Origin of the sequence: Paraburkholderia sp. SUR17, from assembly GCF_029536165.1 — a bacterium.
Lineage (GTDB): Bacteria > Pseudomonadota > Gammaproteobacteria > Burkholderiales > Burkholderiaceae > Paraburkholderia > Paraburkholderia kururiensis.
Genome location: NZ_CP120509.1, coordinates 686,572 through 744,242, shown reverse-complemented (window position 1 = coordinate 744,242; position 57,671 = coordinate 686,572). Strand labels below are relative to the sequence as shown.

49 protein-coding genes (2 of these 49 only partly in view) are annotated in these 57,671 nt (G+C 62.0%); 21 read left to right on the top strand and 28 right to left on the bottom strand.

Annotated elements, in window-relative coordinates; translation table 11 throughout:
* The 6 genes from P2869_RS20800 to P2869_RS20775 all read right to left on the bottom strand — a co-directional run.
* Positions 1-551, bottom strand: partial view of an IclR family transcriptional regulator gene (locus tag P2869_RS20800; protein WP_277599909.1) — the 5' portion only. It extends 211 nt beyond the left edge of the window; only the first 551 of its 762 coding nucleotides appear in the window; it begins with the start codon at positions 549-551; its stop codon lies off the left edge, out of view.
* A 97-nt stretch (positions 552-648) separates the two neighbouring features.
* Positions 649-1,401 carry an amino acid ABC transporter ATP-binding protein gene (locus tag P2869_RS20795; RefSeq protein ID WP_277599405.1) on the bottom strand — a complete coding sequence of 251 codons (753 nt, stop codon included), beginning with the start codon at positions 1,399-1,401 and terminating at the stop codon, positions 649-651.
* Positions 1,398-2,045 (bottom strand): amino acid ABC transporter permease, encoded by a 648-nt coding sequence (locus P2869_RS20790; RefSeq protein ID WP_126876527.1) that lies wholly within the window; start codon positions 2,043-2,045, stop codon positions 1,398-1,400. The genes P2869_RS20795 and P2869_RS20790 overlap by 4 nt, the downstream gene beginning before the upstream one ends.
* Before the next feature lie 13 nt (positions 2,046-2,058).
* The gene (locus tag P2869_RS20785) at positions 2,059-2,784 is read right to left on the bottom strand and encodes an amino acid ABC transporter permease (protein WP_277599404.1); all 726 of its coding nucleotides are present in this window, start codon (positions 2,782-2,784) and stop codon (positions 2,059-2,061) included.
* Positions 2,785-2,817: 33 nt separating this feature from the next.
* A complete protein-coding gene (locus tag P2869_RS20780) occupies positions 2,818-3,657 on the bottom strand; it encodes a transporter substrate-binding domain-containing protein (protein ID WP_042301261.1) in 840 nt (279 codons plus the stop codon).
* A gap of 446 nt (positions 3,658-4,103) precedes the next feature.
* A complete protein-coding gene (locus P2869_RS20775; protein WP_017777339.1) occupies positions 4,104-5,018 on the bottom strand; it encodes a LysR family transcriptional regulator in 915 nt (304 codons plus the stop codon).
* Positions 5,019-5,199: 181 nt separating this feature from the next.
* On the opposite strand from P2869_RS20775, the gene P2869_RS20770 reads away from it, so the two are divergent.
* From P2869_RS20770 to P2869_RS20745, 6 genes are all read left to right on the top strand, one after another.
* The gene (locus P2869_RS20770; protein WP_277599403.1) at positions 5,200-6,252 is read left to right on the top strand and encodes an aldo/keto reductase; all 1,053 of its coding nucleotides are present in this window, start codon (positions 5,200-5,202) and stop codon (positions 6,250-6,252) included.
* A 490-nt stretch (positions 6,253-6,742) separates the two neighbouring features.
* The gene (locus P2869_RS20765) at positions 6,743-7,834 is read left to right on the top strand and encodes a sugar ABC transporter substrate-binding protein (protein ID WP_126876531.1); all 1,092 of its coding nucleotides are present in this window, start codon (positions 6,743-6,745) and stop codon (positions 7,832-7,834) included.
* Entirely contained in the window at positions 7,834-8,832 is a 999-nt protein-coding gene (locus P2869_RS20760) for an ABC transporter permease (RefSeq protein WP_277599402.1), read from the top strand. The genes P2869_RS20765 and P2869_RS20760 overlap by 1 nt, the downstream gene beginning before the upstream one ends.
* The gene (locus tag P2869_RS20755; RefSeq protein WP_017777335.1) at positions 8,832-9,632 is read left to right on the top strand and encodes an ATP-binding cassette domain-containing protein; all 801 of its coding nucleotides are present in this window, start codon (positions 8,832-8,834) and stop codon (positions 9,630-9,632) included. Before P2869_RS20760 ends, P2869_RS20755 begins: the two co-directional genes overlap by 1 nt.
* 210 nt (positions 9,633-9,842) lie before the next feature.
* Positions 9,843-10,376, top strand: coding sequence for an RNA polymerase sigma factor (locus P2869_RS20750; RefSeq protein ID WP_017777334.1), 534 nt, complete (start codon positions 9,843-9,845; stop codon positions 10,374-10,376).
* A complete protein-coding gene (locus P2869_RS20745; RefSeq protein ID WP_017777333.1) occupies positions 10,373-11,212 on the top strand; it encodes a zf-HC2 domain-containing protein in 840 nt (279 codons plus the stop codon). The genes P2869_RS20750 and P2869_RS20745 overlap by 4 nt, the downstream gene beginning before the upstream one ends.
* Before the next feature lie 87 nt (positions 11,213-11,299).
* Here P2869_RS20745 and P2869_RS20740 read toward each other — a convergent pair whose 3' ends face one another.
* The 3 genes from P2869_RS20740 to P2869_RS20730 form a co-directional block, all read right to left on the bottom strand.
* On the bottom strand, positions 11,300-12,598 hold the full coding sequence (locus P2869_RS20740) for a PepSY-associated TM helix domain-containing protein (RefSeq protein WP_277599401.1): 1,299 nt from the start codon (positions 12,596-12,598) through the stop codon (positions 11,300-11,302).
* An 11-nt stretch (positions 12,599-12,609) separates the two neighbouring features.
* Positions 12,610-14,826 carry a TonB-dependent receptor gene (locus P2869_RS20735; RefSeq protein WP_277599400.1) on the bottom strand — a complete coding sequence of 739 codons (2,217 nt, stop codon included), beginning with the start codon at positions 14,824-14,826 and terminating at the stop codon, positions 12,610-12,612.
* Positions 14,827-15,232: 406 nt separating this feature from the next.
* Positions 15,233-16,273 (bottom strand): hypothetical protein, encoded by a 1,041-nt coding sequence (locus P2869_RS20730; RefSeq protein ID WP_277599399.1) that lies wholly within the window; start codon positions 16,271-16,273, stop codon positions 15,233-15,235.
* A gap of 121 nt (positions 16,274-16,394) precedes the next feature.
* Here P2869_RS20730 and P2869_RS20725 point away from each other — a divergent pair, with 121 nt between their 5' ends.
* From P2869_RS20725 to P2869_RS20710, 4 genes are all read left to right on the top strand, one after another.
* Complete coding sequence (locus tag P2869_RS20725) at positions 16,395-17,240, top strand: M15 family metallopeptidase (RefSeq protein WP_277599398.1); 846 nt, start codon at positions 16,395-16,397, stop codon at positions 17,238-17,240.
* 325 nt (positions 17,241-17,565) lie between these two features.
* The gene (gene tssM, locus P2869_RS20720) at positions 17,566-21,489 is read left to right on the top strand and encodes a type VI secretion system membrane subunit TssM (RefSeq protein ID WP_277599397.1); all 3,924 of its coding nucleotides are present in this window, start codon (positions 17,566-17,568) and stop codon (positions 21,487-21,489) included.
* A complete protein-coding gene (tagF, locus tag P2869_RS20715) occupies positions 21,486-22,478 on the top strand; it encodes a type VI secretion system-associated protein TagF (protein WP_017777327.1) in 993 nt (330 codons plus the stop codon). The genes tssM and tagF overlap by 4 nt, the downstream gene beginning before the upstream one ends.
* A 7-nt stretch (positions 22,479-22,485) precedes the next feature.
* Complete coding sequence (locus P2869_RS20710; RefSeq protein ID WP_277599908.1) at positions 22,486-23,472, top strand: OmpA family protein; 987 nt, start codon at positions 22,486-22,488, stop codon at positions 23,470-23,472.
* A gap of 97 nt (positions 23,473-23,569) precedes the next feature.
* Here P2869_RS20710 and tssA read toward each other — a convergent pair whose 3' ends face one another.
* The 9 genes from tssA to P2869_RS20665 form a co-directional block, all read right to left on the bottom strand.
* A complete protein-coding gene (gene tssA, locus P2869_RS20705) occupies positions 23,570-24,721 on the bottom strand; it encodes a type VI secretion system protein TssA (protein ID WP_277599396.1) in 1,152 nt (383 codons plus the stop codon).
* Between the two features lie 3 nt (positions 24,722-24,724).
* Positions 24,725-27,406 (bottom strand): type VI secretion system ATPase TssH, encoded by a 2,682-nt coding sequence (gene tssH / locus P2869_RS20700; RefSeq protein ID WP_277599395.1) that lies wholly within the window; start codon positions 27,404-27,406, stop codon positions 24,725-24,727.
* A 48-nt stretch (positions 27,407-27,454) separates the two neighbouring features.
* Entirely contained in the window at positions 27,455-28,549 is a 1,095-nt protein-coding gene (tssG, locus tag P2869_RS20695; protein ID WP_277599394.1) for a type VI secretion system baseplate subunit TssG, read from the bottom strand.
* Positions 28,513-30,354: a type VI secretion system baseplate subunit TssF gene (tssF, locus tag P2869_RS20690; protein ID WP_277599393.1), complete on the bottom strand. Its 1,842-nt coding sequence runs from the start codon at positions 30,352-30,354 to the stop codon at positions 28,513-28,515. The genes tssG and tssF overlap by 37 nt, the downstream gene beginning before the upstream one ends.
* A 60-nt stretch (positions 30,355-30,414) precedes the next feature.
* Complete coding sequence (gene tssE, locus P2869_RS20685) at positions 30,415-30,894, bottom strand: type VI secretion system baseplate subunit TssE (protein ID WP_017777321.1); 480 nt, start codon at positions 30,892-30,894, stop codon at positions 30,415-30,417.
* A 70-nt stretch (positions 30,895-30,964) separates the two neighbouring features.
* Positions 30,965-31,468: a type VI secretion system tube protein Hcp gene (locus P2869_RS20680; protein WP_017777320.1), complete on the bottom strand. Its 504-nt coding sequence runs from the start codon at positions 31,466-31,468 to the stop codon at positions 30,965-30,967.
* A gap of 75 nt (positions 31,469-31,543) precedes the next feature.
* The gene (tssC, locus tag P2869_RS20675; RefSeq protein WP_017777319.1) at positions 31,544-33,037 is read right to left on the bottom strand and encodes a type VI secretion system contractile sheath large subunit; all 1,494 of its coding nucleotides are present in this window, start codon (positions 33,035-33,037) and stop codon (positions 31,544-31,546) included.
* 30 nt (positions 33,038-33,067) lie between these two features.
* Positions 33,068-33,607, bottom strand: a complete 540-nt coding sequence (tssB, locus tag P2869_RS20670; RefSeq protein ID WP_017777318.1) for a type VI secretion system contractile sheath small subunit — start codon at positions 33,605-33,607, stop codon at positions 33,068-33,070.
* 42 nt (positions 33,608-33,649) lie between these two features.
* Entirely contained in the window at positions 33,650-34,315 is a 666-nt protein-coding gene (locus P2869_RS20665) for a tetratricopeptide repeat protein (protein ID WP_026121950.1), read from the bottom strand.
* A 364-nt stretch (positions 34,316-34,679) separates the two neighbouring features.
* Here P2869_RS20665 and tssJ point away from each other — a divergent pair, with 364 nt between their 5' ends.
* From tssJ to icmH, 3 genes are all read left to right on the top strand, one after another.
* A complete protein-coding gene (gene tssJ, locus P2869_RS20660; RefSeq protein WP_017777316.1) occupies positions 34,680-35,294 on the top strand; it encodes a type VI secretion system lipoprotein TssJ in 615 nt (204 codons plus the stop codon).
* A 91-nt stretch (positions 35,295-35,385) separates the two neighbouring features.
* The gene (gene tssK / locus P2869_RS20655; RefSeq protein WP_017777315.1) at positions 35,386-36,732 is read left to right on the top strand and encodes a type VI secretion system baseplate subunit TssK; all 1,347 of its coding nucleotides are present in this window, start codon (positions 35,386-35,388) and stop codon (positions 36,730-36,732) included.
* Positions 36,729-37,520 carry a type IVB secretion system protein IcmH/DotU gene (icmH, locus tag P2869_RS20650; RefSeq protein ID WP_017777314.1) on the top strand — a complete coding sequence of 264 codons (792 nt, stop codon included), beginning with the start codon at positions 36,729-36,731 and terminating at the stop codon, positions 37,518-37,520. Before tssK ends, icmH begins: the two co-directional genes overlap by 4 nt.
* Positions 37,521-37,538: 18 nt before the next feature.
* On the opposite strand, the gene P2869_RS20645 is transcribed toward icmH, so the two are convergent.
* Together P2869_RS20645 and P2869_RS20640 are read right to left on the bottom strand one after the other, a co-directional pair.
* Positions 37,539-38,138: a TetR/AcrR family transcriptional regulator gene (locus P2869_RS20645; RefSeq protein ID WP_017777313.1), complete on the bottom strand. Its 600-nt coding sequence runs from the start codon at positions 38,136-38,138 to the stop codon at positions 37,539-37,541.
* Between the two features lie 213 nt (positions 38,139-38,351).
* Positions 38,352-38,684 (bottom strand): hypothetical protein, encoded by a 333-nt coding sequence (locus P2869_RS20640; protein ID WP_199541077.1) that lies wholly within the window; start codon positions 38,682-38,684, stop codon positions 38,352-38,354.
* Positions 38,685-38,989: 305 nt separating this feature from the next.
* On the opposite strand from P2869_RS20640, the gene P2869_RS20635 reads away from it, so the two are divergent.
* Both P2869_RS20635 and P2869_RS20630 read left to right on the top strand, forming a co-directional pair.
* On the top strand, positions 38,990-39,658 hold the full coding sequence (locus P2869_RS20635) for a DUF3313 domain-containing protein (protein WP_277599392.1): 669 nt from the start codon (positions 38,990-38,992) through the stop codon (positions 39,656-39,658).
* Positions 39,659-39,700: 42 nt separating this feature from the next.
* Entirely contained in the window at positions 39,701-41,257 is a 1,557-nt protein-coding gene (locus tag P2869_RS20630; protein ID WP_277599907.1) for an MlaD family protein, read from the top strand.
* 43 nt (positions 41,258-41,300) lie between these two features.
* Here the strand turns inward: P2869_RS20630 and P2869_RS20625 are convergent, their stop codons facing one another.
* Positions 41,301-41,507, bottom strand: a complete 207-nt coding sequence (locus P2869_RS20625) for a hypothetical protein (protein WP_017777308.1) — start codon at positions 41,505-41,507, stop codon at positions 41,301-41,303.
* 1,244 nt (positions 41,508-42,751) lie between these two features.
* Here P2869_RS20625 and P2869_RS20620 point away from each other — a divergent pair.
* Positions 42,752-43,204 carry a hypothetical protein gene (locus tag P2869_RS20620; protein ID WP_277599391.1) on the top strand — a complete coding sequence of 151 codons (453 nt, stop codon included), beginning with the start codon at positions 42,752-42,754 and terminating at the stop codon, positions 43,202-43,204.
* Positions 43,205-43,415: 211 nt separating this feature from the next.
* Here P2869_RS20620 and P2869_RS20615 read toward each other — a convergent pair whose 3' ends face one another.
* Positions 43,416-43,814 (bottom strand): DUF3597 domain-containing protein, encoded by a 399-nt coding sequence (locus P2869_RS20615; protein WP_026121948.1) that lies wholly within the window; start codon positions 43,812-43,814, stop codon positions 43,416-43,418.
* A gap of 731 nt (positions 43,815-44,545) precedes the next feature.
* The gene (locus P2869_RS20610; RefSeq protein ID WP_277599390.1) at positions 44,546-45,634 is read right to left on the bottom strand and encodes a porin; all 1,089 of its coding nucleotides are present in this window, start codon (positions 45,632-45,634) and stop codon (positions 44,546-44,548) included.
* Positions 45,635-46,034: 400 nt separating this feature from the next.
* Here P2869_RS20610 and cysC point away from each other — a divergent pair, with 400 nt between their 5' ends.
* The 5 genes from cysC to P2869_RS20585 all read left to right on the top strand — a co-directional run bounded on the left by cysC (position 46,035) and on the right by P2869_RS20585 (position 52,777).
* Complete coding sequence (gene cysC, locus P2869_RS20605; RefSeq protein WP_017777303.1) at positions 46,035-46,652, top strand: adenylyl-sulfate kinase; 618 nt, start codon at positions 46,035-46,037, stop codon at positions 46,650-46,652.
* A 144-nt stretch (positions 46,653-46,796) separates the two neighbouring features.
* Positions 46,797-48,005: a sulfotransferase family 2 domain-containing protein gene (locus P2869_RS20600; RefSeq protein ID WP_277599389.1), complete on the top strand. Its 1,209-nt coding sequence runs from the start codon at positions 46,797-46,799 to the stop codon at positions 48,003-48,005.
* A 116-nt stretch (positions 48,006-48,121) separates the two neighbouring features.
* Positions 48,122-49,279, top strand: coding sequence for a glycosyltransferase family 1 protein (locus P2869_RS20595; protein ID WP_017777301.1), 1,158 nt, complete (start codon positions 48,122-48,124; stop codon positions 49,277-49,279).
* Positions 49,276-51,318 carry a capsular biosynthesis protein gene (locus P2869_RS20590; RefSeq protein WP_277599388.1) on the top strand — a complete coding sequence of 681 codons (2,043 nt, stop codon included), beginning with the start codon at positions 49,276-49,278 and terminating at the stop codon, positions 51,316-51,318. Before P2869_RS20595 ends, P2869_RS20590 begins: the two co-directional genes overlap by 4 nt.
* 28 nt (positions 51,319-51,346) lie before the next feature.
* Complete coding sequence (locus tag P2869_RS20585) at positions 51,347-52,777, top strand: mannose-1-phosphate guanylyltransferase/mannose-6-phosphate isomerase (RefSeq protein ID WP_017777299.1); 1,431 nt, start codon at positions 51,347-51,349, stop codon at positions 52,775-52,777.
* 65 nt (positions 52,778-52,842) lie between these two features.
* Here the strand turns inward: P2869_RS20585 and P2869_RS20580 are convergent, their stop codons facing one another.
* The 5 genes from P2869_RS20580 to P2869_RS20560 form a co-directional block, all read right to left on the bottom strand.
* Entirely contained in the window at positions 52,843-54,132 is a 1,290-nt protein-coding gene (locus P2869_RS20580; RefSeq protein WP_033351711.1) for a capsular biosynthesis protein, read from the bottom strand.
* Positions 54,133-54,222: 90 nt separating this feature from the next.
* Positions 54,223-55,260 (bottom strand): GDP-mannose 4,6-dehydratase, encoded by a 1,038-nt coding sequence (gene gmd / locus P2869_RS20575; protein WP_017777297.1) that lies wholly within the window; start codon positions 55,258-55,260, stop codon positions 54,223-54,225.
* 40 nt (positions 55,261-55,300) lie between these two features.
* A complete protein-coding gene (locus P2869_RS20570) occupies positions 55,301-56,629 on the bottom strand; it encodes a hypothetical protein (protein WP_277599387.1) in 1,329 nt (442 codons plus the stop codon).
* Between the two features lie 51 nt (positions 56,630-56,680).
* Complete coding sequence (locus tag P2869_RS20565) at positions 56,681-57,337, bottom strand: ATP-binding cassette domain-containing protein (RefSeq protein WP_277599386.1); 657 nt, start codon at positions 57,335-57,337, stop codon at positions 56,681-56,683.
* A protein-coding gene (locus tag P2869_RS20560) for an ABC transporter permease (protein ID WP_277599385.1) crosses the window boundary here: on the bottom strand, positions 57,334-57,671 show its 3' portion. The gene runs 451 nt beyond the window's last position; the window shows 338 of its 789 coding nt (coding positions 452-789); its start codon lies beyond the right edge, outside the window — the gene reads right to left on this strand; the stop codon is at positions 57,334-57,336. The genes P2869_RS20565 and P2869_RS20560 overlap by 4 nt, the downstream gene beginning before the upstream one ends.

The following is a 57,671-nucleotide window of genomic DNA, read 5'->3' as shown; positions in this document are numbered from 1 at the left end:
TGCTGTACGTCGCGCAGGAAGTCGTCGAACGCAATGCGCGTGCTGTTTTCCAGCACGAAGTCTTCGTCGGGAATCAGCGCGCGAATCTCGTTGACGCTCAGGTGGCCAAGCAGCAGGCGGCCCGTCGCGGTCCATGGAATGGGCACTTTCACGCCGATGTCGGAGCTGATGTTGAACGGCCGCGAGCTGCTCTCCGAGAGCATCACCGTGTACTTGTTGCCTTCCAGCGTGCACAGTTGCGCCGTTTCATCGTGCTTGCGCACGAGCGACAAGATGGACTGATGCGCGCGGCTGATCAGGTCGTTGTGCGCGGCGTAGTCCGCCCCGAAGTAATGCATTTCGCGGCCGAAGAACACGCTACCGTCGCCGCTCAGTTCGAGCCAGCCGGCCTCGGAGAAAATGGCCACGAGTTCGTAGATGCTCGAGCGCGGCGCACCGGTTGCTTCGATCAGCTCGCGCATGGTCATGGGTCGTCGGGCAGTGTGCAGTTGCCTGAAGATGTCGATGATGCGTTCTACGCCTCGTGCCCGCGACGATGCGGGCGTGGAGATTCCTTCGTCTTTCTCGGCCATGTGTGTCGTGTGTCGATTCGATGTTGTCGAGGCGCCTGCCCGCAGCGCCCGGCACGCGCATGTGCGCCGCGCCGTTTCAGTGGTCCAGCACGCGATGCAGAAACTGCCGCGTACGTTCGTTCTGCGGGTTCACGAAAATCTGCTCGGGTGCGCCCTGCTCCGCAATCACGCCCTTGTCCATGAACACCACGCGGTCCGCGGTCTTGCGCGCGAAGCCCATTTCGTGGGTGACCACGACCATCGTCATGCCGTCGCGCGCGAGGCCGCGCATGACGTCGGTCACTTCGCCCACCAGTTCCGGGTCCAGCGCGGACGTAGCTTCGTCGAAGAACATGATGCCGGGCTCCACCGCGAGCGCGCGCGCAATCGCCACGCGTTGCTGCTGCCCACCGGAAAGCTGGCTCGGATAGTGCGCCGCGCGATCGGCAAGACCCACACGGTCCAGCGCTTCCATGCCACGCCGGTTCGCCTCTTCACGGTTCATGCCGCGCGCCTTGATGAGCGCGAGCGTCACGTTGCCGAGCGCCGTCTTGTGCGGAAACAGGTTGAACTGCTGAAACACCATACCCACGTGCCCGCGAATTTCCTTCGCGCGGCGTGCGTCGTGCAGCGGCACCTCGTTGACCCAGACCTCGCCGGCGTCCGCGGTTTCGAGACCGCTCATGATGCGCAACACGGTGCTCTTGCCGGACCCCGAAGCGCCGATGAGCACCAGCACCTCGCCGGGACGAACGTCCAGATTCACGTCCTTGAGCACCTGCGTGGCGCCGAACGACTTGCTGACGCCCGTGAGATTAATGACAGGTTTCGATGCAGTCGCGATGGTCATGACGGCAGCCTCCTTCGATCGTGGCGACGCACCCACTGCGAGAGCGGGAAGCAGACAACGAAATAAAGCACGGCGACGAGGCCGTAGATCTGCACGGGCTGACCGATGCGATCCACGATGGCCTGCCCACCATGCATGAGTTCCGACATGCCGATCATGCTCACGATCGACGTGTCCTTGATGAGCGAGAGATATTGGCCCACGAGCGGCGGCAGCACGATCTTGCCGGTCTGGGGCAGTACCACGGAGAAGAACGCCTGCGTCTTCGTGAGCCCCAGAATCTGCGAGACTTCCCACTGCCCTCTGGGCACGGCTTCGATGCCCGAGCGGAACACCTCGGCAATGTACGCACCCTGATAGATGCTCAGGCCCACCACGCCCGCGGCAAACACATCGATTGCATAGCCGAAGTAGGACACGCCGAAGTAGATGAACATCAGCGTGATGAGTATCGGCGTGCCGCGAAAAAGCTCGACGTAGAGCTTTGCGACGCGGGCCGTGCCCCATGGGCCGAATGCGCGCAGCACGGCCGCTACGAGCCCGATCGCCGTTCCGCCCGCGATGGACGCGGCCGAAAGCGCGAGCGTCATGAGCAGGCCCTGCAGCAGGATAGAGAGGCTGGACATCAACAGATCCGCTGACATGTCGTGTCTCCGTTTAGCCCGCTCGCGTGCGATTCGGCTCGCGCAACAGCGGCAACACGCGACGCGCACGACGTGGCGCGACGAGCGGCGGATGGAACAGATGGGCACCGATACGCCCGGCAATCCACGAGAGCGCATTGCTGAGCACGAGATACGCCACCAGCGTCACCGCGAAGGTCTGGATGTAGAGCAGCGTGCGCGAGTTGATGACCGTTGCCGTCCCGGTGAGTTCGGGCAATGCGATGGCCGATAACAACGAAGTGCCCAGCAACAGCTGGATCAGGTTATTGACGATGGCGGGATACACGGCGCGCGCGGCTTGCGGCAACACGACTTCCATGAAGATCTGCGGCCGCTCCAGCCCGAGAATGCCGGCGGCCTCGATCTGCCCGCGCGGCACGGACTGAATGCCCGCGCGAAACACCTCGGCCATGTAAGCGCCGACGTTCACACCGAGCGCAATCACGCCCGCCGTGTACGCATCGAGATTCACGCCGAGCGACGGCAGGCCGAAAAATACGATGAAGATCTGCAACAGCACCGGCGTGTTGCGGATCGCCTCGATGTAGCCGCTCGCGGCGAAACGCAGCACACGTGCGCGTGACCCGGCCGCAAGCGCAGTCACGAGACCCAACGCCAACGCAAGACAGAAGGCGAGCAGCGTCACCTGCAGCGTGAGCCATGCGGCCCGCACGAACTCGGGCACGTAGCCCCATAGTGTCAGCCATTGGTAACTCATCTCGCCTCCCTCTGCGCGTGCCGCACGCTATGCTCAGAACTGCGGGTTGAGCGGATAGCGCGGATCGACGCCGAACCACTTCTTGTACAGCTGCGCATTGAGCTTCGACGCGTTGACGTTGAAGAGGAACAGGTTCAGGTAATTGAGCCACTGCTGGTCGCCGGCCTTCACGCCGAACGCGTTGTATTCGAGCGGCACGAGTGCTTCGTCCGTCACAGCGAGGTCCGGGTCGAGCTTCGCCTGGTACGCGAGGAAGTTGTTGTCCTCGATCATCGCGTCGGCCTGGCCCTGCTTCACGGCGAGAATGGCTGCCTGCGAGCTGTCGTACTCCTGAATCTTGACGGGGATGTTGAGCGCCCGCACTTCGTCGCCGTTGGTCGACCCCTTCACGGTGGCGATAGTGCGGCCCGACATGTCCTTCACCGACTTGATGCCGCTGCTCTTCTTCACGAGCAACGCCTCGCTTGCCACCACATAAGGCGTGGTGAACGCGATCTCCTTCGCCCGCTCCAGGTTGCGCGTGAAGTTACAGAACACCACGTCCACCTTGTCAGTCTGCAGATTCGGAATGCGGTTCGCGCTGGTCGTGTTCACGATCTCGAGCTTTACGCCCATTTCCTTCGCCAGTTCCTTTGCGAGGTCGACGTCGTAGCCGTCGGGTTGTCCGTCTTTGTTGTAGAAGCCGAACGGCGCGAACGTAAGGCAATCGCCCACGCGCAGCGTGCCGCGCTGCAACACGCCTTGCAACGCGGAGCCGCCGGCCGCGGCTGCGCCTTCGCCGGGACTTGCCACTTTCGTGCAGCCTGCCAGCGCGAGCAGACCCGCTACGACGAACAAACCGGCGAACTTCGCGCTCACTCTGACGTGTTTCATTTTTCGATCCCGATACGGAGTAAAGAATCCCATGCGAATACGCGCAAAAAGACGGGCACAAGCAGGCCGCCGCATGAGGGCACGATGCGTTCGGCGACGAGATCAAGGTTGGTCGCCGCGCTGTCCGATATACCGGATCGTCGTCCGGTACAGCAGATGGAGCGCAGTGTTTCATGGAAAAAAAACGGCTGCAATGGGGAATACGCGGACCGGTGAGGATGCAGCGAGGGGGCTTCACAGCGACATGGAGCACGACAGCGAAGCTCGCTTTACCGTGGGCAGAACGCGTGTTTGCCTTGCCCTATATGCATCGATGGCGACGTGTGGGGCGGTTCGAAATGGCGTCTGAGATGCGGCGATTGATGTCGCGAAATGCGCGCGCGAACAGTGTGGCGGGTGGGGAGGCGGGTGAAACGAAAGAAGCCGAAAGACGACGAAAGACGTCGTTACGCAGCCACCTCGGGCAGACCGAGCATGTCGAGAAAAGCGCGTGCCACAGGCGTTGCGGGTTCGCCCTCTTTGCCCTTGAACACGGCTGCCAGTTCCCAGCACGGCTCGTCGGCCTCGTTGAGCGCTGCCGTGGCAATGGGCGCACCGCGCGTCTCGCGCATTCGCGCAGCGGCCACGGATTCGGGCGCCATCGCAATGGCGAGCCCTTCGGCCGCGAGATCCAGCAGCATGGGAATGTCGTTGACCTCGAAACCGATGTGCCGATGCAGTCCCGCTGCAGCGAAGGCGCGGTCCACGAGCCGGCGCATGCCCCATTCGGGACGCAGGTCTGCGAAGGTCTCTCCGGCCAGATCGGACAGGCTCAATCCATGCGCGCCGGCAAGGCGATGGCGCGCCCCGCACACCACCACCATGCCCTCGCACGCGAACATGCGCAGCCCGAGGTCATCGGGAATCGGCACGGCGGGTTGCGTGAACGCGATGTCCATGCGGCCTTCGCGAACGTCGTCGATCAGCGTGCGTGAGCCGTCGAGCGTGAGCTCGATGTCGATGCCGCTGAACGCCGCGCGAAAACGGCCCAGCGATGCGGGCAAATCGATGAAAGGGGCAAGACCGTGAATGGCGCCAATGCTGAGCCGCCCACGCGCAAGCCCATGCACCTGCGTCACGGCGTGGCGCGCCTCGCGCGCGGCCGCGAGCACGCGGCGTGCTTCTTCGAGCAGGACTTCGCCCGCAGCCGTGAGTGCGACACGACGCGTGCTGCGCACGAAGAGCGGACCGCCCAGGTCTTCTTCGAGTGCGCGAATGGAAGCTGAAAGGCCGGACTGCACCACGTTCACGCGCTGTGAGGCACGCGTGAAATGCCGCTCTTCGGCAACGGCAACGAAATGCTCCAACTGCTTCAGGTCCACGCTGCGCCTCGCAAAGTGAAAGCGGAATGAATGCAGGATTAATCGAAAATCGCGCTTAATTTAAGCACATTTTTCCATTGGAACGATAGGTCGATGTTCTATATCGTCATGGAACTCCTTACGCAATCGGTCGCGCGTCGGCCGCAATCACGGTAACCCCTCAAGCGGAGAAAGTTTCATCATGGAATATCGCCAGTTGGGCCGTTCCGGCCTCAAGGTATCGAGCCTCACACTCGGCACGATGACGATGGGCGGCAAAGGCAAATTCGCGAACGTCGGCACAGTGGGACTCGACGAAGCGCGCCGCCAGATCGACATGTGCCTCGACGCAGGCGTCAATCTGATCGATACGGCAGACGTGTACTCGAACGGCGCGTCTGAAGAGATCGTGGGCGAAGCGCTGGGCGGCAAACGCAAGAGCGGCGTGCTCATCGCCACCAAAGCACGCTTTCCGATGGGCGATGGCCCGAACGATCGCGGCCTCTCGCGCCATCATCTGATCGAGGCCTGCGAGGCAAGCCTGCGGCGCCTCAAGACCGACGTCATCGACCTGTATCAGGTGCACGAATGGGATGGCGTGACGCCGCTCGAAGAAACGCTCGAAGCGCTGGATCTGCTCGTTCGTCAAGGCAAGGTCCGTTATGTGGGTTGCTCGAACTACTCGGGCTGGCATCTGATGAAAGCGCTCGGCGTCAGCGCGCGCGATCGTCTGCCGGCCTTCGTGAGCCAGCAGATTCACTACACGCTCGAAGCGCGCGAAGCGGAATACGAACTCGTGCCCATCTCGCTTGACCAGGGGCTCGGCATTCTCGTGTGGAGTCCGCTGGCGGGCGGCCTGCTGTCGGGCAAGCATCGTCGCGACGTCACGCCTGAGGGCACGCGTCAGCTGGCGGGCTGGAAAGAGCCGCCCATTCGCGATCAGGAACGGTTGTGGTCCATTGTCGACGTGCTCGTCGACATTGCGGGCGCACGCGGCGTTTCGGCGGCGCAGGTCGCGCTCGCGTGGCTGCTGGGGCGTCCCGCGGTGGCGTCTGTCATCATCGGTGGACGCAACGAAGCGCAACTGCGCGACAACCTGAGCGCGGCCAATCTCAAGCTCACCGCGGAAGAGCGCGAGCGACTCGACAAGGTCAGCCAGCCCCCGCTGCTCTACCCGTACTGGCACCAGATGCAAACGGCAAGCGATCGCCTGGGCGCCGCAGACCTTTCGCTGATTGCGCCGTACATGAAGTAAACACGCAGGTTAGGTCCGCTGCATGGGCCGGTGCTGTGCTATACCCATAGCGCAGCACCGGCCCTTCCTTTTGTGGCCTGCGCAAACGCGGATATTCGCCGTAGCGCGATATGTCTACGGGTTGCCAGCCTTTATTTCATTTCGAAAGCTTCATTAAGCGTGCGGGCGCGCAATCCAGTCTTTTCCTGCGTTTTCCCAATATCTAGAAAAATATCTATAGTATTACCATTCCAGGTAATTGAAATACTGAAACCCCACTATATAGATAGTTCCGTAAAAATAGTCCGACTAGTTAAGGGTATACCGCGATTATTGGACAAAACCGCCTGATATAGCATTTTTTCCACGCCGCAGCCCGCCCCACCACCCACGCATGAGCGACAGGCCGGCGGCCGCCGCAGGAAGTTGTGATGCCCGGTGCCTGCTCTCTTCCGAGCTTGCGCCGCCGTTGACGATACGACACTCAACACGACGGAAACAGGAGACCATCATGGCGCAAAAGCGTGACGACGCGGATCAGGTGAACGACTCCCGGCGCGGACTATTGCAGGGAGCCGCACTGGGAACAGGGCTCGCCACGGCAATGGCATTGCTTGGCGGTGCAATTTCGCCGGCACAGGCGGCGGAAGCTGCGCCATTTCCAGGTCATAAGCGGTGGAAAATCGTATTCGTCAATCACGTGACGACGAATCCTTTCTTTGTGCCAACGCAATATGGCATTCAGGACGCGACTGCGATATTCGGCATGGACTATCAATGGACCGGGTCCGCCAATGCCGACGTCAGCGAAATGGTGAATGCGCTGAATGCGGCCGTTGCAGCAAAAGCCGATGCGATCGCGGTGCCCATTGTCGATCCGAAAGCCTTCGACAAACCCATTCAGAACGCGCTCGACGCCGGTATCCCGGTGTTCGCGTACAACGCCGACGCACCGTCGGGCACCACGAATCCGCGTCTTGCGTACATCGGTCAGGACCTGTATCTGTCCGGGTATCAGATGGGTGAGCGCATTGCGAGCCTGATCGACAGCGGACTCGTCGCGCTCTTCATCGCTACGCCGGGGCAGCTCAACATCCAGCCGCGTCTCGACGGCGCGATGGCGGCCATCAAGAAGTCGGGCAAGAACATCGATGCGCAAACCATCGCGACGGGCGCGACGGTCAACGAGGAACTCTCGAAGATCAAGTCGTTCTACCTCGGCCACCAGAACCTGAAAGGCATGTTCGCCGTGGACGCGGGCAGCACACAGGGCGTGGCCGAAGTCATGAAGGAATCGAATCTTCAGTCGAAGGGCGTACACGGCGGCGGCTTCGACCTGCTGCCGCGCACCGTGCAACTGATTCACGAAGGTGTGCTCGACTTCACGATCGACCAGCAACCCTACGTGCAGGGCTTCTATACTGTTCTGGAGGCGTTCGTGTTCCTCGCGTCCGGTGGGCTGGTGGGTCCGGCCAACATCAATACCGGTCTCAAGTTCGTGACGAAGGGCACGGTCGAGCCTTATCTCAATACGTCGACGCGCTATGAAGGCAAGAGCACCAAGGCGCAAATCGTGCCGCGCAGCGGCGGGATCAAGTCGTAATGTCTTCCGTGGCTGACAGACAGAGCAGCAGTGCCCGGCCGCAACGGCGGCTGGGCGCGATTGCACGTTCGAGCGAAACGCGCATCTTCGTGGTGGCGCTGATTCTCAGTGCCTACTTCGAATTCATGAACCGCGACTTTCTTCTGACAGGCGCGAGCCTGCAGAACCTTTCGCAGTTCATCGCGCCCGCGGCCATCATCGCGTGCGGCGAAATCATGCTGATGATCGGCGGCGAAATCGATCTCTCGGCCGGCATGGTGTTTGCGTTTGCGCCTTTCGTCATGCATTTCGCGAGCGAGGCCGGCGCGCCCGCGTGGGCCGCGGTGCTTGCCGGCGTGCTTGCGGCCGCGGCGGTGGGTTTCGTGAATGGCGCCATGACGGTGTATCTGCGCATTCCGTCGTTCGTCACTACGCTTGGCACGCTCTTCTTCGTCAACGGTTTCACATTGACCATTTCACGCGGCACGCCCGTGACGCCGCCCGAGGGCGAAGCGTTCGCTTCGTTCATGGGTGCGTGGGGCTACAGCGAAATCATCTGGGCCGTGGCGATTGCGCTCGTGATGCACGTCACGCTGCGCTACACGCGCTGGGGCCTGCACACCATTGCGGCGGGCGCCAATCCGCTGGGCGCGAGCGAGGCCGGTATCCAGATCCGTCGGCTCAAGCTCGGCAACTTCATCATTGCCGCGCTGCTGGCGGGCTTTACGGGCATTCTGGAAGGCTTTCGCATCAGTTCGATCGACCCGCAGGCAGGCGGCAACCAGATCATGTTCCTCGCCGTGGCAGCCGCGGTGATTGGCGGCACACCGCTCGCGGGCGGCTCGGGCACGATCATCGGCGGCTTCATCGGCGCGGCGGTGCTTGGCATTCTCAACGACGGCTTCACGCTCATCGGCATCAACGCGTTCACGTTCAACATGATTCTGGGCGCGGCCATTCTGGCCGCGATGATCATCAACATCCACGTCATGCGGCTTGCGCGCAAAGGAGAGCTGTGATGACGGACACCGCTACGACTCCGGTTACGGCGGCGGCAACCGTGGATGCGCTGCGCGGCGAGAACATCGTGAAGCGCTTCGGCGCGGTCACGGCGCTGGACGGCGTGAACATCCGCCTCGGCCAGGGCGAGATTCTCGGCATTCTCGGCGACAACGGCGCGGGCAAGTCGACGCTCATGAAGATCCTCACGGGCTTTCATCCGCAGACGAGCGGCAAGCTCTTCGTGCACGGCGAGCAAACGGAGCTGCGCTCCGTGGACCACGCGCGCGCGCTCGGCATTGAATGCGTCTACCAGGATCTCGCGCTTGCGAACTCGCTGAGCATTTATCACAACATGTTCCTGAACCGCGAGATCGTGCATCGCGGCCCGCTGCGCCTGCTCAATAACCGCGCCATGCGCCTGCGCGCGGCCGAGTGCCTGGAAGATATCGGCGTACACGTGCCTTCGGTGGACTTGCCTGTGGAGCAGCTTTCGGGTGGCCAGCGCCAGGCCATTGCGGTGGCGCGCGCGGTCAATTCGAACGCGCGCATCCTGCTGCTCGACGAACCGCTCGCGGCCATGGGCGCCCGCGAGGCGGGACTCATCATCGACCTCATCATGCGGCTCAAGAAAAAGGGCAACCTTTCGATCGCGATGATCATGCACAACTACGCGCAAACGCTCGACATTGCCGATCGCATCATGCTGATGCAGCGCGGCCGCGTGACTTACGAACGCGATTGCGCGAGCACGTCGGTGGCGGAGTTGATGGACATCGTGCGCCGCGAATATCGCGAAATGCGGACGGGCACGCGCTAAGCCGTTTGTGATCGGCGCGGGCCGCAGGGCGTCGCGCGCCGTTGCGCTCGTGCACCTCGATAGCGCCTTACATATTCCCTTCACCCATCACTTCAAGATCAGTCCCTTCGCGTCGCGAAGTCCCCGCCCAAAATTTCGCGGCTCGCGTGGAATAATTCTTCGTCCTGTCTGTTATTCCGGTACGCGCGTGACCGATACCGGAACGATTCGATGAACGACGACGACCTGCCAGCCGTGCTGCCCACGCTGCTTCCGCGGCTGTGGCGGTTTGCGCTGCGCCTCACGCAGAACCAGCACGACGCCGAAGACCTGGTGCAGCGTGCGTGCGTTCGCGCCCTCGAACGAAGAAATCAGCTTCAGCCTGGCACGTCGGCACTCAGCTGGCTGTTTTCGATCGTGCATTCGACGTGGCTCAACGAACTGCGCTCGCGCTCCATTCGCAGCCGCGGCAGCATGGACTGGCAGGACGACGAGATCGAGTCGTTCGCCGACCCCTCCGGACACAACCCCGAAGTCGATCTCATGCACCGCCAGGTCATTCGCGCGGTGGAATCGCTGCCGGACGCGCAGCGTGTGGTCATGGTGCTGGTGGCCATCGAAGGACTCAGCTATCGCGAAGCCGCCGAGGTACTGGACGTGCCGATCGGCACCATCATGAGCCGGCTCTCGCGCGCGAGGCTGACGGTCGGACAACAATTCGGGGTACAGGCGCCAGCCTCCACCCGCAAGGGGGAAGCACTATGACGAACGTCGACGATACGTTGCTGATGTTGTACGTGGACGGCGAACTGCCGCCCGAGCAGCGCGCCGAGGTGGAAGCCGCCGTCGCGCATTCGCCCGATCTGTCGGTACGCGTGGCGGCGTTGCGCGCATCGTGCCTGCCGTATCGCGCGGCCTACGAGCGCCAGCATCTGCCGCCCGTGCCGCAGAGCCTCACGCGCCGCATCGACGAACTCGTGAGCGTGAGCACGCCGCCGCAACGCGCAACACGGCCGGCTCGCCGCACGCAGATGCCGTGGCTCGCCGCAGCGTTCGTCGCGGGCGCGATCTGCTCCGGTGTGTTGACCGCGTATTTCGCGAGCGGAAATGCGCTGCACGCGGGCGTTGATCCGTGGGTGCGTAGCGTGGCCGACTATCAGGTGCTCTACGGTCGCGAAACGGTAGCAAGCCTCAAGGAAGACCACACCGCTACCGAGCAGATTCTCACGGACCTGAGCCAGCGCCAGGGCATGCCGATTCGTGTGCCCGACCTGCGCGAGGCAGGACTCAAGTTCAAGCGCGTGCAGGTGCTCTACTACCACAACCGTCCGCTGATTCAGATGGTGTATCTGCCTGAACGCGGCGACCCGGTCGCGCTCTGCGTGATTGAAGATACGCACGGCGACGCTCCGCTTCGCACGCAGCAAGTAGGCGAAATGAAGACCGTGACGTGGCGCGCCAACAAGCTCGCTTATGTGCTGCTCGCGCGCAACGACAGCGTCGATCTGAACGAGATGGCGCAGCGGATCGTCAACGGAAAAACGGGCGATCTGTATGGGAATGCGACGGAGAACACGCCGCGCGGAAACTCGATGACGTGAGCGTGTGTGGTCTGGATGCACGAAGTCGGCAGAGCCGTCGTCGCTCATGCTGAGCGTAGCAAGGGTGTGTGAACGCTTCTCGCCGGGTTATTTCTGTGCGGGTTCTGCCGCACGTGGCGCGTTGATGCTTCGCTCGTCGCTTGGTCGTTCATCGCGTTGCGGATTCGCTCGCCTCGCTTTGCCCTCGCGCTTCGTCTGCAACGCGGCCGCCCGCCGCCCTGCCCGCTTCCTCATCCAGATCAGGATGCCCGTCACGCTCAGCGTCGCGACCATGACGCCCATGAAGCTGATGGCGATGCGCCCTGCCGTACCGAACAGCCGCCCCGAATGCAGCGGAAACTGCGCCTGCAGAAAGAGGTCGCCCGCGCTGCCCACGCCCGGCACGGTACGCGCAATCTGCGTTCCGGTCGTGGCATCCCAATAGGTCCAGGCGTTGCCAAGGTGATAGTCGCCGTAGTCGTCACCAGGGGCGAAGTAGCCCACCGCGTAGTAGTTGCGATCCGGTGAAAAGAAGAGTCCGCCTGGCGCCGCGCGCAGCTTCAACTGCCGCCCAGCGGCGCTCGCGAGTTCGAGAACGCGTTCGCGACTCAACATCGCCGGTTGCGGCTGCGGCTGGGCTGAGGGCTTCGCCTCGCTCTCCGGCTCGGGCGCCAGCGTGGAGAACATCGACAACACAGGGCGCACAACCGGCTCCCGGAGGTTCATCGATATCGACGTGACGGCGATCACGCCCAACAGCACCCATACCCACACGCCGCCCGAGCGATGCACGTCGAAGGCCAGCGGGTAACCGCCGCGACGCACGCGAAACGCGAACGACTTGCGCCATGTCTTGAAGCTGGGAAACGCGAGCATCAACGCGATGACGCTATCAAGCGTCCATACGATGGCGACAAAACCCAGGAGCCATACGCCTGTCGCCAGGCCGCCCGCCGTGCCCGGCAGATAGAGCGTGTAGTGCAGTTCGTAGAGGAACGGCAGCAGATTGAGCCGCGAAAGCGACAACGCGCCCCATTTGCGACGGCCCTGAACTGCGCCCGTAGTGGGATCAATCGCCAGTTGATTGAAGTCGAGCGCGTAGGGCTTGCCGGTATGAGGATCGTTTCGCGGCGCGACGAGCACTTGCAACGTGCGCCCCGGCTCCGCTGCAAGCGGCAGCCAGGTCACGCGCAAGCGGGGGTCCGCGGCTTCAACGCGCTTCGCCAGTTCGAGCGACGGTAATGCTGGCCCCGACGTGTTGGCATAAAAGAACGCGGGGTTGAGCGCAGCGTCCAGTTCGCGGTGCCAGGCGATGATCGAGCCCGTGAGTCCCGAAAGGAACAGGAATACCGCTGTTCCAAGCCCGAACCAGCGATGCAGGCGAACCAGGATGGGTCTCACGGACATCTCGACGCCGCTCAGAAATCGATCTTCGCGTTCAGGCTGATCGTGCGCGGATCGCCAGGCTTCACGTAGTCGGCGTACTGGAATTCCCAGTAGCGGCGGCCCAACACGTTGTCGAGCGCGGCGCGCAGCGTGACGTCGTGAGCGCCGACGCGTGTGCGATAGGTCGCGCCCAGATTGACGAGCAGGAAGCCCGCTGCACTCAGGTCGCCCGCCTCGCGCAGCGACGTGTTGCCGGTGAACTTGGCATCCACGCCAAGCTCGAGCCCCGGCACGGCGGGCACGATGTAACCCACATGTCCTGCCACCACGAAGCGCGGCGCACCCGCCACGCGGTTACCGTTGTAGGTGCTGCCTTTCGCGTACCAGGAGTCGAGCAGCATCATGCTGCCGCCGACGTTCCACTGCGAGCCGATCTGCGCGGCGCCCGCAACTTCGAGACCCTGATAGATCGATTCGCCATCCTGAACATAAACGTTTTCGCTGTTCGCATAGGCGGCGCCACGTTCAATGCGGAACAACGCAGCCGTTGCGCTCCAGCGGTTGTGCGCCGTCTTGATGCCGACTTCGTACTGCTTGCTGCGCAGCGGGTTGAGCAGCGCACCGGCGTTCGCGTACGTCGATGCGACGGAAGCACCCGCCTCCAGCGCCTCGACATAGCTCGCGTAGACCGTCGTACGCGGGTCGAGCTTGTACATCACCGCGAACGATGGCGTGATCACGCCGTTCTTGCCGTACGACGAAGTTTGTCCGCCGGTCAGATCGAATCCGCGTTGCTCGTAGTTCGTGTAACGAATGCCCGCGAGCACGGACCAGCGGTCGGTGATCTGCACGGTGTCGCTAGCGAACAGGGCCTTTTGCGTGATGTCGCTCGCCCGATACGTGCCTGCGTTGACGGAGGGATAGTAGGCATTCAGGTTCGGCGAATAGATGTTGCCCGTGCCGATGGTGCCGTAGAAGCTGCCGTCTTCGTAGTAGTTCACCTGCTTTTGCCACGACGCACCGAACACCAGTTGATGCGCAAGCATGCCCGTTCGCACCTTGCCTTCCACGAGCGCCTGCATCTGGCTGTACTGATGCGCTTCGATGCCGTAGAAGCGCGAGTCGGTGTAGTCGCCCGAGCTGTTCGCGAGATAAAGCGTGCTTTCGTTGCGATCTCGCCGCGCGGTGCTGTAGCTGTACACGAGGCTCGCGGTCCAGTCCGGCGAGAGCTTGTAATGAATGCCGCCGGTATAGAGCTGCAGGTTCGTGTTCAGATGCTGGCCTGCGCTACTGAGGTTCCCGTTGCCGCCGCTGATCGTCGCGGGCAGGCTCGTGCCGGTGTACTGCGCAACCGAAATGGACGGCGGCTGGTTGGACGCGCTGCGCTCCTGGTAGAGCAGGTTGAAATCGGCGGAGAGCGACCGCGTCAATTGAGCGTCGAGTGCGAGCGATACCGAGTTTCGATTCAACTCGCCTTCGTTATAGGTCTTACCCTCCTCGTGCGTGGCATTGAGGCGCGCACCGAACATCTGGCTGGGGCCGAAGCGCTGGCTCAAATCGACATGCTCGCTGAACACGCCGTTGTTGCGATAGCCGATGTCGACGCTACGCACAGGCGTCGCGCCAGGCTGTTTCGTCACGTAGTTGATGATGCCGCCCGGCGTTGCGAAACCGTACATGAAGCCGGAGAGCCCCTTCAGCAGTTCCACTCGCTCGAACTGCTCGTAAGGCAGCGTGATGCCATAGCCGTTGAACGGCATGCCGTCGATCTTGAAACCGTTCTGCCAGTCGAGCTGCAAGCCGCGCACGGTGATGTAGCTGGCCCAGGCGCTGTTCGCGTCGGAGTTGTCGGAGACGGAGGCATCGCCCATGAAGATGTCGCCGAGCTTGCCCGGCTGACGCGCCGCCAGTTCCTCTTCGTCCACTACCGTGGTCGAGAACGGCGTGTCGAGCTGCGAGCGGCTGCCGAGCGCGCCCGTCGCTACCTTCGTTTCCAGATGCTGCTCGGACTCCCCCGCCGTCGCCGCGCTGACCGTCACGGCAGGTAGCACGGTGTCGCCCTGCTTCGCATCGCTCGCCGGCGCAGCGGACGGCGTCGTTGAGACACCGGCATTCGTACTGTCGGCTGTCGTCGCGGCCCAGGCAGGCTGGCCCGCGAGCCAGGAAAATGCCAAGGCGATTTGCCACGCGCACCGGTTGCGCTTCTGCGCCGGCACCGCGTGCCGCACAGCCCCGAAGTCTGTTCCCATGCTTTGTCGATTCGCTCTTTGTTGGTCTGGTGATCCACGCACAAAATCTAAATGCGAGTCATTTGCATTTAGATTTTGTGCGCATCGTACTGGAGGACTATGCAAATCGCAAGAGGAAATGCGCAGCGTGCGGAGTGGGACGGCTGGAGGGCCACCAGGAGGGCGCCCTCGCGTGACATGGCAATAGTCCGGCAACGCGGGCGTTTCGGGCGCGGCCTTGTCGACAGGGAGAAAACTGAACGGGGAAGCGTTCGCGGAACCGCGACCGGATGACGCTGAAGCAGAAGCCGCCCTGCAGCGCGCCCGAGCGAGGGCACAACAGGCAGGGCGGCGTTACTACATCTGGAGAGTTTGAAGAACAGCTAACGGTAGCGCGATACCGGTTCCGCGCAGGCGCGCGGGCGCGTCAAGGCTGCCGTGTCGTCGCGGCAGTTGGGCAAGCCGGGTCTTTACCCCAATGCCCGTCGCAGACACGCCAGCGACAGAGCTGGTCTTCGAAGAAGCCTTTCTGGCCGCACTCCTTCACGCGCTCCGCGAGGCGCACATCGCCTGCGTTCGATGCCGCGATTTTTGTCGGGGCTTGCTTCGAGGTTTCCTTCGCATTGGCCTGCTTCGCCGAAGATTGCTTCGACTGCGCAGGCTTCGCAGGCGCTTCCTTCTCAGACTCGGTGGACGGCTTCGTGCGCGCGACGAGCGCGGCCAGCAAGTCCGCGTCCGAGTCGTCGTGGGTCTTGCCGCCCTTCGTGTCGCGAGACTTCTGCGTCTGTGCTACGGCTACCGGTTTCGCCGCATGGTGGACGCCACTCGGCGCCTCATGTTTGCCGCGCGATGCGACTGTCTCATGTTGCTTGCTGTTCGCTGCAGGCGCAGCGGCAGAGGCAGACTTCGCGTTCTTCGCCGGCGCAGCCGCAAGCGTGGTGGCAGAGGCCGGTGCGCCTGTGTCCTCAGCCCCATTTGCCAGGGCGCGGGACAGGCGATTGTCGTCGGCAGCCCCTGATGCCGATGCCACGTCCGGCGACGACGCCGCGCCCGACGCATTCGGTGCACTCGCCGAATCGTCGGCCACGATGGTTGCCGCTTGCGACGCAGAAGCCGGCGCGGGGCTGGCCGCAGTGGTTTGAGCAGCGCTCGCGCCACTCGCCTGTGCCGCGGCAGTTGTTGCTGAAGTTGTCGCTGAAGTAGTCGCGGCATCGCCCTGCGCTGCGCCAGCAGGATGCGTCTGGTAGCGCCCTTGCAGTTGCCAGGCGCCCACTGCGGCCAGCGCCACGACCAGCAACCCGCCCACCACGAGCGGCTTCTTCGCGCGCGGCGGCTTCTTCTCTGCGGGAGGTACGACACGGCCTTCCAGGTTCGCGAGGATGCGCGAACCATTGGCTTCGCTTGCCGGAGCCGTATCGGAAAGCAGGCTGGGCGGGGTTCTGGAATTCGGGCTGTCCGGCGCACTCATTCGCTGTCTCATTGAATCCTTGTTTAATTCGCCGCGATAATAATGTCCGAACCTGGCGAGCAGGCTGATTCTAAAGTCTCGCATTACAAAATACAATTGCCAGCAAATTGCGGGGTGCACCTTGATTGCAGCGGTCCTTACTTTCTATTTCCTTGTCGTCGTGCTGGCCGCGGCAATGGTCCTTTTGCCGGCAGTGCGCGCATCCATTCTGGGTGCGGCCTTCCAGATTCACGGACGCGTGATGCGCCGTGCATCAGCGCATGCAATGCGCACTCGCGAGCAATTACATAAATCGGCAAAAATTTCCCAAACAACTTTAGCCGACGTGCAAAATTTGCTGATACGCCGGCGCTTGCTGATTTTTACTGCCACAGGTATTCTTGCCACGCCGCCGTTGATTGCAATTGCATTGAGAGGCCGTCAGCTATTTCAATATGACGACAATGTGCGGGTGCCCGACGAAAAAATCGCTGCCCTGCTGAATGGCGAGCAGCTCGTGCCCCCGCCGCCGCTTCCGCCGGAGGTCTTCGCCACGCAGGAAGTCGAGCAGGTGCGGCCCGCGCTGCAGGACGCGAGCCGCGACTGGAACCTGCTGGACGCCGATTTCAGAACGCGCTTATTGCTCGTGTACAAGATCATGCATGAGCAATACGGTTATCAAATGGCCTTGCTGGAAGGCTATCGCAGCCCGGAACGGCAAAACCGGCTCGCGCAGATGGGGGGAAACGTGACCAATGCCGCGGCGTATCAGAGCTATCACCAATATGGATTGGCCGCGGACAATGCCTTTTTGCGTGACGGCAAGCTGGTCATTTCAGAAAAAGATCCATGGGCCATGCGAGGCTACGAGTTGTACGGACAGACCGCCGAGCAGGTCGGTCTCACATGGGGCGGCCGCTGGAAAATGATGGATCTGGGGCACGTCGAATATCACAAGCCCGGGTTCGTATTGGGCCGCGCGCACTAAATTGCGCGAAAACGACATAAGAAAGGGGGCGCATGGGGCATTTAACAATTTCCACCGCCAGGAAATGGCGCGTTCAATCCTGTGCAAACGGGACTTTCGAACCCTTCGTCATTTTTCCTTCACGAAATTGCGATAACCGCCATGCAGTTGCTGCGGGCGGCATCTGTCGCCATCCAGACACGATCCGGCAACCGGGGCCCGCTACGCTCGCGAGACTCCAGCGCCGCTGAGCAGAACGCCGACGCGGCCGCATGCCATCCGCGCTGCGCCCACCGGCTCGAAAAGCACACCACACCGAGTACATCACCAGCACTGAACGGCACCCATGCAACGCTTTCTCACCGTGTTGACCAGTAAACGCACGCTCACGATCGTCGGCTTCATCGCGCTCGCAGCGGTCCTGTTCGTCGGCGCGAGCCTGCTCGATCTACCGCCGCTATGGCCGGCGCTCGTGCTGGGTGCGCTCGTCGCGCTATGGCTCGTGGTGTGGCTCGTGCGGCGCCTGCGTGCACGGCGCGCCAATCGCAAGCTGGGCGAAATGCTCGAACAGCAGGCCGAGACCGACAAGGCCGCGGCAGCAGCCGCGCCGCCTGCACGTCAGGCCGAACTCGACACGCTGCGCGCGCGCCTCATCGATGCGGTCAAGACCATCAAGACGTCCAAGATCGGTCAGGTCTCGGGTGGCTCGGCGCTTTACGAGCTGCCCTGGTACATCGTGATCGGCAACCCGGCTGCGGGCAAGAGCAGCGCCGTGCTGAACTCGGGGCTGCAGTTCCCCTTCGCCGACAAGAACAACGCCGTGGTGCACGGCATTGGCGGCACGCGCAACTGCGACTGGTTCTTCACGACCGAGGGCATCCTGCTCGATACCGCGGGCCGCTATTCGGTGCACGAGGAAGACCGCAGCGAATGGCTCGGCTTTCTCTCGCTGCTCAAGCGGCACCGTCCGAAGGCGCCCATCAACGGCATCATCGTGACCGCGAGCATCGCGGAACTCACGGGCAATCGCCCCGAATTCGCAATCAACCTCGCGAAGAACCTGCGTCAGCGTGTGCAGGAACTTACCGAGAAGCTTGAAGTGTTCGCGCCGGTCTACGTGATGTTCACGAAGGCCGACCTCATCACGGGCTTCAGCGAATTCTTCGGCGGCAACGACCGCAACGAATACGACCGCGTGTGGGGCGCCACACTGCCCTACGAGCCCGACGAGAAACGCGACATCGTCGCGCTCTTCGACGAACGTTTCGAAGAACTCTACGAAGGCCTGAAAGAGATCAGCGTCGCGCAACTCTCCATCAGCCGCGGCAACAAGCTCTCGCCGGGGCAACTGAGCTTTCCGCTCGAGTTCTCCACCATCAAGCCGGCGCTGCGCGCGTTTCTCGCCACGCTGTTCGAGAACAACCCGTTCCAGTACAAGCCCATCTTCCGCGGCTTCTATTTCACGAGCGCATTGCAGGAAGGCGAAACGAACAGCGCCGCCGCGCAACGCATCGCGAACCGCTTCGGGCTCTCGGCGGAAGGCTTGCCGCAACCGCAAGGCGCCGTCTCGCGATACGGCTTTTTCCTGCGCGATCTGTTCTCCAAGGTGATCTTCGCGGACAAGCAAACGGTGCGTCAGTTCGCAAGCCCGGCGAAGACACGGCTGCGCTATGCCACGTTCTTCGGCTTCGTCGCGGCGCTCGCGCTTGCGCTGGGCGGCTGGACGTGGTCCACCATCGGCAATCAGCAACTCACGGCCAACGTGCAGGCGGATCTCGATAACGTGGTGCGCCTGCAGCAGAACCGCAGCGACCTGCAATCGCGCCTGCAGGCCATGGACATTCTCGAAGACCGCATCGAGCAGCTCGAACAGTTCCGCCACGACAAGCCGCTTTCGGTTTCGCTCGGACTGTATCAGGGCGACCGGCTGGAGCAGCATCTGCTCGCCGAGTACTACAACGGCGTCAAGCAGATCCTGCTCACGCCCGTTTCGCAGAACCTCGCGTCGTTCCTGAAGGACGTCAACGCGCATCCCGACCAGCTCGCGCCCATGACGCGCGCGCCCGAATCCGGCGCAATGCCCGTCTCCGCACACGCGGCAATGGCCTCCACGAGCCAGGGCGGCCTCTATAGCGACGCGTCGCCCACGAACGTCGAAGATGCCTACAACGCGCTGAAGACGTACCTCATGCTCTCGGACAAGCGCCACGTCGAGCAGGCCCATCTCACCGACCAGCTCGCGCGATTCTGGCGCGGCTGGCTCGAAACGAACCGGGGCAACATGCCGCGCGACGAGATGATCCGCAGCGCCGAGCGCATGATCACGTTCTACCTCTCGCGCGTCACCGACGACGACTGGCCGATGATCGACGAGAACCTCGCGCTCGTCGACCAGACCCGCGAAAACCTGCGCCGCGTGGTGCGCGGCATGCCGGCACGCCAGCGCGTCTACGAAGAAATCAAGGCACGTGCCTCCACGCGTTTTGCGCCAATGACGGTGGCGCGCATCGTCGGCGAATCGAATAACGGCCTCGTGGCCGGCAGCTACGCGATTCCGGGCACCTTCACGCGCGAAGCGTGGTTCCAGTACGTGCAGCCCGCCATTCGCGACGCCGCCACGAAGGAACTGCAGGCGAAGGACTGGGTGCTCAACACCTCGGCCACCGACGACCTCACGCTGGAAGGCAGCCCCGAGCAGATCCAGAAGGCGCTCGTGCAGATGTACAAGACCGAGTACGCGCAGCACTGGCAGAAGTTCATGCAGGGCATTGCCGTGCAGAGCTTCGGCAGCTTCAACCAGGCGGTGGACGCCATGAACCGCCTGGGCGACCCGCAGGATTCGCCCATTCGCAAGGTGCTGGAAACCGCGTACGACCAGACGTCGTGGGATAACCCCTCGCTTGCCAATACCGTGTTGAAGAGTGCGCAGGCCGGCGTGACGGGCTGGTTCAAGAACCTGTTCTCGCGCGCTCCGGCGCCCGCGCAAACAGCGAACGTCGACATCAACGGCAATCCGGTCGAGCTGCCCATGGGTCCCATCGGGCAGGAATTTACCGGGCTCGCGCGCATCGTGCAGACGCACGAGGGCACGTCGCTGCTGCGCAATTACATGGATTCGCTCTCGAAGGTGCGCACGCGCTTCAACGTGCTGAAGAACCAGGGCGACCCGGGGCCGGGCGCGCGTCAGCTCATGCAGCAGACGCTGGACGGCAACGGCTCCGAACTCGCCGACTCGCTGAAGCTGGTGGACGAGCAGATGCTGACGGGCCTCACGGATTCGCAACGCAAGGCGCTGCGTCCGCTGCTCGTGCGTCCGCTCATGCAGGCCTACGCCGTGGTAATTCAACCCGCTACCGTGGAGGTCAACAAGATCTGGAACGCGCAGGTGTACCAGACGTTCCAGACCTCGCTCGCGAACAAGTATCCGTTCTCGGGTGACGCGAAGATCGAAGCCGGCGCGGGCGAGATCGCCCAGGTCTTCGGGCCGGACGGCGCCATTGCGAAGTTCGTGGGCACGACGCTCGGACCGCTCGCGGTACGCCGCGGCGACACGCTCACGGCACGCACATGGGGCGACATGGGCCTCGCGCTCACGCCCGACTTCACGAACGGCTTCGCCCGCTGGGTAGCGCCGCTTTCGGGCGGCGCGGCAGGCAGCGGCCAGTCATCGAGCGAGCCGCAGACCGTATTCCAGATCCTGCCGCAGCCGGCCACCGGCACGACCGAGTACACGATCGCCATCGACGGACAGCAACTGCGCTACCGCAACACGCCGCCGCAATGGACCAACTTCGTGTGGCCGAACCCGCAAGGCTCGCCGGGCGCCACGCTCACGGCGACCACCTTCGACGGCCGCACGCTGCAGCTCGTGAACGAGCCGGGACGCTACGGTCTCGAAAAGCTCATCAACTCGGCGCAACGCAAGCGCCGCCCGGACGGCACGTTCGATCTGTCGTGGACGCAGGGCAACGTCACGGTGGCGGTCAGCATGCGCATCATCAGCAGCTCGCAGCCGACGGGCGGCGGCAGCAGCAGCGCTGGCTCCGGCGACGCGCCTCAGCAGCAAAGCCTGCGTGGGCTGCGACTGCCCTCCTCCGTGGCCGACGTGAGCGCGGCCACGGCGCTGACCGCGCCGATGGTCCCGGCAGCCGGAGCAGCATCCGCGTCAGGCGTCGCCACGCCGGGCGTCGCACCCGCCGCGAACGCCGGCGCAGGCACGCAGTCATCCGCTGTCGTATCGGCAGCATCGCATTCGGGGAGTGCGCAATGACGCAAACCGTAGAGGCGCAGATCGCCTACTTTGGCAAGATCCCGTCGCGCGGCGACTTCGTGAAAAGCGCGCATAACCCGCAACTGCTCCAGACGCTCGACCACTGGATCGCCCAGGCCATGGAACTGCTCGCGGAAGACCCGCGCTGGAAGATCGTCTACGAAGACGCGCGGCCCATGCACTTCGCGTTTCTCGGCTCGCGCAGCCGGCTCGCCATTGCGGGTCACATGATGGCGAGCCACGACGTGTCGTCGCGGCGCTTTCCGTTCCTTGCCGCCACGGCGCTCGAAGTCAACCAGCCGCTCGCGTTCCTCGCGCGCAGCCCGCTCGCGTTTGCGCGGCTCTGGTCACGTGTGGCCGCGCAGATGAAACCGCTGCTGGGCGCCTCGGAGCCGGCGGGCGCGCTCCAGGCGCTGGGCGAAACGCTCGTGCCCATCGAGACGAGCGCAGGTCCCGGCAGCCCGCACGACGGCACTTTCAACGATTTCGTGGAACACCAGACGCTCGCCGGACTCGAACAGATGCTGCTCGCAAGCGGCCACCCGGTGAAACTGCGCGGCGCGATGCTCGCGCTCGGTTCGCTGCTGCGGCCCGTGATGACGAGCGGCTCGTCGCATCTGGAGCGCGGTCTCACGCTGCCGCTGCCGACAGACCCGTTCTATCGCAGTCTCGTTGCCGCGTTCTGGCTCGAGCTGATTGCGCCCTTTGTTGCGCACGCCGACTTCGAGCTGGCCATCTTCATCGGCACGATCGCCTCGCGCGAGCGGCTCGTGGTGGGCTTCAACGGTGCCTCGGCGAAGACGCTGCACAGCGTCGTCGATCCGCAGGCGTACGCGGCGCACAACATCGACATCGACGATCCCGAGTGGATCGACGCTCATGCACAGAACGACCATGGAATCAGCAAGCTTGTCAGCTATCTCGACCAACCGCAGCTTTCGTTGCGTATGGCCATCGACACGTTTCGCGAAGCGTTCGTCGCAGCATGACCGCATGATGAGCGCCATCGACCGTCGCGCCTTGCGCCCGTCCACCGCCGCCATTGCATGCGCCGCGGCCTGCGTGCTGTTCGCCGCCGCTGGCCCGGCGCGCGCCGACAACGCCGGCCCGGCGAACGTCACGCCCGTGGACAACAGCGGCGTGCAGATCCATACGACGATCCTGCCGCCGCAGCCTGCCGCGTCGACGGGCGCGTCCACAGGCACGGGCGGCAGCGTCAACGCCGCAGCAACCCCGGGCGCCTCGGCCGGCAGCGGCACGACCTATGTGCCGCCCGCAGCGAACACGGCGCCGGGCCAGGTCGTGGTAGGCGGCAAGGTGCCGGATGAAGCCACGAAGGCAGCCGTGCTGCAACGCCTGCGCGACACGTATGGCGCGACCAACGTGGTCGATCAGATCGAAGTGGGCAACGTCGCCACGCCGCCCAACTGGGGCACGAACGTGCAGAAGCTGATCGGCCCGCAGTTGAAGCAGATCAGCAAGGGGCAACTCAAGATCGACGGCACGCAAATCGACGTGAAAGGCGAAGTGGGCAACGAAGCGCAGCGCCAGCAGCTCGCAAGCGACATGGCCAACGCGCTGAACCCCACATGGACCATCAAGAACGGACTGCGTGTGAGCGCATCCGAGCAAGGGCTGCTCGATCGCACGCTCGCGAACCGCACTATCGAATTCGAAACCGGCAGCGCGACGCTCACACCGCAAGGCCGCGCGATTCTGGATCAGATGGCGACGGTACTTTCGAAGATGTCGACGAAGACCGTCGAGATCATCGGCCACACCGACAACCTCGGTAATCGGGCGTCCAACATTGCGTTGAGCCAGGCGCGTGCGGATGCGGTGAAGGGTTACCTCGTGGCGCGAGGCATCTCGCCGCAACAGTTGAGCACGACAGGCGTGGGCCCCGATCAGCCCATCGCCTCGAACGACACCACCGACGGCCGCGCCCGCAATCGGCGAATCGAATTCAGAGCGGGGCTCTGATCAGCGAGGCTCCTATGTGAAGAGGCGCTGGCGCCTCTTCACGCGGCGCGCGAGCCGCGAGGAACAGCGAACGCCCGCTGCTCCTCTGCTGCGACCCTCAACCGTTCGCGTCAGGCTTGATGCCCAGCAACTCGCGAATGTGCGAGAGCGAGCCGTCGTCCTTCACGACCGTCGAAAGCCATTCGTGCAGCGGCATGTCGGCCCATTCGGCGGCCTTGTCCGCGAGATAGGCCACCGGACTGTGCGGTTCGGTGCTGCGGAAATACTTCGCGACCGCGCGCAGTTGAGCCACGGCCTGCGCGCGGTTTTGAATGCCGGCGTACGCAACGTTCGACACGTGCGTGGTCTGTGATGCGGAAGCGAGTGTGGTGGGCACGGCAGCCTCGTGCGACAACGGCGTCTTGAATGTCGGCTCGGTACGCTCCTGCGCACCCGCCGTCTGATCCTGCTTCGATTCCCGCGCCGCCTGACCGTCGGGCGCATCCGGGTTCACGCCGGCTTCGCGCGCGAAGCGCTCGGCCAGCCGATACACCGACTCGTACGCGTCTTTTGCCTTGCGAAAGCTCGGCGCGACTTCGCCTGCGCGCAGATCCAACTCGCGTTCGAGGCCCAGCATCGCGTCTTCGAACGCCCTCAACTCCGCGAGCAGCGACACGTAAAAGCGCGCGGGCGTGGCCCGCCGGCTCGCCTCGATCTGCTCGACGGCCGGTTTGCCGCGCGTGATGTCGTCCGCGTGTTCGGGGTCGCGCTTCGCCGCCTGCGCTGCGTGCGTGGCGACCTCCCAGTCGAGCGCGCTGAACGAGCTATCGCCCGTCTGCGTGAGCGGCGCTGCGCGCAGCAGTTCAGCCGTACGCCCCACGAGCCAGCCGACATTGCCCAGACGGTATTCGGCGTCGTCGCCTTCCGGCAGCGGATGCAGATACTCCCAGTACCGCTCGCACAAACCCGTCACGAGCGCATAGCCCTGCGTGAGCCCGGGCACGCCGTCTTCCATCGCCAGCGCTTCCGTGAGCCACACCGCGAGCCGCAAATCCTTCGTCTGCGAGCCCAGCAGCGCAGAAGCGCGCGCGACCACGAACGACCAGTCGGCTTCCTTGATGTCCGTCACCCACTCGCCCTGATCCAGCGAAGGATCGTCGAAACGGCGCGCGTGCTGGATGGCGTCGAAGTCCGCAGAAAACAGCAAGTCCTCGCCGCACGGCGACGATTCGCTCACGGGCTCGATCAGCAGTTTCAGATCGATTGGCATGCGTTACTCCACCGTGTATTCGAATTCGCCCGACTCGTGCGCATGCACAGCAATCTTCGCGATGGGTTCGCCGTCGGCGATGCGTTCGAGCACGTGCTGCGCGATCTCGGGCAAGAGCGTGCCGTTCAGGATGTGGTCCACGTTGCGCGCGCCCGAATCCACCTCGGTACACCGCGAGAGCACGGCGTCGATGAGCGACTCGTCCCATTCGAACGCAGCATGATGATTTGCTTCCACGCGGCGGCGAATGCGATCGAGCTTCAGTTCGATGATCTGCGCGAGCACGTCGTCGGAAATCGGGTAGTACGGCACCACCTTCATGCGGCCGAGGAACGCGGGCTTGAATGCCTTGTACAGCTGTGGGCGCAGCAGTTCGGCCAGTTCGTCCGCGTCGGGCAACTCGCCTTCGCCTTTGTTGAGGCAGTGCTGCATCACCGTGGTAGAGCCCACGTTCGACGTCAGAATGATGAGCGTGTTGCGAAAGTCGATCTCGCGGCCTTCGGCGTCGTCCATCATGCCCTTGTCGAAGACCTGGAAGAACATTTCGAGCACATCGGGATGGGCCTTTTCCACTTCGTCCAGCAGCACGACCGAGTACGGATTGCGCCGCACCGCTTCGGTCAGCACGCCACCCTCGCCATAGCCGACATAACCCGGCGGCGAGCCCTTGAGTCCCGAGACGCTGTGCGCTTCCTGATACTCGCTCATGTTGATCGTGACCATCTTGCGCTCGCCGCCGTACAGCACGTCTGCCAGCGCGAGCGCCGTTTCGGTTTTACCCACGCCCGAGGGCCCGACGAACATGAAGACGCCGCGCGGCTTGTTCGGATCTTCGAGCCCTGCGCTCGCGGTTCGCACGCGCTGCGCAATGGCCTCGAGCGCGTGGTCCTGGCCGATCACGCGCGCAGCGAGCAACGGCTGAAGGTTCATCACGGTACCGATTTCGTCCTTCACCATGCGTCCCAGCGGAATACCGGTCCACGACGCGACGATTTCTGCCACCACGTGGCCGTCCACCTGCAGGGGCACCATCGGTTGCGCGCCCTGCAACGCGTGCAGACCTGCCACGTGTTGCGTGAGTGTTTCGCGCGCCTCGCGCAGTTCGTCGGATTGCGCGGCATCGGCCGCGCGCTCGCGCAGCGTATCGATCTGACTGCGCAGTGCGGCGATCTCCGTTACCAGTTCGCGTTCCTGCGCGTAGCGTGCCTCGTCGGCAGTCATGGTTTCCTTGTCCGCCGCGAGTTGTGCGCGTAGCGCGGCGAGCCGCTCAGAGCGCTGCGGGTCTTCAAGCGCATCGCCCGCGGCCTCGCGTTCGAGCGCCGCGATTTCCGTCTCCGTGCGTTCGATGCGCTTTCTCGCGTCGTCGATCGCGCCTGGTGTGGCGCTCTGCGCGAGCGCGACGCGCGCGCACGCCGTGTCGAGCACGCTGATCGCCTTGTCCGGCAGTTGCCGTCCGCTGATGTAGCGATGCGAAAGGCGCACGGCCTCGGTAATGGCATCGTCGAGAATGCGCACGTTGAAGTGGCGCTCCATCAAGCCGGCCATCGCGCGCAGCATGGCTGCGGCCAGCGTCTCGTCCGGCTCTTCGACCTTCACCACCTGGAAGCGCCGCGCGAGCGCCGCGTCTTTCTCGAAGTACTTCTTGTATTCGCTCCACGTCGTGGCCGCGATGGTGCGCAATTCGCCGCGCGCGAGTGCAGGCTTGAGCAGATTGGCGGCGTCGTTCTGGCCCGCCTGGCCGCCCGCGCCGATGATCGTATGCGCCTCGTCGATGAACAGGATGATCGGGTGCGCACTCTTTCGCACTTCGTCGATCACGTTCTTCAGGCGGTTTTCGAATTCGCCCTTTACGCTGGCGCCCGCCTGCAATAGCCCCATGTCGAGCACGTGAAGCGCAACGCCCGCGAGCGCGGCCGGCACATCGCCTGCCGCGATGCGCAGCGCAAGTCCCTCCACGACCGCGGTTTTCCCCACACCCGCTTCGCCCGTGAGGATGGGGTTGTTCTGGCGGCGGCGCATCAGGATGTCGATGGCCTGGCGGATCTCGCGTTCGCGGCCCACCACGGGGTCGATCTTGCCTTCGCGGGCACGCTCCGTGAGGTTGGTGGTGTAGGTGTCCAGCGCAGGCGTTCGGGAAGGACCGCCAGAGGTCGCCTGAGGCCCTTGTGCGTCCTCGGCGGTATCGGCTCCGGTTGCGGTCGCACGCTCGACTTCGCATGAACCTTCCGTGATTTCGTCGAACCGATGCTTGAGATCCGTCACCCGTACGCCGGCAAAGCGCGGCGACATACGTTGCGCGAATTGCGCGAGATCCGGCGCGCTCAACAACGCGAGCAGCAGATGCCCCGAGCGAATTCGTCCGATCTGCGAATCCAGCGACGCAATGAGCCACGCCTGCTCGAACAGTTCGATGAGATGCACGGAAAACACCGGCGTTCTGGTGTTGCCGGTCTTCAGCCGCTCGAGTTCGCCTTCGAGGTCGGCACGCAACGCGTGCACGTCCACGCCGCTCGCCTTCAGGATGATTGCCGCGTCGCTGGCGGGCTCGTCCAGCAGCGCGAGGAACAGATGTTCGAGGTCCACCTCGTAGTGACCGCGCGCAAGACAGAGACTGGCCGCGCGCTCCGTGGCCTGGCGGCACGTGGTGTTGAGTTTGGTAATGAGAGTCTTGAGGGGCGTGCTCATCGGGTGCGTCCGGTTCTCGTACGGTTCGGTTCTTCTTTGAGATCTTCGTCAGTGGATGACGTGCAATTCGTAACGCGCATCCGCGCGATCGCGGTCCGCTGCGTGGGTGCACAGGAAGGCGTCCCAGCCCAGTCGCGCGCCGCCGCCCAGTTGGCTCGGGCCGACTTCCGTGCGCCGCAATACGAGCGACACTTCGTACTCCAGCGTGACGCCCGCCAGCAGCGTGAGCATGCGTTCGAGCGCGATAGCGCAATCGAAGCCCGGCAGGAACGATTCGTAATCGGCCTTCGAAAGCGGGCCAATCACGAGCCGCGCGCGCATGTCGCGCTGCCACACGCGTTCGCCCGCGAGCGCCGACGCGCCGAGCGTCGCATTGATCTCGCCCAGCACGGTGAGCTGATCGCGCGGCACGTCATACCACTTGCCGACGAACTGGTCCACGCGCACAGGCACCTTGAAGTAATCGGACAGCGTGCGCTGCAGATAGGCCGCCGAAACGGGACGATGTCGCGCGGGCAATGCGTAACCGGCAATGGCTTCGTCGAACAACGCGCCATTGCCCGTTTGCAGGCTCTCGCGTGTGCCGCCATCGCCCACGCCCGCCAGAGCGAGCAGCAACGGCAGATAGCGTTCGTCGCGATCGAGTTCGTAATGGAACGGCAGGCGGTACTTCTTCCAGGCCGCGTAGAAGAGCGCCGTCGCGCGATTGCCGAATATGTCGAAGAATTCGCGCGCCGCGCGATCGCGCTTCAGCTGCTCGCGCGAGACGATCTGCTCCGTGTAGTGCAGCGGCAACGCGCCCTGACCGCCCAACAGGCCGAAAAACGACGGCGTGATATCGACGCGCGAGAGTCCGCCGTTGGCCAGCGCCGCTGTGCGTTGATCCTTGTTTTTCAGCGCGTCGCCGCTGTGGTCGTAGGGTTGAGCCTGCTCGATCTCGCTGGGCGGAAACGCGAGCGACAGCGTGCTGCGAAAGCCGATGCGCTTCGCCAGTACGTCCCCGGTGCGCGTGGCCGCGGCGGCATCATTGTCCGAAAACCAGCGCTCCAGCATGCGCACGGCCTGGAAAAATTCGAACGCGTGCGGCTCGTCGAGCAGACGCTCGATTACACCAGGATCGACTCGCCGCTGCGCGGTTTGCATCGCAGAATCTCCTCGCCGGTGCGCTTCGACACGACGATCAGTTGCACAAAACTGTTCAGATGCACGTAGAGCCCGAAGAACGTGTCGAGCAGACGCACGAACGTGGCCACGCTCGTGCCGACGAAGTGCTCCTCGTCCAGCGTAAGCCGGATTTCGACGCCGCGCACGAAGGTCGCGAACGGCTTGCCGGGCAGCCATTGCACGGCGGCACGCTGCTCGATGCCGACAATGCCTTCGATATGGCGCGACGACACCGCCGAGCGCCGCAGATCGTAGAGCACGAGCATCTCTTTCAATGCAGCAAGACCGCTGTTTGCGAGCGATACATGGCTGAGCGCGAGATGCGAAACGAGCCGCCAGTGCGCGCCGCGTCCACGTTCGAAGCGCGTCGTGGGCGTAGGCCGACGCAGCATGGCGATGCTGCTGCCTGCGGGCGCGCCCCCTTCCACGAAGAGGTCGCCGCCTTCCAGACCCACGGCGAGCCGCGACGGCAAATCGCGATTCGTGCAGGTGAGATCGACGCTCAGCGTATCGGTTTTCGGCGCCGAGGGTTCGAGGTCGATATCGACAATCGAGATCTCCGTCTCGTAGCCCGGGCTGTTCTCCGCCACCCAGGCATTGCGCCGAGCGAACCAGTAGTGCCCGGCCTTTTCCGTCTCGCCGTGATGCAGCGAATAGAACGGCCTGAACTCGATGACCTTCTCTTCGTGCGCACGCTGACGCACGAGGTGGGCAGAGTCGATGGAATAGATCTCGTAGGCGAACGCGTTTCGCCCTTCGGCAATGACAGGGTAGGACACGGCCTGGTGGCTCACGCGAATCGGCTCGCCGCGCTGCCTGAAGAGATTCACGACGGGCGTGCAGAAGAGCCGCAAGTGGCTTGCCGAAAGCGTCTCCAAGAGGCGCGCCATATGCGAGTCGCCGCGCACGTCCTTGAGTACGACGTGAAGCGTCAGGCCGCGGCACGGACCCGCGGTACGCAGCATGGCGCCGAGATCGAAATCGACGAAATCGAATTTCTCGGGAAAGCCGAAGTACTCGGTGAGCAAACGATAGGCGGGATGCGACCGTGCCGGATAGTCGATCAAGCCGTCCGCTTCGTCGAAACCCGCTTGCGTGACCGGCGTGGCGCGCATTTCCTTCCAGCGTCCGCAGCGGTCCGGCTCTACATACGTGGCGAGTGCGTTGACGAAGAGGCAATCGGCGAGTGCCGCGATGAAGGACTGCTCGCCATGCAGATGGGCTCGCAGGCGAGGCACTTTCAGCGCAGCCAGATCGAGCTGAGGTGAAGTCGAAGCGAACGTGATCGAGACGATGCCGGTGGCGTTCGGGGGCAGCACGGTGGCACCCGGCGCCATGGCGAGCGGCAGAAACTTCGCATCACTGATGGCGAGCGGGGCCAGCGTGACATCGTAGGCCGTGCGAAAACGGCACTCCACGCCGCGAATGGACCGGCTGCGCAGTTCCGTGCCGCGCGGCACGGTCTGCGGTTCCGTCAACTGGCTCACGGCAGCCGACATACCGAACTGCGCAATCGAACACGACGGAAACGGCCGCAGATAGTGAGGGTACAGCACCTCGAGCAACGCTTCCGTGAATTCCGGATAGTCGTCGTCGAGCTTCTTGTTGATACGCGCGCCCAGCAATGCGAACGACTCGATCATTCGCTCGACGTGCGGGTCTTCGCAATGCTCGCTCGTCATGGCGAGGCGCGCCGCGATCTTCGGATAGCGCTCGGCGAAGTCACGCGAATAACGACGCAGGAACGACAGTTCGCGCTCGTAATACGGCAGCAGTTCTTCCATCAATCTATCCCCGAACCCCTCTCGTGCTGCCGCGCCCGCCGCCGTGGCGGGCAAGATGCATCAAGCTCTCGCGCGTGTTCGCGAGACCGAGTATTGAAGCGTGGCCGGTTGCAGCATCGCGTCGAAGCTCACCGGCTCTTCTGCCGCCGAAACCACGAGCAGGGCCTGAATCGCAAAACACAGCGCATGCGTGGATTGCCCGTTGAGTTCCAGCGTGACGGCGACCTGCCGCAAACGCGGCTCGTGACGCTCGATGGCCTGCTGGATCGACTTGCAGATGAAGGTTCGGTCGTAATGACTCGCGAGACTTAAGCCCGCGAAATCGTTCAGACCGTAGGTCAACACCGAGCGCGAGCATTCCGGCAGCGACGTGAGCTCTTCCTCGGTCAGCGCGATTCGCGTGTTCAGGATCGCTTCCACGTCGCGCGCAACCGCGCCTTTCAGCTCGTCCAGCGACAATTGCCGCATCGCGGCCGGCGCCGGCAGATGCGGTTCGTCATCGAACAGCTTGTCGAGAAAGCTGGGTTCGAAGCGCTTCATCAGGCAGTCGTCAGTTCAACGACGGCAAGGTGGCGCACCCGTTACCGAATGCGCACACCTCGCCGCACGATCAGACCGCGTAGGTCTTGTCGTTCTTCGTGAGACTCCAGGCGCCCTGCGCGTTGCCGCCCTGGTTGCCGCCGATCTTCTGCTGCGTGTACTTCCACTGGACGGCGGCGTACTTCAGCGAGAAGTCCTCGGTCGGCAGGCCTTCGCCCACCACGCTCGGCGTGATGCTCGAAATGATCACGTACTTGAGCTTGATTTCGAGGTACTTGATGCGGTTGCCTTCGCCGTCGGAGCGCATGAAGTCGATCGTGACTTCGTCGAACGTCGTGCCACCCGACGCATGCTGGTACAGCAGCGGGCTCACCACGTCGATGTCCTTCGTGAAGCGCATGTCGGAATGCTCGCAGCGCTCCGCCGTGTGGCCGCCTGCCGTCGATGCCGTTGCCGAGCGCGGCTGCAGGATCGAGTGGTTCCACGAATCGATTTCGATCCAGCCCGTGTGGTCCTTATCGGCCGACTCGCCCTTGATCGCAGGATTGCCGAATTTTAAATAGATGTCCTTCATAACTCATCGACTCCCCAAAGAGGTGGTTTTGACAGACGGCCCGGGCGGCCCCCGCCCGGGCGATGGCCTTCGATTTCAGGAATTGGCCGGCTTCGGCAAGTCCGCGACGAGCCGCAGCGAAATAGACAGCTCGTCCAGCTGGAAATGGGGACGCAGGAACGCCACCGAGCGATACGACCCAGGCTTGCCCGGAATCTCCGAGACCTGGATGGACGCTTCACGCAGCGGGAATTGCGCCTTTTGCTCCTGGGTGGCGTTGTCGTCGAGCAGCACGTACTGGGAAATCCAGCGGTTCAGGAAAACCTCGACGTTCTGAGCCGATGCAAAGCTGCCGATCTTGTCGCGCATCATCGCCTTCAGGTAGTGCGCCACGCGGGAGACCGAGAAGATGTACTGGAGCTGCGCGGAGAGCACGGCGTTCGCATTCGCACTATCCGTGCTGTACTTGCGCGGCTTTTGCACCGACTGTGCTGCGAAAAACGCAGCGTAGTCCGAGTTCTTGCAGTGCACGAGCGGAATGAAGCCGAGGTCGCTCAGTTCCTTCTCGCGTCGATCGGTAATGGCAATTTCGGTCGGACACTTCAGTGCGACTTCGCCGTCGTCGGTCTTGAAGGTATGCGTGGGCAGGTCTTCCACCAGCCCTCCGCCCTCCACACCGCGGATCGCGGCACACCAGCCGAAGTCGTCGAATGCAGCGGTCAGACGGGCAGCAAAAGCCCAGGCTGCGTTACACCACAGGTACTTGCTGTGGTCGGTGCCGTCCACGTCTTCGACGAAGTTGAAGCCTTCCGCCGTGGCGCCGTCTTTAGGATTGAACGGCAAGCGGCCGAGAAAGCGCGGCAGCGTAAGACCGACATAGCGCGAATCTTCGGAATCGCGGAACGACTTCCACTTCGCGTACTCGACGGTGTCGAACACTTTGCCGAGATCGCGCGGCTTGCCCAGATCGGCGAACGATTCGAGGCCCAGCAGTTCGGGCGAAGCCGACGCTACGAACGGCGCATGCGCCGCGGCGGCAACGTGCGCCATCTGTTCGATGAAATAGACGTCCTCGGGCTGACGCGTAATTTCGAAGTCGCCGATCAGCGTGCCGAACGGCGCGCCGCCAAAGGTGCCGAACTCTTCTTCGTAGACTTTCTTGAAGAGCGCGCTCTGGTCGAACTCGATAGCCGTCTTGAAGTCGCGCACGAGGTCGCGCTTGGTCGCGTTGAGTGCCTTGATCTTGATGGTGGAGCCGGTGTTGCTCTCCTGGCACAGATAGTGAAGCCCGCGCCATGTGCTTTCGAGGCGCTGGAATTCCGCCGCGTGCATGACCGCGCTCAATTGTGCCGAGATGAGCCGGTCCAGTTCGGCCACGCGTGCGTCGATGGTGGCCGACAGGTTGTCGGACACGATCACCGTGCCGTCGAGCACCTGATGCACGAGCTCACCGATCAGATCTTTCGCGCGCGCGTGCTCCGACTCGGACTTCGCGACCTTGCTCTTCTCGACGATCTCGTCGAGCAGCGACGGTGCCGCATCCGCTTCGTCCACGCTCGTGAGTTGCGCTGCTGCCGTTTGCTGGTTCATCTCATACCCCTCGCACACCCCGTACTGCGTTTATTCGTCTTTGGCTTCGCCGTCTTTCAGGTCGCCCGCCGCTGCACCGCTCACCCGCGCAAGTGCCTGGAGTTGCTGCGTGTTGCTGAGCACTTCGGCGAGCAGGTCTTCCAGCTTGTCGTTGCCGGCAAGCTTGTTGCGCAGGTCGGCCAGTTTTTGGCGCGCTTCGAGCAGGCGTCGCAGCGGCTCGATCTGCGCGACGACTTCGTCCGGGTTGAAGTCGGCAATGGACCGAAAACGCAGGTCGACCGCGAACTTGCCGCCGGCGTCCGAGAGGCGGTTTTCCACCTGATACGCGGCGCGCGGCTCGATACCGCGCATCACGTCGTCGAAATTGTCCCGATCGATGCTGACGAACTTGCGATCGCGCAGCTTTGGCTGCTCGACTTCAGACTGACCGGCGAGATCGCCAACCACGCCCACCACGAACGGCAGTTCCTTGATTTCGATAGCGTCGCCGCGCTCGACCTCATAGGTGAGCTGCACGCGGGGCGGCCGCACCTTTTGCAAGCGCTTCTGAATGCTTTCCTTCTTCGCCATGAACGGCTCCCAGGTGCAGACGAACAGTCGTTTGAGTGTGAATCAGCGCAGCGCGCTAAACGGGTCCGAGGCGCCACCGCTCTGCGCAGCCTTTGCAGGCGCGGGCGCCGGAGCGGCGGCCGGCGCAGCTTCGGGAGCGGCGCTGCCCGTTGCGCTTGCGGTCACCGCCGGCTTCTCTTTCACCACGCGGCGCACGATGCGGCGCTTCTTCGGCACGGGCTTTTCAGCCTGTTGCTCGGGCGGGAACAACGACTCTTCGCCCAGCGTGTCGCGCAATTGTTTGGCGAGGACCTGGGCGTCCGACTTTGCGTCGCCGGCAAGCGAGGCGTCCTGCCTCAATTCGCCAAGCGACTGCGTCGCCACGCGCAGACCGGCCACCGCCAGTACGCTCTTCGCCTGGCGATCCGTCTGATCGCGCTGCAGGGCTTCCTGCGCAGCGACGATGGCCTGGCCGTAATGACCTTGGGAGAACTGGATCTGCGCAATGCGCGACCACGGTTCTTCGCGGGTCGGGTCGCTCTTGGCGAGTTGCTGATACAGCGCGATGGCACGGTCCTGATCGCCGCCCTTCGATACCGTATCCGCGTCTGCCAATGCCTTGTCGAAAGCTTGCGGCGTAGTCGCCACGTTGTTTTGCGTCGCGCAGCCGGCGACGAGTCCGCACGCCAACACCACCCCAGATAGTTTCGTGTGAAGCCGCTGTTTCATCTTTTTCACCGACAGGCGAGTTTTTTAATTCCGGTGCAAACCGGGTTTTACTTTAAGTGAAGTGCGCGGGTATAGTACAGGCCAAATTTCTACAATTCAACTTCCGCGCGAAGAGGTATTGCACAAAAAGAATTGCAGTCGGCCTTTACCGCTAGCAGCAAGAAATTCTTTCCGAAATTATCTGGAATATCCGATCCGGCCCGGAAAAAGTTTCCTGAAAGCGGCTTGAACTGCCACGCGGAGAGCCCGTGTGGCATATGCGTCGAGCATCGTTAAATATGTGCAAATATGTGGCAAAAGGCCGTTTTTCTGATTTTCCAGGGCTTGACGGGGGAGGCGCCGGCGCTCGGCCGGCCGATTCACAATGAATCCGCGCTTTATTCAATATGCATCAGCACTTGCAGCGAGCGTGGCGCTCGCGGGCTGTGCCGCAGGCATCTCGGTGCTGGGCGCCGCGGCGTCTTCTGCCCTTCAGGCAGCGGGCATCGGCAAACCCGACGTACCCGACGCGCAGAAGCCGCCGCGCAATATCGGCCTGACGCTCTTTGCCGCGCCAAACCTCAACGCGGCCAACGACAACCGGCCGCTCGCCCTCGTGGTGCGAGTCTATGCGCTAAAAGACCCCACCTCGTTCGAGCAGGCGCCTTTCGATACCTTTACAGATCCTCAAAAGGAAAAAAGTACCCTGGGAGCTGATTTGCTTAGTGTCCGGGAGGTGACTTTAATACCCGGTCAACGCTATTCGGCCACTGAAAAGGTTTCCAGGGAAGCACAGGCGCTGGGTATCGTGGCATTGTTCCGCGATCCGGCCATGCAGCGCTGGAAATTCGCGTTCGATCCTGCGAAATCGGAGAAATCCGGCATAATGGTCGGCCTGCATAACTGCGCCATGACGGTTACGAATGGCACAGTGATCGCGCCTGAACAGGGAATGCCGTCGCAACCGCTGAATATGCTGTCTTCAGTGAGTTGCGGATAAGAATGACGCTGGCGTGTCATTTAACAATCTTTGAATCCGGCATGGCCGGCCCCGTTCTTGTATTCGGCCGCACGCATACGACAGGTTTGAGATGAGCTATTCAGCCAAGGTGCTCTGGGGGGAAGGCCTGTTTCTCAGGCCGCAGCATTTTCAGCGGCAGGACGCCTATCATGAGGCACGCCTGTTCGAGTCCATTCAGTCCATCCAGCCGTACAACTGGGGCGTGCGTTCCGTGCGCTTCGATCGCGACGCGCTGGGCAGCAACGTGCTGCGGGTGGCCGATCTCGCGCTGGTCTTTCCGGACGGCACGCTGTACTCGGCGCCGCAGGCCGACGACCCTCCGCCGCCCGTAGCCCTCGATACGCTGCCGGACGGCATCAACGAATTCACGTTTTTCCTCGCCCTGCACCCGCTGCGCGATACCGGCGCGAACTATACGGACGATCGCGATGCCGGCTTCGTCGCGCGCTACGTGAGCGAGCAGGCGCCCGTGGCAGATCACTTCACCGACGCCGCCGCGGCCGACATCGCGTTCCTCAAGACCAGCGTCAAGCTGATCGCGCACAGCGAGCCGCGCGACCAGTTGCTTGCGGTGCCGCTCGTGCGTGTGCGACGCACGGCGACGTCGGGCTTCGAGATCGACGATACGTTCGTGCCGCCGTGTCTTGCTATCGAAGCATCGCCCATCCTGCATCAGCGTCTGCGCCAACTGATCGACGCGCTGCAGGCCAAGGTGAACGCGCTGTACGGCTTTCACCGCGAGCCGACGAAAAACATCATCGAGTTCCGCTCGGGCGACATCGCCTCGTTCTGGCTGCTGCATACCGCGAACGCGGCATTTGCAACGCTTGCGCACCTGTACCAGCATGCGGCGCTGCATCCCGAGCGGCTGTTCCAGGAACTGCTGAGATTGACAGGACAACTGATGACGTTTTCGAAGGGCTACGCGCTCGCCGATCTGCCGGCCTATCGTCACGACGACCCGGGGCCCGGCTTCGCGCGACTCGACACGATGCTGCGCGATCTGCTCGAGACTGTCATCTCCACACGCTACTTCGCGATTGCGCTCGACGAGCTCCGTCCGTCGTTCCATACCGGGCGGCTCGACTCAGGCAAGATCGACGACAAGACGCAGTTCTTCGTTGCGGTGTCCGCGAACATGCCGACGGTCGAACTCGTCGAAGCGGTGCCGGCGCGCTTCAAGGTGGGCGCACCCGACGACGTCGACAAGCTCGTGCTCTCCGCCATGCCCGGCGTGCGCCTCGTCTACACGCCGCAGGTGCCGCCCGCCATTCCGGTGCGTCCGGGCGCCTGCTACTTCTCGCTCGAAGCGCGCGGCCCACTCTACGAGCGCATGCTGCAGGCCCAATCGGCGACCATCTACGCGCCCTCCGGCATCGACGATCTCAAACTCGAACTCATCGCGGTCACATCATGAGCTACGCGCCCTCCCTTTTTGGCAACGGCACGCCGACGGCAACCCCGAATCCCGCATCGTCGCCCGCGAGCGAACCGACCTATCAGGTCCGCTCGCTGCTCGATCTGCTGTACGACGGCTTCTTCATGCTGTTCCTGCTGAAGAACGGACGCGAGCCGGGCGACGCCGACGAATTCCGCGCGCGCATCCAGCAATTTCTCGGCGATTTCGAGCGCGGCGCGAAGAAGCTCGACGTGGCTGCCGAAGACGTGTACGCGGCGAAGTTCGCGTTCTGTGCCGCTATTGACGAATCCGTGCTCGCTTCGCAGTTCCGCATTCGCGCGGAATGGGAGCGCCGGCCGTTGCAGCTCGTGCTGTTCGGTGAACAGCTGGCCGGCGAGAAATTCTTTCAGTACCTCGAAGAATGCCGCGCGCAGGGCGCAAGACGCCTACAGTCGCTCGAGGTCTTCCACATGTGCCTGCTGCTCGGCTTCCAGGGCAAGTATCTGCTGGAAGGTCCGGAGAAGCTCGCGTATCTGACGGCTCGCCTCGGCGACGAGATCGCCCATATGAAGGGCAAACGTGCAGCGTTCGCGCCGCACTGGCCACTGCCGGACCAGGTGGCGCACCGCCTGAAGCGCGAGGTGCCGCTATGGGTGATCGGCGCGGTGTTCGCGCTCGTCGGTCTTGTGGCGTATCTCGGGCTTAACACGTATCTGCGCGACAACACGTTGCGCACGCTGTCGCCCTATGCCCAGGTGATCAAGGTCGGACCGGAGTCGGCGAATCTCACGATATCGCTGCCTTGACGAAGCCCGCGTCGCACTTTAGCGCCTCGGGCGTGAAGTGCCCGCGGTGTTGGCCGCCTCGGCCGATTGCCACCTGTCATCGTCGAGCAGACGCTCGAAGAGGCTGTCGAGCTGGGCCTCCGGAAGCGGCAGAAGGCCCAGCAATGCGTAGAACGCCAGACCTCGCGCCGCGGCAAGACGCAACAGGGCGAGTTCGGGGTCAGCGGCTTCGGCGCGAATCTTGTCGAATTTCTCGCTATCGGCTTCTCGCAACGCGTCGAGCAGATTGGGATCCTCCACAAGCGCGGCCAGGACCGCGCGCGCAAGCGAGTGCGGCTGATTGGTCGACTCCCGCGCCACCGCGATCTGCGAAAGCAGCGCGGGATGCTGCGCCGACGCACCTTGATTGGCCGCATAGTTGCGCGCGAAGTTTTCGAAATACTCCCGCTGATATTCGAGGAGCGCTTTCAGGATGCCGCTCTTGGTCCGGAACTGGTGCAGCAGGCCTCCTTTGCTGATTCCGCTTTCGCGTGCCAGCGCATCGAACGTTAAGGCGCCTGGGCCGTCGCGCGTGATGATGACAAGCGCAGCCTGAATAGCGGTGCTTCGGGATCGCTCCGAACGGGTGGGATTGTCCATGTCCTTTCTAGTCAAACGTCTTGTGTGCTCGCAGCGTGCCTTGCTGGCAGCATGGCCGTGTCGGCGCGAGGCGTGCGGCATGTCAGAAGAATAAGCGCAACTTGCGGGCGGAATCCCGCGATTCTATCAAGGCGGCGTACCGGCCCGCGCCGGCTCGCCTGTGCCTTTGCGCCGGGCGTGCAGGCAGATGATGGCCGATCGTTGCTCGCGCAGTCATCGCTTCAAGACGCTACCGGCTGTCTGCTGGCCTTGCGCCGCCGGGGGCGCCGCCGCATGACCATCCCGCAAATCCGGATAAATGCCGACGATAAACACGATGTAGACGAGCCCCGCAAACAGGCCCGCTATCGTCCCGAACACATGGCGCGTTTCTGGCGGGTCGCGCCGCCAATACAGCGGAACGGCAACGAGCAGATAGGCCGCTACGAAAACGAGCGCGGCCATTAACGCCGGCGGCAAGCTAAGCGCAAAGAAGTCCGCTGCGGCCAGCACGCGCTCGTGCGCGGGCGCGCCCGTCAGTAGCGAAAACGTCGAGACTAGCGGCATTCGCGGCCTCCCTTCCAGGCAACGTTTTTCACAGGCGACCCGCGATCACCGCATACAGGCCACAGACGAACCGGCCAATCGCCGATCGCCGCATATCCGCCAGCCGTTCGATAGTCCGCTTCATCGCCCATTCCCTTCAGACGGAATCACCGTCCGTCTATCGCAATATCGGGGGCATCCTAACATACAAACCGTCTGGACGGTTTACATCCAGAAATGGCGGTGCTACGCTGCAGGCTCTTTTCACGTTGGGCCTCGGCGGTGCCCGCAACGGGCGGTCCGCAAGGACGAAAATGGAGAATCGGATGAAAAAGTCAGGTCAATCCGTGCGACTCGTGGCGGCAGCTGCGTGCCTGGGAATAACGCTCGCCGGATGCTCGAACGTGCAGCCGGTTAAATATGCAGGCATCGCATCGTCACCGTCGCTGCGTGCAGACGCACAGGACAGGTCGTGGCGTGTGCCGTACGAGTACGCCGCCCAGGTGAACTGGAGCACCTACCGGAGCGCGATCCTGGACCCGGTGACCATCTATCAGGGCGCCGATCACCAGTTTGGCGATATGAGCACGCCGGACAAATCGGCGCTCGCTAGCTACATGCAAACCACGTTCGAGAAGAAGCTGCGCACGCGCTTCGACCTCGCGAACACGCCCGCGCCGAACACGCTGAGGCTCAGGCTGACGTTGACGGGCGGCGCCACGACGACGCCCGTCATTAGCACGCTGTCCCGCTTCGACATCGCAGGCGGTCTTTACAACGGCGTGCAGGCTGTTCGTGGCCGCGAGGGTACATTCACCGGCTACGTGATGTACGCCGTTGAAATCTACGACGCCTCGACGAACCGTCTGCTGCGTGCCTATGTGAGCAAGCAGTATCCGAATCCGATGAACATCGGTGCGAGCTTCGGGTCACTGAGCGCGGCGAAAACAGGCATCGACAAAGGCGCAGACGCACTCGTCGCCCAACTCGACTGATTTCCTCTCTTCCCGTTCCTTCGGACTGCTACCGTGTCGATCATGCGCTGGCTGCCGCCTTTGATCTGGCTTGTGCCGCTTGCCGCAGCGCTGGTCAGCCTCGCGCTGATCATCAAGGCGGTCAGTAGCAAAGGGCCGGGCATTACCATCGCCTTTGCTACCGCTGAAGGGCTCGAAGCTGGCAAGACGCGCGTGCGCTACCGGAACGTGAACGTTGGCTCGGTCGAAGCGATACGTCTTTCGAATGATCATTCCCGCGTGCTCGTGGACGTGCAGCTCGCCGCGGATGCAAAGGAATTCGCCGTTGCCGACACGCGCTTCTGGGTGGTGCGTCCACGCGTGGGCGCGGCAGGTGTGTCAGGCCTGGAGACCGTGCTTTCGGGCGCATACATTGGTGCGGATCCGGGACACTCGCATGAGGCCAGCGCGCGCTTCAACGGACTCGAAACGCCACCCGCGGTTGCAAACGACGACGCCGGCCGACGCTACATCCTACGCGGCGAGTCGATTGGATCGGTGGATATCGGCTCGCCCGTCTACTACCGGCACGTGAAAGCCGGACGCGTGCTGGGCTACGCGATCGATACCGACGGAACAGGCGTCACCATCGACGTTTTCGTGAACGCGCCCTACGACCAGTACGTTGGCGCCGCAACGCGCTGGTGGCATGCAAGCGGCGTGGAGCTTCGGCTCGATTCGAATGGCGTGAAGCTCAACACGCAGTCGCTTGCGACCGTGATGACCGGCGGGCTCGCCTTCGAAACACCACCGCGCCAGGCGTCCCGCGACCCCGCGCCGAGCGGCCGATCGTTTCCCCTCGCCAACGACGAGGCTTCGGCCATGCGCGAGCCCGAAGGACCGCCGGCGCCCGTCGTCATGAAATTCACGCAGTCGGTCCGCGGTTTGGCAGTAGGCGCGCCCGTCGACTTCCGCGGCGTCGAGCTCGGCTACGTGACGGCAATCGACGCCGAGTACGATGCACGTCGGCGGGCATTCACCGTTCCCGTCAGCGTCATCCTCTTTCCGGACCGGCTGGGCCGCAGTTACCGACAATCCATCAGATCCGGCGACGCCGCGGCCGGCAAGGCACTGCTGCGCAAGATGGTGGCCGATGGCCTGCGCGGACAGCTTCGCACTGGCAATCTGGTCACGAGTCAGCTCTATGTCGCGCTCGACATGTTTCCCGCGGCGCCACCCGTGTCCATCGACGTGGACCGCACGCCGCTGGAACTGCCGACCGTGCCGAACACACTCGACGAGCTTCAGACGCAGATCGCCGATATCGTGAAAAAGCTCGATCGCGTGCCCTTCGACGAAACGAGCCGAAACCTGAACAACGCGTTGAAGAGCGCATCGAATCTCTTCGAGCAGCTCGATACGCAACTCGTACCCGAGGCACGAGATACGCTTGCCGCCGCGCGGAAGACCTTCAGCGCAGCACAGGCCACGCTCCAACAAGGATCGCCCTTGACGGGCAACATGCATGAAGCGCTCGGGCAACTCACACGTACGCTGCAAACGCTGAAACAGCTCGCCGATCAGTTGCAGCTGCATCCCGAGTCGCTGCTATACGGCAAACGCCCGGATCCGCAGCCGTGAACGGCGCGGACATGTCTGCGCCCGCGACGAGTTTCGGTCTGTGTCAGTGCAGCGTGCCGAAGAACACCGTAGCGCCTTCATGCGGCGACAATCCCACGTTGAAATAGCCCTCGAGCCGCTCTGCAACCGCCTCCTTCAGCTCATAGGGTGGGTGAATGAAACCCGCCGACACTGCGTAGTCATACCACTCGCTGAGCCAGGCTCGCAGGTTGGCTTCGTGGTCGAGCGGTGCGTTCGTTTGACCCGACATGGCTAGCTCCTCGCTGTGTGCAGCCCTTTCTGCTGTTCCCGCATTCTCCTCTCGCTCACATTACCGCTAGCAGGCGTTGATTTTCGGTGTCGTACTCTGCGGCGGAAAACGTCCCACGAACAACCTTCGTGACGTAAGCAGAGGAATGCGGACATGCCGGCGAGCCGCTGTACGTGCACTGTACGTGAATACATACGCAACGCTTTGTGAAGGGTATGGCCAGTGCAGCAGCGAGAGCTGGGCGGACACGGTTCCGGACCCGCAGATGCTCTTGCCCAGGCGTTCCCGCAGGGATCGCCGCTCGTCCAGCTTGCCCTTTTCCATCGCGCTGACGAGACCATCTTAGGCGCGAGCTGGAGCCCGGAGCAGTCGGCGCAGGCGGAATGTCGATTAGGAAGGCACTGCTTGCGGTGTCAGGATTTCCTGACAGGACGTGGTGCGAAGCGAAGGTAGGGACGACGGATGGCTTGAGCTGCAGACCGCCCCTCTTCTGCACTTTGCCCGTTTACATGTCCAGGCTTGACGACAACATCGAATTTTTCGATTCACAACGTTGAGAACGAGTTTCTTTGCCTCACTCGAATTTCGGCCACTCGAGATTCACTCTCCAAAATAATCTGGCTCATCCCTCAAGAAATCACCGAAGCACCACGAGGGATCCCATGAGCACCAATGCACCCGCCATCAATCTAACCAAAGACCACTTGCAAATGGCAGTCGCACTTCACGCCCCATCAAACCACACAATATCTGGCATATTCAACGAGACATCTTCACGCAGCCCGTCGAAACAATCAGTCAGGAACACCCGCACGCTCTCGACACTCACTCGACGGATTAAAATCGAGAACAATTGTCAAACGGTACATTAATTTATCCAAAAATATTCAATAGACATAATTCCAGACGCATTTATAACAATGCATAGAGAAATTTTGAAAATGTGTAACGATTTCGATCGCAATCCACTTTTTAACTGTACGACATCAATTGCTTGTAGATAGAATCATGCAACAAAAATTCGCAACGCTTTTAAATTCACAAATATGCTCATTTATAAATCGCCGCGCTACGAGAACCTCACTCTGACGCAGGTGCATCCAAAAAATTACGAGCGACGAATGGGCTTAGGGCAGAAACCGCCGCGGCATCTAACGAAGAGCCGAGCGGCAGGCCGGAGAAAATCTTACCCACCGCGGAAAGGCATGCGACCAATGCGGCGCGCGCAGGAGTGCGGTTGAACCATGGCCCGCAGCCATCGCCATTCGGCGCGAAAAAAGCCATTAACGCGAGAAATGCTCCTGCCATTGCCACTAGCGACAACGCGCACGCTGTCGCTGGAAAACCACCTTGCACTCGTCGCGATACGTTCAGGTAACGGCGAGGCGGACCACATCAGTTGTCTGCTGAAGGTCGTCTATCTCGCCTGGTTCATGCTTGACAAGTCAGCCTTGGATGAACGAGCGCTGCTCCGTCACGCGGAACATGTGCTCGATCGCAGCATGACCAATGCAGAACATGGTGCCCAATGGGCACTGCCCCACGACGACTACGTCGTCATCGAGCAGATTCTGACCCTGCATGATCGACAACTCGCCTCATTGCCGTCGCATCGGTACGCGCTTGCCTGGAAGCAACTGACGAGACTCGCAACAGGCTCGGATCACACACGCTTGCCGACGCCGGGGGCATCTTGAGAAGGCACGACTTGCTTCAAATGATACGGTGCGCGGATAGAGCCGACAAACCGGTTGTTCCCACCACCTTGGGCTGCCAAGGACGTGAACCCGGCGTCAAGCATTAAGATCCACGCAACGTACCATGGTCGCCTGACCGTGCCGGCATGCCACACGCAGAACTAACGCGCGGTATGCCGGGACCAACCAGGTCAAGCGGATGTACGTGACATCAGCTCAGCAGTTCCGGCGGCAATTTCCCGCCATTCGCTGCAAGCGCTTGCATCAGTTGCTTGTGCAGCCAGATGTTCATCGTTGCGGAGTCGCTCATATCTCCGCCGTACTTCAGTTCCTGAGCTAATTGCTTGCGATGTTCCAGGCTGCTGTCCATACCCAGCGCCTTCATAGCGTCGACAATCGACGTGCGCCAGTTCAGCGTTTGACCGCTCTCGCTCACCAGTTGCTCCATCACGGCAGCCACGTCGACATCCGCGAGCGGGGCGGCAGCTGGTGCGGCGTCCGTCGCCGCCTGTGCGGCAACAGGGTCGGGCGTGGGCTGCGCAGCAGGCGCCGGCTGATCCGGCTTTGCCTTACCGAAAAGCTTGCTTACGATGTCACCGAAAATGCTCATTGAAATCTCCCAAAGGTTTGCAATCGACGCTTGCGCGCGCCGCGCGATCATCATGGTACGCGGGCCCTCGTGGCGCTTCGAAACAAAATACGTCAAAGATTGTTAAAGGCTTCGCAGCGCCTTCTGATACACGCAGACCGATGTCCGGAAATTCAGGCGTAGCGAAACAAGGGCGACGCGCACGTCAGTGCTCGTAATAAAAAAAGCGACGCAGGGATGCAGGAACCGCCCCCTTACGTCGCCTAAGCAAGCTCGCTCCGGATGCGCGGAAAAAAGTCCGCGCCCAGGTGCAACGTCTTACTGGCTAGCTGCCATGGACGGCGCCGCGACGCTCGTGTGATGCTTGCGATGATGAGGGTGCATATGATGCTGATGCTTAACCGGCGCGACGCTCGCCTCGGGTGCCGGTGCAGCCACGGTGACCCTCGGGCTCAAAGGCGCCGGTGCGATAGTAGACTAAGCCTGCGCGAAAACTGCGCCCGAGAATGCACATGCAATCGGTGCGACGGTGATGTCTTGTTTCATGCTGCCTCTCCTTCCTGTCAAGAAACTCGATCACTACGCGATACCGAATAACAACGGGGATGCCCAGTGGCGCGATGTTCCGTCGATGCTACGAACCAGTGGCACCGCTTGCGCCAAGACTTTCGCTGAACGTCCGCACGCGCCGTTCGCGACGTGCGGACGCCTTTTGGCCGCCACATCAAGCGGCCATCATTGGACCGCGACGATCAGAACTTGTGGCGAATGCCAACTCGGGTAACGACCTGATGATCGTTGGACGAAGGGCCCGAGGTACCGGCGATGTCCGCCAGCGCAATGCCTTGCCCTTGCTGGTACACCATCTGACCATACACGTCGGTGCGCTTCGACAATGCGTAGTCGGCCATCACGCCAAACTGATTCCAGTGGCCTTTCCAAACGCCAGCTGACTGCACGCCCGCGCGCACATGGGTATAGTCGTACATCGCGCCGAGGGACAACGCCGGGGTCAGCGCGAACTTGGCGTTCACCTCGTAGTTCGTGAAAATCAGCGACGACAGCGCGCCCGTATCGTTGAGATTCGTGTACGTGAAGACGCCACCGAGCGTGACCATGCCGAACGTGTAGTTCAGGCCCGCGCCCGCAACACGTTGACGGCCGGCCGCGAACGTCGCATCGTCACTGACAGCACCGTACGCAGTCGTCCCGGGTCGATTGAGGTGCAGATACGCAACCGCCGCCTTCAGCGGGCCGTTGTCGTACGACGCACCCAGGCTCCATGCGCGGTTGTTCTTCTGCGAACCCGGCTGATTGCTGAAGCCGTACAAGCCACCGAAGTTGAATCCACCGTAATTGACGCTCGTGTACTTGACCGAGTTATTAATGCGGAAAGAATTGTTGGTGTTGTCGTTGTCCAGCGGATGCGAGAAGAACGTGCCGCCCCAGCTTCCGTTTGCGGTCAGCGGACCCACGTAATCGACCATCGAGTCATACTGGCGCCCCAGCGTAATCGTGCCGGCCGCATTAGAAGAGAGACCCACATAGGCCTGGCGACCGAACTCGCGCTGCCCCTGTCCCAGTGCACCTGAGTTCAGGCTAAACCCGTTTTCGAGCTGAAAGATAGCCTTCAGACCGCCGCCGAGATCTTCCGAGCCTTTGAGGCCCCAACGATTGCCTTGAAGCACGCCGCTCGCAAGCTGGTAAGCACGCTCGCCACCAGCATTGCTCGTGAAGTTAAAGCCTTCATCGATAACGCCGTACAGCGTGACACTGCTCTGTGCGTGCGCCACACCACAAAACGCTGCGAGCACCGCGGCGGACAACAGGGATTTTTTCATTTGTATCTCCAAACAGATGCGAATTTTCTTCCAGCTCGTACACGCATGCCAGTGCATGCGTTTCCCAAGCCATGAACAGACAGTCGGAGCGGCATCAGCCAGCAGCGACAACAAAGTCCGACGGGGATGATATTTAAAATCCCATCACATCACTGTTAATTAATATGCTTCATCTCTTTTACGCAACATCAGAAATCGAATAAAGGTTGCGAGCGTTCTAGATCGATGTCACACATCGGGAGAAATATTGAAGTAGTCCTACAACGTTTAGTAGGACATTTCCGATCTCCATAGCTAAACCGCTTCACACGACTCCGGATATTTCCTATAGGACTCCGCTGAATGACAACCCGTTCATCGCCGATTACAGTTACGTCAATATCGAAAGGTGCTTGGCTCCATGAACAAGAGTTCGCGTCATCTCAACACTCCGCCGGCTGCCGTCGTATGGCTGACTGGTCTACCCGGTTCGGGCAAAACAACCATCGCCAACTCGCTACGTAACGCGCTGGCCGCACGTAACGTAAAAGCTGTTGTTCTCGACGGCGACACGCTCCGCGCAGGGATCTGTGCGGATCTCGGCTTCTCGGACGAAGACCGCGCAGAGAACAACCGCCGCGTCGCCCATGTGGCAAAGCTTTTTTTTGACGAGCAATACGTGGTCATCGTCGCCTGCATCTCGCCCCTCGCCGTTCATAGGGCGCAGGCGCGCTCGCTTGTCGGGAAACGGTTTATCGAGATCTTCGTTTCCGCTCCGCTCGAGGTGTGTGCGAAGCGCGATCCCAAAGGCATGTATGCATTGGCGAAGCACGGCCGACTTCCCGGTTTTACCGGCATATCGGCCCGCTATGAACCGCCGCTCCATGCCGAACTCGAGATCGACACCTCCCGTTGCACCGTTGAGGAAGCTGTAGCAACAGCGCTGTCTCAACTCGACATGCCGCCGCATGACCAGCCGCTTGAAGCGTCGGCGATCGGTACATCGAATACCGACACGCTACGCGCTTCTGGCGCCTAGCCCAACGGCAGCGCGTAATCCATTCACACTTCCAATCTGGATATGGGGCAGTGCCGCAGCAGTTTGGGTCAACACGAAAGCATTCGATTGTCGGCCTGAACCAGATCCGGCATAACCCACGTCACGAAAGACTCGACGACAGACATGACGTCAAAGAAGATCGTTTTCCTGCATATGCAGAAGACCGCGGGCTCCGACATTGCGGCCCAGTTCTATCAGAGCCGGTTTGGAAAGAAATTTTTCCCCGATGAACTAAGGGCGTCGCTCGCCTACCTTCCCCAACGAACGGTTGATCGTTATCAATTTTTCTACGGTCATGGGTACCGCAAACAGGAAATCGAGAACATCCCGGGTGAGAAACTTATTTTCACGTTCTTTCGCGATCCCATTGAGCGCTTGATCTCTCATTACGAATGGCTGGCGAGCTATCGGCTCGATATCGAAAACCGCATCATTCCTCAGCCCGAAACCATACCGGTGAAGAGCATGCCGTGTGAGGAATTCTTTTGCTCAACGGTCATCAGCCATATCCCTGTATTCAACAACTACTACACAAAGACCATTTACGAGTTCTTCTGCGACGAGAAGACCGACGACATCGCGCGCATGTCTGCCGTAGCCACGGAAAGACTGGGCGAATTCGACTTTATCGGACTGCTGGATGACTATGGGGCGTCGCTCGACTATCTGGGCCGGATGGTAGACGTGCGGTTCGAGGATACGTCCACTCGCCCCAAGATCAACGAGACAATTACCCTGCCTGGCGAAAACCAGTTTCACGAGGGCGGAGGCCGATTCAACGTAAGCCCCGATGCGTTCAAACGCATACTCGATCGAAATCAGGCCGACATCGCGTTGTATCAGCACGCATGCGTGTTGGCGCACGAACGATTCGGACTCTCCGAATCCCGAATCGTCTCCGGTTTCAGTACCCAGGGCGTTCTGCACAGGGGATACGAAACCACGCGATTTCGCATTGATACGAACGGCTATCTTCTGTTCGGCCCCTACGAGCGGCTCAACGCGGGCAACTACCTCGTCACGTTCGAACTCAAAAGCGTTCAATATCACCCAATCGCGACCGATCTCCACGATGACACGGTTGTCGCCGTGCTCGACGTGGTTGGATCAGACGCAGCGGACCGCGAATTCGCCCGCCGCGATATCACGATGGCCGAAATCCGCGCCGACAAGTTCACGGCTTTCTCTCTTCCGGTATCGGCCAACCTTCCCGTCTCGCGCTTCGAATGCAGAGTCTATGCCACGGGGGCGTGCAAACTCGAAGCTCCCGTATCGCTGAGTGTGACGAAAGCGGACACAAGCGCGGCAGCTTCAACGCGCCCGGCCTGCTGAAGCCTTGCCATGCGAGTGTACCAACACGATCGTGATGCGATGATGCTACGTTCCCCGCGTCGCACTCCGAGGCGGACGACTGGAAGACCCCGGATCGGCAGCATGCAGGTGAAGCCGTGAGACCGGTTTACCTGGACGTTACCAGGCTGCTCAAAGGCATCCTTTTTCGCAAGCGCGCTACGGGCGTCGATCGCGTTAGCCTCGCCTACGTGCGCCACTACGGTGAAGATGCCCGCGCCGTTCTGGCGGCAAGGGGCCATCATTTCGCCGTTTCACATCAAGCATCGCGGCGCCTCTTCGATGTCATCAAGCATTACTACGAGGACGACGGTCGCGTCGAGAAATTCCAGCTCGCCAATGCGCTCCTGTCCAGCGCTCGAAGTCGGATCGAGCGCGGAGGAGTGCTCATCCATACCTCTCATTCCGGTGCGGAGTTCGACCGATATTTCCGGTCACTGAAGCTGAACGGCGTAGACGTCGTCTTCATGGTGCACGACCTTATCCCGCTCACGCACGCGTCGTACTGCCGGGCGGGCACTGCGCAGGTTCACGAGCGAAGGCTCCGAAGCGCGCTTTCCATGTCTTCCGGGATCATCGCCAATTCGCGCGCAACGCTCGACGACATGACCGGCTACGCAGCGAGCAATGGCTTTCGCGTGCCCCCCGCGGTCGTTGCGAAACTGGCGCCCGGAACAGAGATCGCCAACGACGCAACTGCGCCTATCGCGGGTCCGTACTTCGTCATGGTCGGCACCATCGAGCCGAGAAAGAATCATCTGCTCATCCTCGACGTGTGGCGACGGATGGTGAAACGCCTGGGCGCATCCGCTCCCAAGCTTGTCGTCATCGGACGAGAAGGCTGGAAATGCAGCAACGTGATCGAGCTGCTGAAAAACAACGCTTTGTGGCAAGGCACGGTGGCCTGGTATCCCGACTGCCCGGACACGGCGCTCGGTGGCTGGCTCAAGCACGCCAGAGCCCTGCTCTTTCCTTCATTTACCGAAGGTTACGGCATGCCTGTCGCCGAGGCCCTTGCGGGCGGCGTGCCGGTTATCGCAAGCGACCTTTCCGTCCTGCGCGAGTATGCCAGCGACATTCCCGACTACCTGGACCCGCTCGATCTTGCCTCCTGGCAAGCACGGATCATGGCTTACTCGGACGTCGACAGCCCCGAACGCGCGCAGCAACTCGCCCGCCTGGTCCGCTTTCAGGTTCCGACATGGGAAAGGCACTTCGAGCAGGTGGATCGGCTCCTTGCGGATCTTGGTTCATGAGCCCCTTCACGGCGCGCAATGCGACGTCGACACAACCGTCGTTCAAGCTGACGTCTGTCACCCGCGGCATGCGTTTCTGGTCCTGGTTCACGCGACATTCCGATCTGCTGTGGGTCGAACGCACGCCCTTTGCGATTTTTGCGGAATGGAGCGCCGCAGCCGGTACCCCGCGGCACGTGGCCTGGCAGGGACCGCTCAACCCGCCGAGATCGATCGGCGCGCCCGTGTTGAACTGGTTTGAGGTCGGCTTCACGGGGTCAACCGTCTCCGAGTCCTTCACCCACGCGCTGGAACACGCCTTGGGCAATCCACCGCTCCACCTGCCACCCGATACCGACGAACTGCTCGCGCGTACGGTCTCGCACTGGGGCGCCTGCAAGTGCAAGGAAGCGCCGGAGAGTTGCACTGCGGTACGGCATACCAACGAGCGAGCCACGATCGTCATCATCGACGAGAGGTGTCGCAGCCGCGGCAGCGGCGCCATGTCGGCCAGCATGCGACGCCAAACCTTCGAGCTCATGGTTGCCACGGCGTACGATCGCCACCCCGGCGCCGACGTCAGTTTTCTTCGGCCTTGGTCTGGAACGTCCGGCCGCTGGCTTTCCGATGTCGCCAATGTGGACGAGCGGGTATTCACGCGCAGTCAGCGTTGTGAGAACTGCCCGGCCATGCTCCTCGAGGCCAGCCATGTGTACACGATGGAAGCGCACGAAGGAATGCTCGCCCTGCTTGCCGGCGCACCCGTCCACGTGTTCGGGGAGCCGTATTACGCAGGGTGGGGTTTGACCGCCGACTTCTTTCCAGTGGCTGAAAGAACATCGCGCCCGACGTTGCGCGCATTTTTTCACGCTGTCTTCGTGCAACTGGCCCGCTACCTCGATCCCATTACGTTGCAGCCCGGCTCGATTCGATCCGTGCTCGACATGCTCGACGTGCAGCGCGACGTCGCGCTCCGTTATGGCGACGTGCCAAAGCGGGCAGGTATCGGCTTTCAGTTATGGAAGCGGCCGTTCGCCACGCCCTTTCTGAGTGCAGGCAATAACCGTCTGCGCTGGATCGGAACGCCGGCCGCGCGACGGGACGACGAGTGCGCCGTGCTGTGGGGCGCAAGCACGCCGGATGGCCTGCCCGCCACCGCGCCACGGCTTCGTGTCGAGGACGGTTTCCTGCATTCCGCTGGCCTCGGTTCAGACCTCAGCGCGCCGCAAAGCCAGGTCGTCGACCGCAAGGGTATTTACTTCGATGCCGCCGCGCCGAACGATCTTCTCGAACTGCTGAATACCACCGCGTTCTGCCCGGCCGACCTGCTACGCGCGGCGAAACTGCGCAAACAGATCGTGGCTGCGGGCGTCACCAAGTACAACCTGGGACGCCGGCAGCCTCAATGGAAACGGCCGCACGGCCTCAAGGTGGTGCTGGTCGTAGGGCAAGTCGAGGACGATGCATCCGTTCGTCTCGGCTGCCCCGGCATCCGGACGGCCGAGTCACTGCTGCATGCAGTTCGGGCGCAGCGACCCGCGGCATGGATCGTCTATCGTCCTCATCCCGACGTGCTGGCCGGCAACAGGAAAGGTCACACAGGAGCAATGGGCGTCGCCGATATCGTGGATGCGCGGGCCGACATCGTCTCCCTGATCGAAGCGTCTGACGAAGTCCACACGCTCACCTCGCTCGCAGGCTTCGACGCGCTGCTCCGCGACAAGGCAGTCTTCACCTACGGCATGCCCTTCTACGCCGGCTGGGGCCTCACCCACGATGCGATTTCACGCATACCGCATCGCAACCGCAACCTGACACTCGACATGCTGGTGGCAGGTGCGCTCATTCGATATCCCCTCTACTGGGACTGGCAGCTTCGGCTCTATACGACGCCCGAAGCCACCGTGGCACGCCTTGCTGGGCCCGCCGCCCGGCCTCTGCGGCCAGTTCGATCGACCACCGCACGTACGGCGATCAAAACGTGGCGCTGGATACGCAACGTCGCCGTGCATACGTGGTGGCTCGTCAGCCGTCGGTACAGGCTTTTTCAATCTGGCTGATCAACCTTCCTATCCGAGGATTCATCTCATGCAACTATTCCCCGTCATCCTTTGCGGCGGCAGCGGCACTCGCCTGTGGCCGCTGTCGCGCGGCGGCTTCCCGAAGCAATACCTGAAGCTGGTCGGCAAACATACGCTGCTCCAGCAAACGGTACTTCGCACACAGAATCTGCCCGACGCCGCGGCTCCGATCCTGATCGCCAACAGCGAGCAGCGCTTCCTCGTCGCGGAGCAACTGCGAGAGATCGATGTACGCGCACAGGCAACGGTGCTCGAGCCGGTCGGCCGCAACACGGCACCGGCTATCGCCGTGGCCGCGCTGCTGGCGCTACGCAGTTCGCCGGATGCATTGCTTCTGGTTCTGCCGTCGGACCATGTCATCCTTCATGCCGCCGAGTTCTCGAGCGCGGTGCGGCAGGCAACGCGAGCCGCCGCAGACGGGGCGCTCGTGACGTTCGGCATCGAACCTGCCGCCGCGGAAACCGGCTACGGCTACATCCGGGCCGGCGAGGCACTGCAGGCGGGAGAGAATGTCTGTCACGTGGAAAAGTTCGTCGAAAAGCCGGACCTCGCAACCGCACAGCATTTTCTGCGCGAAGGCGGCTATCTTTGGAACAGCGGCATGTTCCTGCTGCCGGCCGCATCCTACCTCGAAGAGTTGAGCCTGCACGAGCCTGAAACGAGACGACTGGCAGAACTGGCACTCGATCAGGCGCAGGCAGACACCGACTTTCTTCGGCTCGATGCCGCCGCGTTCTCGGGTTGCCGCGACATCTCGATCGACTACGCGGTCATGGAGCGCACCCGTCGCGCCGCCGTGCTGAGCGCGGGTGGACTTGGATGGAGCGATGTCGGATCGTGGAGTTCGCTCGCCAGCCTCTCAGAACGCGATGCCTCGGGTAACACCACCATCGGCGACGTTCTGGCTGAGGGCGTATCGAATTCGTATATCCGCGCCGAACATCGTCTTGTCGCTGCAGTGGGCATCGAGGACGTCGTCATCGTCGAAACGCCGGATGCCGTGTTGGTCGCGCACCGGGACAAGGTGCAGGACGTGAAACGCATTGTCACGCAGCTGAATGCGCACGGACGCACGGAATCCGTCACGCATCGGTGTGTCGTGCGCCCTTGGGGGTCGTACGAGGGAATCGATCATGGCGATCGGTTTCAGGTCAAGCGGATCGTCGTCAACCCTTCGGCACAGTTGAGCCTGCAAATGCACCACCACCGCGCCGAACACTGGATCGTCGTGAAAGGCACCGCGCTCGTAACCAACGGCGATCAGCAGATCATGCTGAGCGAGAACCAGTCCACATACATTCCCCTTGGCACGACGCACCGCCTGACCAACCCGGGGAAGATTCCGCTCGAGCTTATCGAGGTGCAGTCGGGTACCTATCTGGGAGAAGACGATATCGTGCGTCTCGAAGATTCCTACGGACGCATCTCCAACACCTGACGCGTGTCGCCGTTGCAGCGAACAGGCACAGCTTCGTGGCTGTGCCTGTTCGCTGCGCCGATAGATCAGGGCTGATCGTTCAGATCGGGCGTCAGCGCCGAGGGTTGATGCCGCCTCTTTCCTTCGCCGGCCGCCATGATCGACGGCCGGTTGCCCTCGTTCCTGGCGACCCGCTCAAGGCGCCCTGCATAGAAGCTCCCATTCAGCTGCGTGTGTTCGATCACGTAGTGCCTGAATCGACGGTATAACGACATATCCGGCCGAAACGAACGCGCCCCCGACCAGAACTCATCCAGACTGCCCTGAAAGGTCAAACCGCCGAAATCGTAGATGGCGTCACCGAGCGCTTTGACGGGAAGGCCGTGGTGAATACCCGATAGACCCACGGTGCTGTTGACGAGCACGAGACCTGCAGCGTGTTGAAGCAACGTCGGAAGATGCTGATCGTGGATGTAGTGAACGCGGAACGCCACACCGCGCGCTGCCGCGGCGTTCCTGATGACAGCGCCATAATCGTTATGCCCGCGGTCAAGCGGATGATGCTTGAACACGAGGTCATAGCCGCCATCGCAAGAACGCGAAAACGACGAAATCACGTCATCGATGAATGCGTCCAACGACGCGAAGGGCGAATGAACGACGATCTGTGAGTCGATGGCCGTCTGGAGCGAAACCAGGAAATACCGCCCGCTCTTTTGCTGAACGAGATGTTCCAGCATTCCTCGCTCCTTGATCTTATAGGCGACCTTTCTCCAGCCCGCCCTGATCCACGCCACGCCCTCACCCGCCGAGAGGGAACGATGGTGACGATAGCGCGGATAGAAGGCGCCCCCAGCCATGGCAGCCAGTCCATATAGGGTCGCCCACGCGGCGAGACGTTGAAAAACGGGGCCGACCTGACGCTCAGGCACGGTACTCGTCTCTGGAAGACCGCGATAAAAGTCCGCGTAACGAGGAATCGACGAATGACCGTTCGTCCCGCCTCGCTCCATCGTCACGAAGTCGGGTCTGACGTAGCCTTCCTCGAACACCCACACCTCCACGCCACAAGCGTGAGCAACCTGGCGAGCCGCGACGTGCGCAGGACGGCAGTCACCGAAAAGCATGATCGTGTCGATCTGCAGATCCCGCAGCAGGCGTTCGAGAAAGGTCGTCCAACCCGATGGCGCGCCAGTGTATGAGATGGCTCGTGAAGGATAGAAGAGCCAGTCGCCGCCGTTGAAATTGACTTTGTGCACAGCTTTTGCGCCGGCGTCTTCAAGCATTACAGAAAGTCGCCTGAAGAAAGGGCCCACCGGCCCCTGAAGCAGCAGAATCTTCCGCTGCGAGAAATAGTGCCACCCCTTGGCCAGCATCGATTCAACACCTGTACGAATCCGCACTCGACGGCGCGATATGCCGCTACACGACGTGTCTGCAGGGGCGACGTGCCCCTGCCCGCCGCGCTAGAACGAGAATCCGGTCTCATTGCGCCGAATGTCGGCCTCCACCATCATCTGGCACAGTTGCTCGAGCGTCGTAGACGGTTGCCAGCCCAACTCCGCCGCTGCGCGTGACGAGTCGCCGATGAGCAAATCCACCTCCGCCGGCCGGTAGAACCGCGGATTGATACGGACCAGCGTCTTGCCGGTTCTGTCGTCGATACCTGTTTCGTTTTCCGCCGTGCCTTTCCACGCGATGTCGAATCCGGCAGCCTTGCCTGCGAGGGTCACGAAGTCCCGCACGGTCTCGGTTCGGTTCGTAGCCAGCACGTAGGTATCCGGCCGATCCACCTGGAGCATGCGCCACATGCCATCGACGTACTCGCGCGCAAAACCCCAGTCACGCTTCGCGTCGAGGTTGCCAAGTTCCAGCACATCCTGCTTGCCCAGACGGATCTTTGCCATCGCGTCGGTGACTTTGCGCGTGACGAACTCCCGGCCGCGAAGTGGCGATTCGTGATTGAACAGAATGCCGCTGCTGCCGAATATGCCGTAGCTTTCGCGGTAGTTCACCGTCATCCAGTGCGCGTAGAGTTTGGCCACGCCATATGGGCTGCGCGGATAAAACGGCGTGTCTTCCTTTTGCGGAATCGCCTGTACGCGTCCGAACATCTCGGAGGTGCTGGCCTGATAAAACCGTGTCTTCGGATTAACAAGCCGAATCGCTTCAAGAAGATTGAGTGGACCGATGCCCGTTATCTCGGCGGTTGTCACCGGCTGCTCGAATGACACGCCGACGAAGCTTTGCGCGGCCAGGTTGTACACCTCGTCGGCTCCGCTCGTCTCCAGCAGACGGATACTGGAGCCGAGATCCGTCAGGTCATATTCGGTGAGATGCAATGCGGGATGATTCTGGATGCCCAGCTCTTCGATGCGCCAGAAGTTCACCGAACTCGTACGCCGGTACGTTCCGTAGACGGTGTATCCCTTGTCCAGCAGCAACTGCGCGAGATACGCACCGTCCTGCCCCGTTATGCCGGTCACAATGGCTTTGCGATTCAATCTATTTCTCCTTGGAAACCGTATTCGTCATTTCGTCGCCTCAACGTCCCGCGCGCTCCACCGCCAACGCGTTGCGGTACGTCGCAATGTTCGATGCGGTGCCGGGCTCGTCGTCTGCGGAATTCGGATCCCGTCTGCGGAAATCTCCCGACCGGATGATCTGGCTCAGTTGCAGGTAATTGCCGATATCGAACAGGGCTACGCGGCCAGGGTAGTAACGCGAAAACTGCAAAAACGTGCGGGTGCGAGTCGCAATCACGGGCCGGTTCAGATTGACAGCCATCGACATCGGGCCGGAAGCCGATTGGCCCACCTCCAGGTAGGGAAGCAGAACCGCATCGCAAACCATCATGGCGCGGGGGAAATCGTCGTCGGTCATCGGGCCCATGAAATGGGCGCGGCGTGAGATGTCCCTGCTGTGGGGCGTGTCAGCCAGTTTGAGCAGTTCGTCAACGGACGCGTTGAGGTTGATTGCTTTGCCCGAACTTCCATGCACGTCGTCCAGCCAGTTCCTGCCAGGACCGATGATCTTCAGCAGTTCCGTAAGGTAGGGGTCCAGCGGCACGCCCTTCTGGATAGATTCGGGATGGACGCCACCAAAGATTGCAAGGTGATAGTTTTCGGGAAGCAACTGGAGCGCGCGCAGCGCGGTGTCGATGCCCTTATAGCTTCCGGTAAACCCGAAGCAGCCGAGCAAAACGACTTCCTTTCCGCAGTCCTTGAGAAGTGGGAACTCCGCCCTCCGGGATTCCTGCTCGTAGGTCAGCGCTTCTTCGTGCGAGTAGTAGGCAAGCGGATGGTCGTGCACGTCGGAGAGTCGCTCGAGCACGCGAAGCATTCGCGCATCCCGCCGGGTGTGCACGACGACGCTAGCCTTCTTGCCGGTCTGAGCTCGCCGTATAGCGTGGTAAATTCCTGCGCCCAGCAGGTTGTGTTCCATTCTCGTCGTAATAGCGAGAGACCACGCTTCCTTGAGCTTGAACTTTCCGAGCTTCTGCCATAGTTGCTTCCAGTTGACGCTCGCTCCTTCAAAGACCGTATGGAAGGTGATGCAGAGCGACGGCGCCGCCTCGATCAATTTGCAAATGCGGCGGTACGAATCACGCTTGTTTTTTCCAAAAATGCCGTGTTCCAACTGGATGTTCACGCAATCGAATCCGCGCAGTTCCTCGCATATGCGCTCGATCTCCTTGTCTGCCATCTTGCGAACCCGTGTACTGGAATGGCGGAACATGTACTGATCAAGATCGAATACCCTTATTTCGAAATATGGGGAAAGCTGCCTGACCATTGCGCGTGCGTAACTGGCAATGCCGCATAGCTCGTCATACGTGCTGATGACGGCCAGTCGTGGTTTTTTGATGCTCATATTTTTTCCTGTAGTGTCTCGCGTGCGGCGCGCCAACGATTCACTCAATTACTATGCAGCCAGCTTTTGGGTATAGACCGCGTAGGCTTCATCGACCGACTCATAAGTGGTCATCTTTCCGTCTTCGAGAATCGCCGCGAGGTCGCAATACTGGCGAACCAGATTCGGATCGTGTGAAACGAGGATCATCGAACGGTCGCGCCGCTTCACAAATAGCTCTTCACGGCAACGCTCCTGAAACCGTTGATCGCCGACGGCGATGACCTCGTCGATCAGAAAACAATCGAACTCCACCGCGATCGAAAGCGCAAAGGCTAGCTTTGCACGCATGCCGGCGGAGTAGACCTTGATCGGCTCACGCAGGTAACGGCCGAGATCGGCGAAGTCCTCGACGAAGCGTCGCATGCGCGATTCGTCGCATCGGTAAACCCTGGCGATGAATCGAAGGTTATCGAGGCCCGTCAGACTGCTCTGGAAACCACCCGAAAATGCGAGCGGCCACGACAGGCTCATGCCCCGGTGTATGAAACCGTCCGACGGGAGTTCAACACCGGCAAGCAGGCGAATCAATGTCGACTTGCCTGCTCCGTTCATACCGAGAATCCCGATCTTCTGTCCCTTCTCGAGCGTGAAGTTCACTTCATCGAGAATTTTTCGTCGGCCGGTCGCGGTCGGGTACCACTTGCTGACATTCTCGAGCTGAATCATCCTGCCTCCACGCGACGGTGCACGACCCTCAGGATGATCAGTCCCGTTAGCATCAGAAAAGATGCAACCCAGACGAGGTAGGCAATGCTGTAGTGATACCTGTACCCTTCGCCAAGATATCCACTGCGAAGCATCTCGACCCCGTGTACCCACGGCAACAGAAGCACCGCATCCCGCGCCCGCTGCGGCAACCAGTCGACCATGAAAACGGAGCCTGAAAACGGGAACAGCAGGTACGTCAAGGTGTGCCAGACGCGCTCGGCCACTTCGGAAAGCTCGCTGATTGCTCCGATGAATACGCCTAGCGCGGTGGACAAAAACGACGTGAGCAGCC

Excerpts from the sequence above, each read along its gene's own strand:
- tagF (WP_017777327.1), top strand. The coding sequence starts at position 21,486 with ATGACGCAAACCGTAGAGGCGCAGATCGCCTACTTTGGCAAGATCCCG.
- tssA (WP_277599396.1), bottom strand. The coding sequence starts at position 24,721 with ATGCCAATCGATCTGAAACTGCTGATCGAGCCCGTGAGCGAATCGTCG.
- tssF (WP_277599393.1), bottom strand. The coding sequence starts at position 30,354 with ATGGAAGAACTGCTGCCGTATTACGAGCGCGAACTGTCGTTCCTGCGT.
- P2869_RS20765 (WP_126876531.1), top strand. The coding sequence starts at position 6,743 with ATGGCGCAAAAGCGTGACGACGCGGATCAGGTGAACGACTCCCGGCGC.
- tssC (WP_017777319.1), bottom strand. The coding sequence starts at position 33,037 with ATGAACCAGCAAACGGCAGCAGCGCAACTCACGAGCGTGGACGAAGCG.
- P2869_RS20665 (WP_026121950.1), bottom strand. The coding sequence starts at position 34,315 with ATGAAACAGCGGCTTCACACGAAACTATCTGGGGTGGTGTTGGCGTGC.
- P2869_RS20730 (WP_277599399.1), bottom strand. The coding sequence starts at position 16,273 with ATGAGTGCGCCGGACAGCCCGAATTCCAGAACCCCGCCCAGCCTGCTT.
- P2869_RS20585 (WP_017777299.1), top strand. The coding sequence starts at position 51,347 with ATGCAACTATTCCCCGTCATCCTTTGCGGCGGCAGCGGCACTCGCCTG.
- P2869_RS20770 (WP_277599403.1), top strand. The coding sequence starts at position 5,200 with ATGGAATATCGCCAGTTGGGCCGTTCCGGCCTCAAGGTATCGAGCCTC.
- P2869_RS20615 (WP_026121948.1), bottom strand. The coding sequence starts at position 43,814 with ATGAGCATTTTCGGTGACATCGTAAGCAAGCTTTTCGGTAAGGCAAAG.
- P2869_RS20570 (WP_277599387.1), bottom strand. The coding sequence starts at position 56,629 with ATGAGCATCAAAAAACCACGACTGGCCGTCATCAGCACGTATGACGAG.
- P2869_RS20620 (WP_277599391.1), top strand. The coding sequence starts at position 42,752 with ATGGCCCGCAGCCATCGCCATTCGGCGCGAAAAAAGCCATTAACGCGA.
- P2869_RS20780 (WP_042301261.1), bottom strand. The coding sequence starts at position 3,657 with ATGAAACACGTCAGAGTGAGCGCGAAGTTCGCCGGTTTGTTCGTCGTA.
- P2869_RS20795 (WP_277599405.1), bottom strand. The coding sequence starts at position 1,401 with ATGACCATCGCGACTGCATCGAAACCTGTCATTAATCTCACGGGCGTC.
- tssG (WP_277599394.1), bottom strand. The coding sequence starts at position 28,549 with ATGCAAACCGCGCAGCGGCGAGTCGATCCTGGTGTAATCGAGCGTCTG.
- P2869_RS20750 (WP_017777334.1), top strand. The coding sequence starts at position 9,843 with ATGAACGACGACGACCTGCCAGCCGTGCTGCCCACGCTGCTTCCGCGG.
- tssJ (WP_017777316.1), top strand. The coding sequence starts at position 34,680 with ATGAATCCGCGCTTTATTCAATATGCATCAGCACTTGCAGCGAGCGTG.
- P2869_RS20785 (WP_277599404.1), bottom strand. The coding sequence starts at position 2,784 with ATGAGTTACCAATGGCTGACACTATGGGGCTACGTGCCCGAGTTCGTG.
- cysC (WP_017777303.1), top strand. The coding sequence starts at position 46,035 with ATGAACAAGAGTTCGCGTCATCTCAACACTCCGCCGGCTGCCGTCGTA.
- tssB (WP_017777318.1), bottom strand. The coding sequence starts at position 33,607 with ATGGCGAAGAAGGAAAGCATTCAGAAGCGCTTGCAAAAGGTGCGGCCG.
- P2869_RS20790 (WP_126876527.1), bottom strand. The coding sequence starts at position 2,045 with ATGTCAGCGGATCTGTTGATGTCCAGCCTCTCTATCCTGCTGCAGGGC.
- P2869_RS20600 (WP_277599389.1), top strand. The coding sequence starts at position 46,797 with ATGACGTCAAAGAAGATCGTTTTCCTGCATATGCAGAAGACCGCGGGC.
- P2869_RS20645 (WP_017777313.1), bottom strand. The coding sequence starts at position 38,138 with ATGGACAATCCCACCCGTTCGGAGCGATCCCGAAGCACCGCTATTCAG.
- P2869_RS20565 (WP_277599386.1), bottom strand. The coding sequence starts at position 57,337 with ATGATTCAGCTCGAGAATGTCAGCAAGTGGTACCCGACCGCGACCGGC.
- P2869_RS20610 (WP_277599390.1), bottom strand. The coding sequence starts at position 45,634 with ATGAAAAAATCCCTGTTGTCCGCCGCGGTGCTCGCAGCGTTTTGTGGT.
- P2869_RS20680 (WP_017777320.1), bottom strand. The coding sequence starts at position 31,468 with ATGAAGGACATCTATTTAAAATTCGGCAATCCTGCGATCAAGGGCGAG.
- P2869_RS20580 (WP_033351711.1), bottom strand. The coding sequence starts at position 54,132 with ATGCTGGCCAAGGGGTGGCACTATTTCTCGCAGCGGAAGATTCTGCTG.
- P2869_RS20740 (WP_277599401.1), bottom strand. The coding sequence starts at position 12,598 with ATGTCCGTGAGACCCATCCTGGTTCGCCTGCATCGCTGGTTCGGGCTT.
- P2869_RS20745 (WP_017777333.1), top strand. The coding sequence starts at position 10,373 with ATGACGAACGTCGACGATACGTTGCTGATGTTGTACGTGGACGGCGAA.
- P2869_RS20640 (WP_199541077.1), bottom strand. The coding sequence starts at position 38,684 with ATGCCGCTAGTCTCGACGTTTTCGCTACTGACGGGCGCGCCCGCGCAC.
- P2869_RS20635 (WP_277599392.1), top strand. The coding sequence starts at position 38,990 with ATGAAAAAGTCAGGTCAATCCGTGCGACTCGTGGCGGCAGCTGCGTGC.
- P2869_RS20760 (WP_277599402.1), top strand. The coding sequence starts at position 7,834 with ATGTCTTCCGTGGCTGACAGACAGAGCAGCAGTGCCCGGCCGCAACGG.
- P2869_RS20755 (WP_017777335.1), top strand. The coding sequence starts at position 8,832 with ATGACGGACACCGCTACGACTCCGGTTACGGCGGCGGCAACCGTGGAT.
- tssM (WP_277599397.1), top strand. The coding sequence starts at position 17,566 with ATGCAACGCTTTCTCACCGTGTTGACCAGTAAACGCACGCTCACGATC.
- P2869_RS20630 (WP_277599907.1), top strand. The coding sequence starts at position 39,701 with ATGCGCTGGCTGCCGCCTTTGATCTGGCTTGTGCCGCTTGCCGCAGCG.
- icmH (WP_017777314.1), top strand. The coding sequence starts at position 36,729 with ATGAGCTACGCGCCCTCCCTTTTTGGCAACGGCACGCCGACGGCAACC.
- P2869_RS20735 (WP_277599400.1), bottom strand. The coding sequence starts at position 14,826 with ATGGGAACAGACTTCGGGGCTGTGCGGCACGCGGTGCCGGCGCAGAAG.
- tssE (WP_017777321.1), bottom strand. The coding sequence starts at position 30,894 with ATGAAGCGCTTCGAACCCAGCTTTCTCGACAAGCTGTTCGATGACGAA.
- tssH (WP_277599395.1), bottom strand. The coding sequence starts at position 27,406 with ATGAGCACGCCCCTCAAGACTCTCATTACCAAACTCAACACCACGTGC.
- tssK (WP_017777315.1), top strand. The coding sequence starts at position 35,386 with ATGAGCTATTCAGCCAAGGTGCTCTGGGGGGAAGGCCTGTTTCTCAGG.
- P2869_RS20625 (WP_017777308.1), bottom strand. The coding sequence starts at position 41,507 with ATGTCGGGTCAAACGAACGCACCGCTCGACCACGAAGCCAACCTGCGA.
- P2869_RS20710 (WP_277599908.1), top strand. The coding sequence starts at position 22,486 with ATGAGCGCCATCGACCGTCGCGCCTTGCGCCCGTCCACCGCCGCCATT.
- P2869_RS20590 (WP_277599388.1), top strand. The coding sequence starts at position 49,276 with ATGAGCCCCTTCACGGCGCGCAATGCGACGTCGACACAACCGTCGTTC.